The sequence below is a fragment of the Pseudomonas sp. YA1 genome (assembly GCF_058680555.1).
Map to the genome: position 1 here is coordinate 111943 of NZ_JBZWBG010000017.1, position 46701 is coordinate 158643.

Genomic DNA, 46701 nt, shown 5'->3' on the forward strand with positions numbered 1-46701 from the left:
AAAACGCTGCCAGTTGCTGCTCGACAGCTCGGTCGACGCCATCACCTACGTCCACGACGGCATGCACATCTACGCCAACCGCTCCTACATGGCGCTGTTCGGCTACGAGGACGCCGAGGAACTGGAAGGCCTGCCGGTCATCGACCTGATCGCCTCCTGCGACCAGGGCGCCTTCAAGGATTTCCTCAAGGGCTACCAGAACGACCAGCGCCAGACCGAACTGGTTTGCACCGGGGTCAAGCTCGACGGCCAGGAATTCAAGGCGCGCATCAGCCTCTCCGCCGCCACCTACGACGGCGAACCCTGCATCCAGGTGGTGATCCGCGGCGAGGTCGACAACGCCGAACTGGAAGAAAAGCTCCGCGAAGTCAGCAGCCAGGACCCGGTCACCGGACTCTACAATCGCAGCCACTTCCTCGACCTGATGGATGCCGCCGTGCAGCAGGCAGTGACCGCCCGCAAGCCGTCGACCCTGGCCTATATCCATCTCAACGGCTACCCCTCGCTCCAGGCCGACCACGGGCTTTCCGGGATCGACCTGCTGCTCGGCCAGTTGGCCGGACTGATGCGCGAACAGTTCGGCGAAGAAGCCGACCTGGCGCGTTTCGGCGATTCGATCTTCGCCGCCCTGTTCAAGGGCAAGACTCCCGAGCAGGCGCAAGCGGCACTGCAACGACTGCTGAAGAAGGTCGAGAACCACCTTTTCGAGTTGAACGGCCGCAGCGCCCAGGCCACCCTCAGCATCGGCGTCGCCGGTCTCGACGAGAAGACCGCCAAGGCCCAGGACGTGATGAACCGTGCGCATCGCTGCGCCGATGACGCGGCACGCAAGGGCGGGTCGCAGATCAAGCAGTACAACCCGGCGGAAGAGCTTGCCGCCGCCGCCCAGCGCGGCGACGTCATCGCGATCCTCCAGCAGGCGCTGGAGACCAACAGCTTCCGCCTGCTGTTCCAGCCAGTCATCAGCCTGCGCGGCGACAGCCACGAGAACTACGAGGTGCTCCTGCGCCTGCTCAATCCGCAGGGCCAGGAAGTGCCGCCGGCGGAGTTCCTGCATGCCGCCAAGGAAGCCGGGCTGGCGGAGAAGATCGACCGCTGGGTGATCCTCAACTCGATCAAGCTGCTCGCCGAGCATCGCGCCAAGGGGCACCAGACCAAGCTGTTCGTCCACCTGTCCAGCGCCAGTCTGCAAGACCCCGGCCTGCTGCCCTGGCTCGGGGTGGCGCTGAAGGCCGCGCGCCTGCCGCCGGAGTCGCTGGTGTTCCAGATCAGCGAAGCCGACGCCACCAGCTATCTGAAGCAGGCCAAGCAACTGACCCAGGGCCTGGCCACCCTGCATTGCCAGGCGGCGATCAGCCAGTTCGGCTGCTCGCTGAATCCGTTCAACGCGCTGAAGCACCTGACCGTGCAATTCATCAAGATCGATGGCTCCTTCGTCCAGGACCTCAACCAGGTGGAAAACCAGGAGATCCTCAAGGGCCTGATCGCCGAACTGCACGAACAGCAGAAGCTCAGCATCGTCCCCTTCGTCGAGAGCGCCAGCGTCCTCGCCACCCTGTGGCAAGCCGGCGCCACCTACATCCAGGGCTACTACCTGCAGGGGCCGAGCCAGGCGATGGACTACGACTTCTCCTCGGGAGACGAATGAAGAACGGGCGCCCTGGGCGCCCGTTGCTTTTCCGCTCTACCGATCTGGTTCGTGGCTGCCGGGCCGGCAAGAGGCGCCCGCCGGCCTCAGGCTCGCCCTTCGCGGTCGCGGTAGCCGAGCAGATAGAGGATGCCGTCCAGGCCCAGGGTCGAGATCGCCTGCTTGGCCGACTGCTTGACCAGCGGCTTGGCGCGGAACGCCACGCCCAGGCCGGCCAGGCCGAGCATCGGCAGGTCGTTGGCGCCGTCGCCGACGGCGATGGTCTGCTCCAGGCTCAGGCCTTCCTTCGCCGCCAGTTCGCGCAGCAGGTCGGCCTTGCGCTGGGCATCGACGATCGGCTCGACCGCCACCCCGGTGACCTTGCCGTCGACGATCTGCAACTCGTTGGCGAACACGTAGTCGATCCCCAGCTTCGCCTGCAATTGACGGGCGAAATAGGTGAAGCCGCCGGACAGGATGGCGGTCTTGTAACCCAGGCGCTTGAGTTCGGCGAACAGGGTTTCCGCACCCTCGGTCAGACGCAGCGAGGCGCCGATCTCCTCCAGCACGTCCTCCGACAGCCCCTGCAGCAGCGCCAGGCGCTCCTTGAAGCTGGCGCGGAAGTCCAGTTCACCGCGCATCGCCCGCTCGGTGATCGCGGCGACCTTCTCGCCGACGCCGGCGGCCTTGGCCAGTTCGTCGATGACTTCCGCCTCGATCAGCGTCGAATCCATGTCGAACACCGCCAGCCGGCGGTTGCGGCGGAACACGCTGTCCTGCTGGAAAGCGATGTCGACGTTCAATTCCTGGGCGACGCTGAGGAATTCCGCACGCAGCGCCGCCGGATCGGCCGGTTCGCCGCGTACCGAGAACTCGATGCAGCCCTTGCCCTGGTCGGCGGGCATGTCCAGCGGCATGCGCCCGGAGAGACGGTCGATGTGGTCGATGTTCAGCGCGTACTTGGCGGTGATCGAGCTGACCCTCTGCAGTTGCTCGGCAGTCACCCGGCGGGTGAGCAGGGTCACGATGTGCCGCGCCTTGCCCTGGCCGTCGACCCATTGCCGGTAGTCCTCTTCCGAGACCGGGGTGAAGCGCACCTGCTGGTCCAGCTTGTAGGCGGTGAACAGCACGTCCTTGAGGACCGAGGAACCGGCCTCGGTATCCGGGATTTCCACCAGGATGCCGAACGACAGGGTGTCGTGGATCACCGCCTGGCCGATGTCGAGGATGTTCACCCCGCCCTGGGCCAGTACGCCGGTGATGGCCGCGGTGAGACCGGGGCGGTCTTCCCCGGTGATGTTGATCAGGACAATTTCGCGCAAGGCGTAAGCTCCGCCAGGTAAAAGACGCCATTCTACCCGCTTTCCCGCACACCCGAGAGACGCAGAGCCGGGCATTTGCCATCACCACCGGTCGGAACCGACCGGGAAAACCCGCGAAACCGCCGCGCGGCGGCCTGGAAAGCGCGTCAACGGCCCTTTGCCCCTCGGGGGGCGCTGGTTATACTGCGCGACACCTCTATTTCAGAAGACCGAGCCCCCTGTGACCCGGCCCACGTCCGTCAAGCCCGACAATTTCTTCCTCCTGCTGTTTCGTGCCTTGCGCCAGCGCCGCGTCCCGATCGCCCTGCGGCTCGCCAGCCATAGCCTGATCCTGGTGGCCCTGGCCCTGCTGATCTACGCCTGGGTCATGGGCATGCAGTTTCGCCAGGCCATGCAGCAGCAGGCCGATGCCCTGGGCCAGAGCCTGATCACCCAGACCGCCGCGTCCGCCACCGAGTTGCTGGTGTCCAACGACATCCTTAGCCTCAACGTGCTGCTGAACAACCTGGTGAAGAACCCGCTGGTGGCCCATGCGGCGATCTACAGCGTCGACCAGCGCATCCTCGCCGAGGCCGGCAGCCGTCCGAAGCAGAGCCTGCTCGGTGCCACCGAAGGCCTGTACTCGACGCCGATCACCTTCCAGGAAGTGATCGCCGGGCACCTGCGCATCAGCCTGGACATGCAGCAGTTCCAGCAGCCGATGATGATCAGCCTGCAGAGCATGGGTCTGATCAGCCTGATCCTGCTGATCCTCGCCCTGTATTTCAGCCTGCGCCTGGGGCGGCAGATTTCCACACCCTTGTTGCAATTGCGTGTCTGGTTGCGCGATCCGGACAATCCGGCCCCCGGCGCCGAACTGCAGAACGAGCTGGGCGACCTGGCGCGTGACCTGGAAGAGCGCCTGGTGCCGGAGAAGCCGCCGGCGCCGGAGCCGGAAGAAGCACCGCTGCCGCAGAACTTCGACGACATCCTGCTGGAAGACGACGAAGCCGACCTGCGCAGCCGCAAGGTCGAGGCCTCGGCCTTCGAGGAAGACGACATTCCGCTGGGCGACGCCCTACTGGACGAGACCAAGCCGGTGGAATTCACCTCCATCGACGAAGACCCGCTGGACCAGGACGCCTTCGACGAGAACGCAGCCGAAGCCGGGGACCAGCCCGCGGCGCCCGCCGCTGTGCGCGAACCGCAACACAGTGCGGTGCTGGCGATCCAGCTCGGCGCCCAGGAACAGTTGCGCCGGCTGCCGCGCAGCCGCCTGGTGGACCTCCTGCAACGCTATCGCGACTGCCTGGAACAGGCCGCCCGCCAGTACAAGGGCAGCCTGCACACGCTCAGCGACGGCGGCAGCCTGATTCTCTTCCACAGCCGCGACAACCGCGCCGACTACCTGACCAACGCGCTCTGCTGCGGTGAACTGATGCGCGCGCTCGGCCATGCCCTGCAGATCGAGGTCGCCGACAGCGGCATCACCTTGCAGTTGCAACTGGGCCTGAGCCTCGGCGAAGACCTCAGCGAACAGACCCAGGCCGACCTGCTGCTCAACGAAACTGTGCAGAACGCCCTCGCCCTCAACCAGCACAGCCGCAACCTGCTGCTGGTCGAACGCAGCATCGCCGACGACGCGGTGGTCCGCGAGCGCGCCCGTATCCGCGCCATCGCCAGTCCGGAAGGAGCCTGCTGCGTCGAGCGTCTGCTGGAGCCGTATCCGTCGATGCTCGAGCGCCAACTGGCGCGCATGCACGACCGCGCCCGCCCGTGACCACCCTGATCACCCACCCGCTGCCGGTCCTGGCGGTGGGATTGGCCCTTGGCAGCCGGGTGATCCCGCCACGCCTGCTGCTGGCAGGCATGCTCGCCGCCTGCCTGCCGGACTTCGACGTGATCGCCTTCAAGCTCGGCATCGCCTATCACGATGCCTTCGGCCATCGCGGCTTCAGCCATTCGCTATTGTTCGCCGCGATCCTCGGCGCGCTCGCCGCCCTCGCCTGCCGGCCGCTGCATAGCGGACCGCTGAAAGCCGGGCTGTGGGTGGCGCTGGCCACCGCCTCGCACAGCCTGCTGGACGCGATGACCAACGGCGGGCTGGGCGTCGCCTGGTTCTGGCCCTGGAGCGACGCCCGCTACTTCATGCCCTTCCATCCGATCGCTGTGTCGCCGATCGGTCTGTCGCGCTTCCTCAGCGAACGCGGATTGCTGGTGCTGCAATCGGAGGCGCGCTGGGTCTGGCTGCCCTGCCTGCTGCTGGCGCTCGCCGGCATGGCCCTGCGCTTCCTGTTGCGCCGCTCACGCTGACGCCGAAACGAAAAAGCCCCGCTTCGGCGGGGCTTGTTCCTGGTCGGCTCTCGACAATCAGAACCGATAGACCTCGGCATCGGTGCGAATCGGCACCACCAGCGGCATTTTCGGACCTTCCTCTTCCTTGGCCTTCGGCTTGGCCACCGGCTTGCGCGCGGTCGCCGGCGGCGGCGCCTCGGCCGCCACGGCGATCGGCTTGACGTCCTTGGCCAACTGCGCCGCCAGGCGCTTGAGCAGGTCGCTCTGGGCACGGATCTGGTCGCCGATGCTGCCCTGATGCCGTTCTTCCTCGTGGAACACCCGGCTATCCTTCAGGTCGCCCTTCTGGTCCAGCAGGCGCCAGCGCGCCTCGATCACCGCTGGCTGCTTGGGGCCGGAGTCGAGGCGACTGATGGTCAGCATCACCTGGACCTGGGGGGTGAAACCGGGTTTTTCCGGGAACAGCGCCAGGCGGCTGCTGCCCAGCTCGCTGGACATCTGCCGCAGCAGTTGCTGGCTGACATTGGTCTCCAGGTTGCCGGCCCAGCGCGCGTCGGTGGACAGGCTGAGAATACCGTCGGCCTGCCGCTGCACCATCACATCGCGCTTGAGATAGTCGGCCAGTTGTACCGGGCCGAGCAGGACGGCCGCACCGCCATCCTTTTTCGGTACTGCGGCGGCACCGACGTCCAACTGGTAGAGCTGGGCCGGCGGATGGACCGCACAACCCGTCAGCCCGAGCAGGCTGACGAGGGAAAGACATGCGAAGACGCGCCACGCGCTCATCGAGAACCACCGTATTTCGCCGAAGATCGGCACTACTGATGCAAGACTTGAATTCTACTGGCCACCCGCCATCGGAAACGGCGGCCGAAGGGGCGTATCATCCCCTAACCAGCGCCATAGCTCCAGAGGCAGAGCGTATTCCGAAACCGGTTTCGGACCACCTGCGTCAGGGGAAAACCCGGCGGAACCCGCCAGGGAGACGACATTCCCCCGGAAAGCCGGCCTCGGAAGAGGCCGCTTTCGCCATTCCCTTGCGGATATGCGAGAGATCGGAGACCGGTAACGGCTCATTTCAATCCTGTGGCGGAATATCCACCAGCAGGCTGTCGACGCGCTGGAAACCGCGCGGCAGCTTGTTGCCTCGCCGGCCCCGCTCCCCCTTGTAGTGTTCCAGGTCGTCGCCCTTGAGCGACAGGGTACGCTTTCCAGCCTGCAGGACCAACGTCGCCCCGGCTGGCAGAACAGCCAGGTCGGTGAGGTACTCCTCGCGGCTGGCCACGCGTTCGCCGGGGATGCCGATGATCTTGTTGCCCTTGCCCTTGCCCAGTTGAGGCAGGTCGGAGACCTTGAACAATAACAGACGGCCCTCGGTCGTCACGGCCGCCAGCCAATCCTGCTCCACATCGCGCACCGGGCGCGGCGCCACCACGGCGGAGCCGTTGGGCAGGCTGAGCAGGGCCTTGCCGGCCTTGTTCTTGGCCTGCAGGTCCTCGCCCTTGACCACGAAACCATAGCCGGCGTCGGAAGCGATCACGAACAGCGCATCGTCGTCCGGCAGCAGCACGCATTCGAAGCTGGCCCCCGGCGGCGGCGTCAGCCGGCCGCTGAGCGGCTCGCCCTGGCCCCGCGCGGACGGCAGGCTGTGGGCCGGCAACGAGTAGCTGCGCCCGGTGGAGTCGATGAACACCGCATACTGGTTCGAGCGTCCCGGCGCGGCGGCCTTGAAGCCGTCGCCGGCCTTGTAGGAGAGGCCGGCGGCGTCGATGTCGTGGCCCTTGGCGCAACGCACCCAGCCTTTTTCCGAGAGCACCACGGTCACCGGTTCGGTGGGCATCAGCTCGGTTTCCGACAGCGCACGGGCCTCGGCGCGGGCGACGATCGGCGAACGGCGGTCGTCGCCGTAGGTCTCGGCGTCCTTGATCAGCTCCTCGCGCACCAGCTTCTTCAGCTTGGCCTCGCTGCCGAGCAGGGTCTGCAGGCGCTTCTGCTCCTTCAGCAACTCTTCCTGCTCGCCGCGGATCTTCATCTCTTCCAGGCGTGCCAACTGGCGCAGGCGGGTGTCGAGGATGTAGTCGGCCTGCACCTCGCTGAGTTCGAAGCGCTCCATCAGCACCGCCTTGGGCTGGTCCTCGGTGCGGATGATGTGGATCACCTCGTCGAGGTTGAGGAAGGCGATCAGCAAGCCATCCAGCAGATGCAGGCGGCGCTCGACCTTGTCCAGGCGGAACTGCAGGCGTCGACGCACGGTGCCGATGCGGAACTGCAGCCACTCCGAGAGCAACTGGCGCAGGTCCTTGACCTGCGGCTTGCCGTCGAGGCCGATGATGTTCAGGTTGACCCGGTAGCTGGTCTCCAGGTCGGTGGTGGCGAACAGATGGGTCATCAGCTCTTCGACATCGACCCGGTTCGAACGCGGGATGATGACGATGCGGGTCGGGTTCTCGTGGTCCGACTCGTCGCGCAGGTCGGCCACCATCGGCAGCTTCTTGGCCTGCATCTGCCCGGCGATCTGTTCCAGCACCTTGGAACCGGACACCTGGTGCGGCAGGGCGTGGATGACGATGTCGCCGTCCTCGACGCGGTACACCGCGCGCATGCGCACCGAACCGCGGCCGGTCTCGTAGACCTTCTGCAGGTCGGCGCGCGGGGTGATGATCTCGGCTTCGGTGGGGAAGTCCGGGCCCGGCACGTGTTCGCACAATTCGGCGACCGTCGCGCCCGGCTGGTCGAGCAGGCGCACGCAGGCCAACGCGACTTCCCGCAGGTTGTGCGGCGGCACGTCGGTGGCCATGCCCACCGCGATGCCGGTGGTGCCGTTGAGCAGCAGGTTGGGCAGGCGGGCCGGCAGCACGGCCGGCTCGTCGAGGGTGCCGTCGAAGTTCGGTACCCAGTCCACGGTACCCTGGCCCAGTTCGCTGAGCAGCACCTCGGAATAGCGCGACAGGCGCGCCTCGGTATAACGCATGGCGGCGAAGGACTTGGGATCGTCCGGCGCCCCCCAGTTGCCCTGGCCGTCCACCAGCGGATAGCGATAGGAGAACGGCTGCGCCATCAGCACCATGGCCTCGTAGCAGGCCGAGTCGCCGTGCGGGTGGAACTTGCCGAGCACGTCGCCGACGGTGCGCGCCGACTTCTTGTGCTTGGAATCGGCATCCAGCCCCAGTTCGCTCATGGCGTAGACGATGCGTCGCTGCACCGGTTTCAGGCCGTCGCCGATATGCGGCAGGGCGCGGTCCATGATCACGTACATGGAATAGTTCAGATAGGCCTGCTCGGTGAACTCGGCCAACGACCGGCGTTCGACCCCTTCCAGGCTCAGATCGAGGGATTCGCTCATGCGTACCTCACGGAGAAGTGTTTTGGCGCAGCACCAGGGTGCCGTCGCGCTGGGTGAATTCGAGTTGTTTCAGGGCGCTCATGCCGAGTAGCACCTCATCGCCGTCCATGCCCGGCGCAATCAGCGCCGCGACCCCGGACAGGCGGATATCGCCGAGTTGCAGCTGGTCCAGCCGCGTGCGCCAGCCCGTGGCGCGGCCGTTGGCCGTGCTCAGGGTGATCGGCGCGCCGCGCTCCAGCGCGAGTCTTGCCGCCAGGGCTTCCGGCACCGCCACCTGGGTCGCCCCGGTATCGAGCAGGAAGGTCACGCCCTGGCCGTTGATCTGCCCGTTCAGCAGGTAATGGCCCTGGCGGCTGCTGGCCAGGCGCAACTCGACGTAGCCGTCGCCATGGATCGATTGCGGCGCCTGGTTCGGGTTGCGCTGTCGATCTTCCCAGACGCCGAAATAGCGCGTCGCCAGCGCCAGCCCGGCGACCCAGGCCAGCACCAGCATGATCCGTCCCAGCCGCTGACCGGGCGCCTGTTGCGTCACTTGTCCCCCAACCAGCCGCCGGCGGGCGCGGCGAAGCGCAGGACGAAGGGCCGCACGTCGCCATCGGCGCGCGCATGGTCGCCATTGTCGATGCCCAGCCAGGCGCCCTTGTCGTCCAGCGACAGGGCTTCCGCGACGCCATAAGGCAGCTCGTAGCGACGCTCCGGCGCCAGGACCGCCGAGGCGAACGACCAGCAGCGTTCGACCTTGGCCTGGGCCAGGTCGCGGCGGCAGATCTGATGCGCCAGGCGCTCCAGGGTGAACAGCTTGCCGCGGTAGAAGGCGAGGTCGGAGAAATCCTTCGGCAGCTTGCGCGCGCTGCCCAGTTCCGGCGGCGGCTCGATCTTGCCGCCCTCGGCGAGCAGTACGCAGCTGCCCTCGCAGCGCCAGGCACTGTTGTCGCGGTGGGCCACCAGCAGGCCGCGGCGCTCGCGCTCGGCAGCCAGCCAGAGGCGCTTGCCCTCGGGGTCGACGGCGATCCCTTCGAACAGCGCGTTGAAATTCATCAGCATGCCGCTGGCCCGCGCTTGCGGCAGCAGGCCGGGCGGCAGGCGCAGCCAGTTCGGCGCGCCGCTCACCGGCAGTTGCAGGACCGCCGCGTGCGCCTCGCTGACCAGGTAGCGATTGCCGGCGGCATCGCAGGCGATGCCTTCGAAGTCGAGGTTGCCGCCGCGCACCAGGCCGCTGAGCCAGACCCGCGTGCTCATGCCCCAGGGCAACCCGCTGTCCGGCGGGGTCGGAGCGATGAAACTCTCGGCCTCGGCCTGCCAGGGCTGGTCGGAGCCTTCGGCCGAGGGTTGCAGGCGATACAGGCGGTCGTCGTCGCGGTCGGAAACCGTCCACAGCGCGCCGCCACACCAGGCCAGCCCGGAGAGGTTGCCGCCGCGCATGCCCTCCACCGCATGTTCGGAGATGAAGCTCAAGGCTGCCGGAACCGGTGGCTCTGGCGGCGCCTCGGCCGCCTGGACCAGGCCCCCGAACAGGCCGAGGATGGCCAGCAGGCGGCGCATCAGGCCAGCACCTCGGCCAGGTTGCCCTTGCTTTCCAGCCAGGACTTGCGGTCACCGGCGCGCTTCTTGGCCAGCAGCATGTCCATGATCTCCAGGGTACCGGTGGCGTCCTCCAGGGTGAGCTGGACCAGCCGCCGGGTATTCGGATCCATGGTGGTCTCGCGCAGTTGCAGCGGATTCATTTCGCCAAGGCCCTTGAAGCGGGTGACCTGCGGCTTGCCGCGCTTCTTCTCGGCGGCCAGGCGCTCGAGGATGCCGTCGCGCTCGGCTTCGTCGAGGGCGTAGTAGATTTCCTTGCCGAGGTCGATGCGGTACAGCGGCGGCATCGCCACGTAGACGTGGCCGGCTTCCACCAGCGGGCGGAAATGGCGGACGAACAGCGCGCAGAGCAGCGTGGCGATGTGCAGCCCGTCGGAGTCGGCATCCGCGAGGATACAGATCTTGCCGTAGCGCAGCTGGGCCAGGTCGCTGGCGCCCGGATCGACGCCGATGGCCACCGCGATGTCGTGGACCTCCTGGCTGGCGAGCACCTCGCCGCCGTCCACTTCCCAGGTATTCAGGATCTTTCCGCGCAGCGGCATGATCGCCTGGAATTCCTTGTCCCGCGCCTGCTTCGCCGAGCCGCCGGCGGAGTCGCCCTCGACCAGGAACAGTTCCGCGCGCATCGGCTCCTGCCCGGCGCAGTCGGCCAGTTTGCCGGGCAGCGCCGGCCCCTGGGTGATCTTCTTGCGCTCGACCTTCTTGCCCGCCTTGAGGCGACGCCCGGCGTTGCTGATCGCCAGTTCCGCCAGTTGCAGGCCGATCTCGGCGTGCTCGTTGAGCCACAGGCTGAAGGCGTCCTTCACCACGCCCGAGACGAACGCCGCCGCCTCGCGGGACGACAGGCGCTCCTTGGTCTGCCCGGAGAACTGCGGTTCCTGCATCTTCATCGAGAGGACGAAGGCGATCCGCTCCCAGACGTCCTCGGGCGCCAGCTTGACGCCGCGCGGCAACAGGTTGCGGAACTCGCAGAATTCGCGCATGGCGTCGAGCAGGCCCTGGCGCAGGCCGTTCACATGGGTGCCGCCCTGGGCCGTGGGAATCAGGTTGACGTAGCTTTCCTGCACCGACTCACCGCCCTCGGGCAGCCACAGCAGGGCCCAGCTCACCGCTTCCTTGGAACCTTCGAGGTTGCCGCAGAAGGGTTCGTCCGGCAGGCGCGGCAGCTCGGCGACCGCGTCGGTCAGGTAGGAGCGCAGGCCGTCCTCGAAGTGCCACTCGACGCGCTCGCCAGTGTTCTTGTCCTCGAACACCACGCTCAGGCCCGGGCACAGCACCGCCTTGGCCTTGAGCACATGCTTGAGGCGGCTGACCGAGAACTTCGCCGAATCGAAATACTTCGGATCCGGCCAGAAATGCACGCTGGTACCGGTATTGCGCTTGCCGACCGTGCCGATGACTTCCAGATCGCTGTCCTTGAAGCCGTCGGCGAAGGTCATCCGGTACTCGTTGGCGTCGCGCTTGACGCGTACCTCGACCCGGGTCGAGAGCGCGTTCACCACCGAGATGCCGACCCCGTGCAAGCCGCCGGAGAACTGGTAGTTCTTGTTCGAGAACTTGCCGCCGGCATGCAGCTTGGTAAGGATCAGCTCGACGCCCGGCACGCCCTCTTCCGGGTGGATGTCCACCGGCATGCCGCGGCCGTCGTCGATGACTTCCAGCGAGTTGTCCTGGTGCAGGATCACCTGCACGCTCTTCGCGTGGCCGGCCAGGGCTTCGTCGACGCTGTTGTCGATGACTTCCTGGGCCAGGTGGTTGGGGCGGGTGGTGTCGGTGTACATCCCCGGGCGCTTGCGCACCGGGTCGAGGCCGGAAAGGACTTCGATGGCGTCTGCGTTGTAAGTAGCCATGGGGTCTCTATTCAGTCAAAAGTCGAAAAATCGGTGTCGCGCCACAGCGCCGACGGGTAGCCGGCGAACGCCAGCAGCGCCGGCAGGTGCCGGGCGAAGCCCTGGAAGCCGTGGTCGCCGCCGGCCTGGATGCGTAGCGCGCAGGCTCGGTAGAAGGCCTGCGCGGCGCGATAGTCGAGGGTTTCGTCGGCGGTCTGCAGCCATACCTGGTAGCGTTCGGGACGTTGCAGGCGCGTGACTTCCAGTTCGGCCAGCGCCGCCACGTGGTCCTCGGTGAGTTCCCAGGTCTCGCCGCTGTAGTGGTTGGTCTGCGCGCCCAGGTAGCCGTCGAAGGAGCGATGCGGGGCGACCGCCGGATTGACCAGGATCGCCGCCAGGCCATGGCGCTCCGCCAAATGGGTCGCATAGTAGCCACCCAGGGAGCTGCCGACCAGCACCGGTCGCCCGAGTTCGGCGATGGCCCGCTCCAACTGGGCGATGGCCTGCCGTGGGTGATGGTGCAGGGCCGGGACGCGCAGGCCTTCGGCCAGGCCCAAGTGGCCGAAGGCCGCCTGCAGCTGGCGCGCCTTGTGCGATTCGGGCGAACTGTTGAAGCCGTGGATATACAGCAGGGATGGGCTGGTCGCGGTCATCGGGAACGGGCTAATGGGCTTCAACTCGGTAGGGAAAGCCGAACGGTACCAGCTTCCAGGCTTCATCTTCCAGCCTGCGCGCCGATCGGCAACGACGCACGCGGCCGCGGCATCCCGCGACCGGGGGGCATGTCAGTATCCGGCGGTATCGTAGTCCACTTCGAAGACGACGTCGTCGACCCGCGAGATCCCCGTTTCCAGGCGCCCGTCGTCGTGCAGGCGCAACCAGCGGTAGCCCGGCGCCAGGCGGTCGAGGGTGAAGTCGCTGCTGCCGGGGGCGAACTGCACGCAGGTGGACGGCGAAGCCAGCAGGCGCAGCGGGCCGCGCTGGCGGTCGAACTCCTGGTGAATGTGCCCCCACAGCAGGCAGCGCACCTGCGGATAGGGTGCCAGCAGGTCGAACAGCGCCTGCGGGTTGCGCAGGCCGATGGGGTCCATCCAGTCGCTGCCGATCGGCACCGGGTGGTGATGGAAGGAAACCAGCAGGAAGCGTTCGCCGGCGCTGTCGATGGCGCGCCGCAGCAGGTCGAGCTGGTCGTCCTCGAGATAGCCCGGCACCGCGCCGGGAATGCTCGAGTCGAGCAACACCACGCGCCAGTTGCCGACGTCGACGACCTGTTCCAGCAGGTCGCTGCCCTCGGTCGCCCGCTGCATCGGCTCGCGTTCGTCGTGGTTACCGGCGAACCAGCGCAACGGCGCGGCCAGCGGCGCGCTCAACCTGCGGAAGCGTGTGTAGGAATCCAGGCTGCCGTCCTGGGAGACGTCGCCGGTGGCGAGGATCAGGTCGATCCGCGGTTGCTCCCGGGCGACCCGCTCGACCACCTTTTCCAGGCTATGGGCGGTGTCCATGCCGAGCAGGCGCGCGCCGTCCTCGGCGAACAGGTGGCTGTCCGAAAGCTGCACCAGCAGTACGGAGGCGTCGGTGGCGGGAGTGTTCGAATGGCGTGACAAGGGGCCGTCTCCTGAAGGCGAGGCGTCCGCGGTGAATGGGGTGATTATGGTGACCGACGAAAGTGGCGGCAAACCCGGAAAGCGGAACAGATCACAGTTGCGAGGACTACTTTTGGCTTGATGCCATTCAACTGGCCTTTTGCCTGCAACCGCTCAGCGCTGGGCCACCGGCACCATCTCGTGGCCGCAGGCCAGACAGTGGGCGAGCCACTCGCCGAGGAACAGGTTGAGCTGGTTCTTCTCGTCGGGCTGGTGCATCGCCTGGTTCGGGTAGGGATAGATCGCCATCAGCCGCCGCGCCTGTTCGGCGCCGATCACCTCGGCCATCCGTGCATCGTGGTAGACCCGCACTTCCAGCCGCGGCGCCGGCAACCAGGGCAGGCCCAGTTCCTGGCGCACCTGCAGGGTGGTGGTGTACGGGCAGGCCTCGGTCACTTCCAGCGCCAGGACGCCGAGCAGCCGCTCCCCTTCGCTCAGCGCGACCCGGCGCGAGGCCTGTGCCTCGCGCATGTCCGGGAGCAGGCGCATGAGCCGCGCGTAGTTCGCTTCGCAGGTCGCCTGCAGGCTGGCCAGGTCGACCCGGTAGCGCTCGCGCAGCAGGTTCAGGCCCATAGCCCACGCACCTCGGCCCGGTTCAGGGCCAGCCACTGCAGGGCGATGATGCTCGCCGCGTTGTTGATCCGCCCGTCGCGCACGGCCTGCAGCGCATCTTCCAACGGCCAGACGTGGACGCGGATGTCCTCGCCCTCCTCCGGCAAGCCATGCACGCCGCCGACGCCTTCGCTGTCGCAACGGCCGACGAACAGGTGCACCACCTCGTCGGTGCCGCCCGGCGACGGCAGGTACTGGGTTATCGGCCAGAGCGCACCGAGGGTCAGCCCGGCCTCCTCCATCGCCTCGCGATGGGCCACTTCCTCCGGTTGCTCGTCCTTGTCGATCAGGCCGGCGACCAGCTCCAGCAGCCAGGGGTTGGCGAGCTTCTGCATCGCCCCGACGCGGAATTGCTCGATGAGCACCACGCAATCGCGCTGCGGGTCGTAGGGCAGCACGCAGACCGCGTCATGGCGGACGAACAGTTCCCGACTGATTTCCCGGCCCATGCTGCCGTCGAACTGGCGATGCCGCAGGCGCAGGCGATCGAGACGATAGAAGCCGCGGAAGCATTCCTCGCGCTGCACGAGCTCGACGTCACCGGGGGCGGGTTTGAAGGTTTCGGACATCCTCGACTCACTTCACTCGGGTATGTGGGTTTCGCGCCATCCTATCGCGGCCCGGCGCAGGGCGCAGCCACTTTCAGGACGGCTCGGGAAAACTTCGTGGCGCTCGCCGCGCGGGCGTGTTTCCCGGCCACGGCTAAGCCATACTTGGGGTTTGCGCGGGCCGAACTCAAGCGCGGCGCCAGGGTCGAAACGGACTGGTCGACGCTTCGAGCCCGCCCATCCACCGTCGCAAAAGGAATCCCATGCGCCTTCTGAAATTCGCCGCCCTCGGCAGCCTGGTCGTTCTGCTGAGCGCCTGCCAGAGCTTCTTCAAGCCCGGCCTCGACGACCCGCTGCCCACCGAGCGCCTCGCCAGCGAGCACCTGAAGCCCGGCTGCCAGGGCGAACAGTGCCCCTTGGTAAACATCGACACCCTGAAGTTCCCCGACGAACCGCAGCTGGACCCGATCGTCGAGCGCGCCCTGCTGGAAATGACCCGGGAAAACAACGAAACGCCCCTGCCGGCATCGCTGGCGGCCTACGAACGGCAGTTCCTGGACAGCGCCGAACCGGGCTGGAGCAGCTACCTGCAAGCCAAGGTGCGCGAACAACATGACGGTCTGGTGATCATCGAGCTTTCCAGCTACCTGTTCACCGGCGGCGCCCACGGCATGCCCGGTCGCGGCTTCATCAACTACGACCGCAGGCAGCACAAGGTGCTGAGCCTGCAGGACATGCTGGTTCCCGGCCAGGAAGAAGCCTTCTGGAAACAGGCCGAGCTGGCGCACAAGGCCTGGCTGCTGGCCAACAAGCTCGACCAGGACGCCGATTTCCAGAAGACCTGGCCGTTCCAGCGCACCCCGCACGTGGCATTGACCTTCGGCGCGGTAACGCTGAAGTACGACGCCTACTCCATCGCGCCGTATTCCTATGCCCACCCCGAACTGAAGATCCCGTATCCGCGCCTGAACGGCATCGTCAAGCCGAACCTGTTCCCCGGCCGCGGCTGACGCTTCCGACGCCCCGAAGCCCCTCGCCGCGGCGAGGGGCCCGGTGGCGCGGCGCGGCCTACACCTGCCTGTAGATCACCGATCCTTCGTCCTTGAAGCGCGCCGCCTGCTCCTGGAAGCCGGCCTCGATGGCCTTGCTCTCGTCGGACAGGCCGTTCTCCTTGGCGTAGTCGCGGACTTCCTGGGTGATCTTCATCGAGCAGAACTTCGGTCCGCACATGGAGCAGAAGTGCGCGACCTTGGCCGAGTCCTTCGGCAGGGTCTCGTCATGGAACGCCCGCGCGGTGTCCGGGTCCAGGCCAAGGTTGAACTGGTCCTCCCAACGGAACTCGAAGCGCGCCTTGGACAGCGCGTTGTCGCGGATCTGCGCGCCCGGGTGGCCCTTGGCGAGGTCGGCGGCATGGGCGGCGATCTTGTAGGTGATGATCCCGGTCTTCACGTCATCCTTGTTCGGCAGACCCAGGTGCTCCTTGGGCGTGACGTAGCAGAGCATGGCGCAGCCGAACCAGCCGATCATCGCCGCGCCGATGCCGGAGGTGATGTGGTCGTAGCCGGGGGCGATGTCGGTGGTCAGCGGGCCGAGGGTATAGAACGGCGCCTCGTCGCAGCACTCCAGCTGCTTGTCCATGTTTTCCTTGATCAATTGCATCGGCACGTGGCCGGGGCCTTCGATCATCACCTGCACGTCGTGCTTCCAGGCGATCTTGGTCAGCTCGCCGAGGGTTTCCAGCTCGCCGAACTGGGCGGCGTCGTTGGCGTCGGCCACCGAGCCCGGACGCAGGCCATCGCCCAGCGAGAAGCTGACGTCGTAGGCCTTCATGATTTCGCAGATATCTTCGAAATGCGTGTAGAGGAAGTTCTCCTGGTGGTGCGCCAGGCACCACTTGGCCATGATCGAGCCGCCGCGGGAAACGATGCCGGTGACCCGCTTGGCGGTCAGCGGCACATAGCGCAGCAGCACGCCGGCGTGGATGGTGAAGTAGTCGACGCCCTGCTCGGCCTGTTCGATCAGGGTGTCGCGGAAGATTTCCCAGGTCAGGTCCTCGGCGACGCCGTTGACCTTCTCCAGCGCCTGGTAGATCGGTACGGTGCCGATCGGCACCGGGCTGTTGCGCAGGATCCACTCGCGGGTTTCATGGATGTGCTTGCCGGTGGACAGGTCCATCACCGTGTCGGCGCCCCAGCGGATGCCCCAGGTGAGCTTCTCCACTTCTTCCTCGATCGACGAGCCCAGCGCGCTGTTGCCGATGTTGCCGTTGATCTTCACCAGGAAATTGCGGCCGATGATCATCGGCTCAAGCTCGGTGTGGTTGATGTTCGCTGGAATGATCGCGCGGCCGCGGGCGACTTCCTCGCGGACGAACTCGGGGGTGATTTCCTTCGGGATACTGGCGCCGAAGCTGTGCCCCGGGTGCTGCTGGTCGAGCAGGCCGGCGGCCCGGGCTTCCTGCAGCTTCATGTTCTCGCGGATGGCGATGTATTCCATCTCCGGGGTGATGATGCCTTTCTTCGCGTAGTGCATCTGCGAGACGTTGGCGCCCGGCTTGGCCCGGCGCGGCGTGCGCACGTGGGCGAAGCGCAGGGCGTCGAGGCTGGCGTCGGCCAGGCGGGCCTGGCCGAACTCGGAGGTCAGGCCGGGGAGGATCTCGGTGTCGCCGCGCTCGTCGATCCAGCGCGAACGCACGTCAGGCAAGCCCTTGCGCAGGTCGATGCGGACCTCGGGGTCGGTATACGGGCCGGAGGTGTCGTAGACGAACACCGGCGGGTTCTTTTCGCCGCCGAAGGCGGTGGGGGTGTCGGCGAGGGAGATTTCCCGCACCGGGACGCGGATGTCCGGGCGCGAGCCGGTCAGGTAGACCTTGCGCGAGTTCGGGAAAGGCTGCGTCGACTGGCGGTCGAGCTGCTCAAGGCGGGTGATGTTGTTCTTCTGCGTTGCGCTCATCGATGGCTCTCCTGGGTGATTGTCGGGAGAACCTGGCACGCGGGGCCACCGGGACTGGTGGCGAGAAGGACGCGCCGGCAAGGCAGGCATGGCGCGGACATCTTGTTCCCTACGCGGGTTGCTGCGGTCCGCGCGAGGCGGAACCGGACGCTAGCCCGATCAGGTTCAACGGGATCCGGAACTATCCGATCTCAGCCCCTCGTATAGGGCACCCCGACAAGAACCCTGGCAGTCTAATCAACACCGGCGGGATTCGCCAACGGGAAAACGCCCCGCCCGACCGGCAGTCATGGTCCAGTCCGGCGCCCTCTCGCCAGGGAAGACGCAGATCCCCGCACGTTCGCCGGCACATCGATCCGGACTGGCTCTTCGATCAGTTGCCGCGCAGGTGCCTTGACCGCTACCGGTAGCGACCTTAGCCTTGCCCCACCTCGCATCTTTTCCAGGACGAACGAATGCTGCGCAGACTCTCCCTGGCGGCCGCCGTGGCCGCTGCTACCGGTGTCGCCTGGGCCGCCCAGCCGACCCCGCTGCCGACCAAGACCGACCTGATCAGCGTCTACAAGGAAGCCGTCGACAACAACGCCGACCTCGCCGCCGCCCAGGCCGACTACCTGGCGCGCAAGGAAGTGGTGCCCCAGGCCCGCGCCGGCCTGCTGCCGCAACTCGGCGCCGGCGCCCGCGTCGGAGACACCCGGATCGCATTCGACGAGCGTCCGGCGACCGTCAAGCGCAACAGCCAGGTCGTCCAGGCCACCCTCAGCCAGCCGTTGTTCCGCGCCGACCGCTGGTTCCAGTGGCAGGCCGCCAAGGAAACCAGCGACCAGGCCCGGCTGGAATTCTCCGCGACCCAGCAGGACCTGATCCTGCGCAGCGCCGAGACCTACTTCACGGTGCTCCGCGCCCAGGACAACCTGGCCACCAGCAAGGCCGAGGAAGCCGCCTTCAAGCGCCAGTTGGACCAGGCCAACGAGCGCTTCGACGTGGGCCTTTCCGACAAGACCGACGTGCTCGAGGCCCAGGCCAGCTACGACACCGCCCGCGCCAACCGGCTGATCGCCGAACAGCGCGTGGACGATGCCTTCCAGGCCCTGGTGACCCTGACCAACCGCGATTACAGCGCCATCGAGGGCATGCGCCACACCCTGCCGGTGGTGCCGCCGGCGCCGAACGACGCCAAGGCCTGGGTCGATACCGCGGTGCAGCAGAACCTGCGCCTGCTGGCCAGCAACTACGCGGTCAACGCCGCCGAGGAAACCCTCCGCCAGCGCAAGGCCGGGCACCTGCCGACCCTCGATGCCGTGGCCCAGTACCAGAAGGGCGACAACGACGCCCTCGGCTTCGCCAACAGCGCCGCCAATCCGCTGGTGCACTATGGCAAGTATGTCGACGAGCGCAGCATTGGCCTGGAACTGAACATCCCGATCTACAGCGGCGGCCTGACCTCCTCCCAGGTCCGCGAGTCCTACCAGCGCCTCAACCAGAGCGAGCAGTCCCGCGAAGGCCAGCGCCGCCAGGTGGTGCAGGACACCCGCAACCTGCACCGCGCGGTGAATACCGACGTCGAGCAGGTCCAGGCGCGGCGCCAGGCGATCATCTCCAACCAGAGTTCGCTGGAAGCCACCGAGATCGGCTACCAGGTCGGCACCCGCAACATCGTCGACGTGCTCAACGCCCAGCGCCAGCTGTACGCCGCCGTGCGCGACTACAACAACAGCCGCTACGACTACATCCTCGATACCCTGCGCCTGAAGCAGGCGGCCGGCACCCTCAGCCCGGCCGACCTGGAGGCGCTCAGCGCCTACCTGAAGCAGGATTACGATCCGGACAAGGACTTCCTCCCGCCGGACCTGGCCAAGGCCGCCGCCGAGCAGTTACAGAGCAAGCCGCGCCAGCAGTACTAGCACGAGCCAAGACGCCCCCGGTCGGGGGCGTCTTCGCTTGACTGGCCTGGCGCGCGTCGCCCGGGTCAGCGCGCCAGCGGCTGGAGCAGCGCGTCGAACTGCTCCAGCCGCGGGAACCGCAGGGGTACATCCTGCTCGAGATTTTCCAGCCGCGCCCGGTAGGCGCGCAGGAAGTTGCCGCGCGCTTCCTCGCTGATGTATGGCACGTGCCAGGCGACGAAGGGCTCCAGCACCTGCATGCCGACATAGGCCAGGGTGCCGCGCAGGATCGGCCGCAGCATGTCCTCCAGCGGTCCGTGGATGGCACCCTCGCCGAACATGTGCTGGCGCCCGCCCAGGGTCAGGCTGACCAGCGCCTTCTTGCCGGCCAGGCCACCCTGGTCGTAGAAGCGCTTGCCGCCATAGCAGACCCCGGACACCAGTACCCGGTCGAACCACCCCTTGAGGATCGCCGGCACCGAGAACCAGTAGATCGGAAAGTTGAGGATCAGCAGGTCGGCCCACAGCAGCTTGTCCAGCTCGGCCTGGATGTCGGCGGCCAGGCTCTGGCGCTTGACGCTCTCGCGCTGCTCCAGGGCGTAGACCAGGTAGTCGGGATCGGCGCGCTCGGCGAAGTCGGCGGCACTGGCCACCGGATTCCAGTTCATCGCGTAGAGATCCGAGACCTGCACCGCGTGGCCCTGGCCTGCCAGGGTCTCGCATGCCTGGTCGCAGAGCGCGCGGGTGAAGGATTGCGGTTCGTTGTGGGCGTGGACGATCAGTACGTTCATCGTGGTTTCCGAATCGTGGTGACCGGCCGCATCGCTCGCGGCCGAGGGTTTCAGGCCTGGCCGAGCAACTCGGCGGCGCACAGCGCGATGCGCCGACAGGCTTCGCGCAGCGGTTCGGCGCCCAACACCAGGCCGAGGCGGATGTGACCGGCGGCGCTCGGACCGAAGGCTTCGCCGGCGAGCACCGATACGCCATGGCGGTCCAGCAGGCGGTCGGCGAAGGCCTGGGCGGAAAGTCCGGTGGGGCGGATGTCGACCATCACGAACATGCCGCCGTCCGGGCGTAGTGGACGCAGGCCGGGGCTGTCGGCCAGGCACTCGATTACCAGGTCGCGGCGGCGGCGGTAGGCCTCGCGCATCGCCTCCAACTCCGGCAGCGGCGCTTCCAGCGCAGTGCAGGCGGCATCCTGGATGAATTCCGGCGAGCCATAGAGCATGCACAGGGCGAGGTTCTCCAGGTGCGCGCAGAGCGCCGCGGGACCGACCACCCAGCCGACCCGCCAGCCGGTCATGGCGTGGGATTTCGACAGGCTGTTGAGGGTCGCGGTACGTTCGGCCATCCCCGGCAGGCTGGCCGGGCTGACGTGCTCGCCGTCGAACAGCAGTTCGCTGTAGACCTCGTCGGAGATCATCCACAGGTCATGGGCCGTGCACAGCTCGGCCAGGGCTTCCCAGGTGGCCCGCGGCAGGCTGGCGCCGGACGGGTTGTGCGGGCTGTTCAGCGCCATCGCGCGAGTGCGCGGGGTGATCAGTGCGGCGACCTCCTCGGCCTGCACGCGGAAGCCATTCTCGGAGCGCACCGGCACCGGCACCACCCGCGCGCCACAGGCGCCGAACACCGCTTCGTAGGTGACGTACATCGGCTCGGCGACTATCACCTCGTCGCCCGGATTCAGCAGGCACTGCACCACCGCGTACAGCGCGCACTGGGCGCCGGCCAGCACCACCACCTGCTCCGCGTCCACCGCCTGGCCGCTGCGCTGCCGGTGGCGTTCGGCGATGCGCTGGCGCAGGGCGCGCTTGCCGCGCACGTCGGCGTAGTGGGTGTTGCCGGCCAGCAGGCTGTCGATGGCCGACTGGACGATGGGCGCCGGGGTATCGAAGTCGGGGTCGCCGACCGACAGCAGGAGGATTTCCTCGCCCTGCTCGACCCGTGCCAGCGCGCGATAGTGGATGTCCCAGGCAGCGGCGCCGTCGCCGGCGATACGTTGGGTGAAGTCGGAATAGCGCATGGATGCTCTCCTTGTCCGGCGGTCAGCGCGCGCAGGCGTGCCGCAGTTCGATCAGGGTCACGCCGGGCTGCCCGAAGCCGGCGCGCAGGTCGCGCTCCAGTTCGTCCAGGTCCTGCGGCTGGCGCACCGCGCAACCGTAGGCGCGGCCCAGCAGGGCGAAGTCGGGGTTGCGCGGCAGCACGCCGACCGGCTCGATGTCCAGGCCGAGCATGTCGTCGCGGATCTGGCCGAGCGCGTCGTTGTTCCACAGTAGCACCACCAGCGGACTGTCCAGTTCCTCGCTGGCGGTGGCCAGTTCCTGCGCGGTGTAGAGGAAGCCGCCATCGCCAACCAGCACCAGGCCCGGGCGCTGCGGGGCGCCGAGCTTGGCGCCGATGCCGGCCGGCAGGCCGTAGCCGAGGGTGCCGTAGCCGGTGGGATGCAGCCAGCTGCGCGGCGCTCGGCTGGGGTACGCGTAGTTGCCGGTATAGGCCAGCTGGGTCATGTCGGTGCTGACGAACGCATCGGCCGGCAGCGCAGCGGCGATCCGGTCGAGGATCGCCTGGTGCAGCGCCTGCAACGGCGCGTGTGCCGCGCGGATCTCCGCGCGCAGGCGCGCCACCCTCGCGGCGGCCGGCGCGGCGTCGCGGGCCTCCTGCGGCAGGCGCGCCAGCAGCGCCTCCAGAGTTTGCCGGGCATCGCCCCTGAGCGCCACGGCAGAGGGATAGAAGTCGTTGAACTTGCGCGAGTCGACATCGACGCGGATCAGTTCGCCGGACAGCGGCAGGCGTTCGCGCCAGAAGTCGGTGTCGGCCATCTCGGTGCCCACCGCCAGCACCAGGTCGGCCTCGGCGATCATCTCCCAGCCCGGCGCTACGCACAGGCTGGCCCCGGCGTTGAGCGGCGCGTCCGGCGGCAGCAGACCCTTGCCGGCGACGCTGGTGAACAGCGGCGCGGCCAGGCGCTCGCTCAGCGCGGCAAGCGCCTCGCCGGCCGCCAGCGCGCCGCCGCCGGCGATGAGCATTGGTCGCCGGGCCGTAGCCAGGCGCTCCGCCGCCGCCCGCAATGCCTCGCTGCACGGCACACCACGACCAGGGCGGCGCGCCACGGCAGCGCTCCAGTCATGGGCCACCGGCGCGGCGAGCACGTCGAGCGGGATCGAGATATGCACCGGGCGCGGACGCTCGCTGTCGAACACCGCGTAGGCCCGGGCGATCAGTTCGGGCAGCTGTTCCGGGCTCAAGGCCAAGGCGGAGAAGGCAGTGATCGGCGCGGTCATGGCACGCTGGTCCTGGGTCTCGTGCAGGCAGCCCCAGCCCTTGCCCAGGCTGGCGCTGTGGTTGACGCTGGAAATCACCAGCAGCGGTACCGAGTCGGCGTAGGCCTGGCCGATGGCGGTGGCGACGTTGGTCACGCCCGGCCCGGTGATGACGAAGCACACTCCCGGCTTGCCGCTGACCCGCGCATAACCGTCGGCCATGAAGCCGGCGCCCTGCTCGTGGCGGGTCAGCACGTGGCGGATGCCGCTGCCCGGAAGTCCGCGGTATAGCTCGAGGGTGTGCACGCCGGGGATACCGAAAACGGTATCCACGCCGTAGTTGGCCAGCAAGCGGACCAGGGCCTGGCCGGCGGTGAGGGTCTTCTGTGGTTGCATGGGCAATATCCTCGTCCAGTTCGGCGACCATCGGAGTCGCCGCTCGCGCCGCAGCGCTCTTGCTCCCATTCCCACAAGCGGGAGGGGGAGCCGTCGTGTCCGCCCGGGCCTTCAGCCATTGGCCAGCCGGATCAACGCATCCACCGCCAGCGCTCCCTCGGCATCCGCCAGCAATGGGTTGACGTCCAGCTCCAGCAAGCGCTCGGCATGTTCGCAGGCGAATTCGGCGACCGCGCGGATCGCCGCCACCAGGGCCTCCATGGATACCGCCGGGCGACCGCGGAAGCCGCTGAGCAACGGCGCGCTGCGCAGGCTCAGCAGGGCATCGCGGATCGCCGCGTCGGTGGTCGGCAGGAGCAGGCTGCGACTGTCGCGCAGCAGCTCCACGAGTATCCCGCCGGCACCGATCACCAATGCCAGGCCGAAGCCCTCCTCGCGCTTGACCCCGACGATCAGCTCGGCCAGCGGCGCGCCTGCCATGCGCTCCAGCAACACACGCTCGAAGACCAGTTGCGGCGCGTGCCGGGCCAGGCTTTCGCGCATGTCGAACAATGCCGCCTCCAGCGCCGCCTCGTTGCGCAGGCCGAGCGCCACGCCGCCGGCCTCGGTCTTGTGCGGCAGCGCGGCGCTGACCGCCTTGAGCACCAGCGGGAAGCCGAGGTCGAGGGCCGCTTCGCGGGCCTGCCCGGGGGTGCTCAGCACCCCCGGGGGCAGTGGCAGGCCGAAGGATTTCAGCGCCTGCTTGGATTGCCACTCGTCGAGCAGGTAGCCGTCGCCCGCCAGCGGCCCTGGGCAGATCGGCACCAACGCCGCCTCGCCGCGCTCCAGCAGCGCCGCGCGGCGCTGGCGGTAGCGGGCGATCCGTCCCCAGGCGGCGAGACCATCCTCGACGCCTTGCAGCGCGGCGACGCCCTCGCCGTGCAACAGCTCGCGGGCCCGGGCCGGCAGCAGTTCCGGGAACGCCGAGGCGATGAAGCCGACTTTGCCGTGGCGCTTCAGCGCGGCGCAGTAGCGTTGCAGAAGCAGGTCGCACTGCGGCCGCTCGCCGGTTTCCTCGCCCGGATAGTCGAGCACCAGCAGGGCGGCGTCGGCAGGGCTGCGCAAAGCGCTGTCGAGCATTTCCTCCAGGGCCGCGGCATCGCCCCAGATGGCGGTGGTGAAGTCCAGCGGGTTGGCGATGTTGGCGTAGTCGGGCAGTACCCCGGCCAGTTCGTCGCGCTGTCCGGCGTCGAAAGACGGCAACCCCAGGCCGTTGCGCTCGGCGTAGTCAGCGATCAACCCGGCGTCGCCGCCGGAACAGGCCAGCGCGACCAGGCTCGGCCCGCCAGGCAGGTGGCCGCAGGCGGCGGCCTTGAGGGTTTCGACGAAGCTCACCGGGCCGCTCACACGGATTACCCCGAGGCGCTCGAACAGGCTGTCGTAGAGCGCGTCGGAACCGGCCAGGGAACTGGTGTGGCTGAGCGCGAGGGCCGCGCCGATCTTCGACACTCCGGTCTTCAGGGCGATCACCGGCACGCCTTTCTGCAACGCCTTGTAGGCCGCGCGGGCGAACCCCGGGACGTTCTTCAGACCTTCCAGATGCAGGCCGATGGCAGTCACCCGCGGCTCGTCGAGCAGCACGTCCATCAGCTCGGCGATGCCCAGCTGCGCCTGGTTGCCCACCGATGCCATATAGGCCACCGGCAGCGAACGGTCGCTCATCGACAGGTTGTAGGCGAAGTTGCCGCTCTGCGTCAGCACCGCGACGCCCCGCTCCACCTGCCGACCGCCATGTGCCACCGGCCATAGCGCGGCGCTGTGCAGGTAGTCGAGCAAGCCGTAGCAGTTCGGGCCAAGCAGCGCCATTTCGCCGGCGGCGGCCAGCAGCCGGCGTTGCACGGCCAGGCCCTGTTCGCCGGTTTCGGCGAAGCCGGAGGCATAGCAGATCGCCCCGCCGGCGCCTTTGGCGGCGAGCGCGGCGACCGCGTCGAGGGTCAGTTCGCGGTTGGTGGCGACGAACGCCGCGTCCGGGCCGCACGGCAGGTCGGCGACGCTGGCCACGCAGGGTACGCCTTCGAGTTCGGCGTGCTGCGGATTGACCAGCCACAACTGGCCGGCGAAACCGCCTTCGGCACAGCGTTTCAGGGCACGCGCCATGCCACGGCCGCCAATGAAGGCGAGATGCCTGGGTGCCAGCAGGCGCTTGAGGTTTTCACGATTCATGTCGGTTCTCGATTCGGAACATGGCAGCCTTCCCCTCTCCCCTGGAGGGAGAGGGGAGCCAGGACTTCAACGCAGCAACGGCCGCAGCAGTTCGCGGGAAACGATGTGCCGCTGGATTTCCGAAGTGCCCTCCCAGATCCGTTCGATCCGTGCGTTGCGCCAGATGCGCTCGACCGGTCCTTCATCCATCAGGCCCATGCCGCCGAAGATCTGCACCGCTTCGTCGGCGACCTTGCCGAGGGTCTCGCTGGCGAACAGCTTGGCCATGCCGGCCTCGCCGTCGGTCATGGTGCCCTGGTCCATCTTCCAGGCGGTGTGCAGGGTCATCAGCTCGGCGGCGCGGATCTGCGTGGCCATGTCGGCGAGCTTGAAGGAAACGCCCTGGTAGCTGCCGATCGGCTGGCCGAACTGCTTGCGATCGGCCGCCCAGCGCAGTGATAGGTCGAGGGCGCGCTGGGCCTGGCCGACGCAGTTGGCGGCGACCATCACCCGTCCGGCGGTGAGCCAGGCGTTGGCCACTTCCCAGCCCTTGCCGACCTCGCCGAGTACCTTGGAGGCCGGCACCCGGCAATCGTCGAAGAAGATCTCGTAAGTGTGGTAGCCACGGTTGCTCACGCATTTCGGCCCGCGGCGCACGGTCATCCCGGGCGTGCCCTTGTCCACCAGGAAGGCGGTCACCGCGTTGCGCTTGCGGCCGTTGTGCTCGTAGCTGTCGGTGACGGCGAAGACGATGGCGAAGTCGGCGTGCCCGGCGTGGCTGATGAAGTGCTTGCTACCGTTGATCACGAAGGCGTCGCCGTCGCGCACCGCGCGGGTCTTGATCGAATTGGCGTCGGAGCCGGCGCCCGGCTCGGTGAGGGCGAAGCAATCAGTCTTTTCGCCCTGCACGCAGGGCAACAGGTAGTCGCCGAGCTGTTCTCCGGTGCAGGCCATGAGGATCTTCGAGGGCCGCGCGACGAATACGTGGAGGGCCCAGGAGACCTTCGACAGCTCGCGTTCGACCAGCGCCTGGGACAGGTAGTCGAGGCCGCCGCCGCCCACTTCCTCGGGCATGTTGAAGGCATAGAAACCGGCGGCGAGGGCCTTGCCGCGAATCTGTGCGGCCAGCTCCGGCGACACCGCGTCGGCGCGGTCGACATCGTCCTCGTGGGGCAGCAGTTCCTTCTCGACGAAGCTGCGCACCGCCTCGACCAGCATGTCCTGTTCCTGGGTCAGCCTGAAATCCATGGGAATCACCTGCTCGGCGCCTAGCGCCCGCTGAATTGAGGGAAACGTTTCTCGGCCACGGCGCGCAGCGCCTCGGCGGCATCCTCGCTGCGCCCGCAGAGCAGCCCGGCGGCCTGCTCGGCCCGCAACTGCTCGGCCAGCGAGCGCCCGGCGCCGTCGCGCAGCAGGCGCTTGGTCTGGGCGAAGGCAAAGGTCGGACCGCTGGCGAGACGCGCAGCGAAGGCGCCGACCGCCTCAACCAGGCGCTCGTCGGCGACCACCTCGCCGACCAGTCCGGCGCCCAGGGCTCGCTCCGCGCTCCAGGCTTCGTCGAGGAACAGCAGGCGCTTGGCCGCCTCGCTGCCGAGCAGCCGTGGCAGATGCCAACTGGCGCCGGCGTCCGGGCAGTAGGCCATGCCGGTGTAGCCGGCCTTGAAGCGCGCCGAGGCGGCGGCGATGCGGAAATCGCAGCACAGCGCCAGGTCCATGCCAGCGCCCACGGCGCTGCCGTTGACGGCGGCGACTGTGGGTTTGTCGAGGGCGTGCAGGCGCCCCATCAGGGCGTGGGCGGCCTCGGTCCAGCCATAGCGTTCCAGCTCGCCACGGGCTTCAGCCGCCGCCCATTCGGCGAGATCGGCCCCGGCGCAGAAGCTGCGTCCGCTGCCGCCGAGGACCACAGCACGCACTGCCGGGTCGCGCTCGCAGGCATCGAGTCGGACGTGCAGGGCCTCCAGGGTGGGGATATCCAGTGCATTGCGCTGTTGCGGACGGTTCAGGACGAGCCAGGCGATCCCGGCTTCGACCCGCGTCTGCAATGGGGAAAGGTCAGTCATGCGGCCCTCGTTCTTATTGTTGGTTGATGGCGATCGCGGCTTTCCGGCAATACTAAACATTCGTTCAACAAGACCACAATCCACCCATTCGGGTGTATGTAACGGCCCTGCGGCAGGCGCAAAGCCACACGCCATGCGATCCGCCGAAAAGCGGCGGAGGCCCGCGCGAGCCGGCTGTTACAACTTCGAACAAACCAACCAGGCGAAAACGAAAACGCCCGCCGGATGCGGCGGGCGTCGGGTCCTGCGAATGGCCGTTCAGCCGGCCCGTCCCAGGGCGGGGTCGCCCAGTCCCTGCGGCTGCCGGCGACGAACCACGTAATAGGCCAGGTAGCAGGCGGCGATGAAGCCGAAGCCCCAGTACAAGGACGGCCGCTGGGTGGGATCGAGGGCGAGGAAGACGAACAGCGAGCAGCACACGGCGATGCAGGCCAGCGGCACCAGCGGGAACAGCGGCGCGGCATATTTCAGCTCGGCGACCGTGCCGCCGCTGGCCATGTGCTCGCGGCGGAAGCGGTATTGGGCGTAGGCGATGACGATCCAGGTGACGGTGCCGGACATCCCGCTCACCGCCATCAGCACCATGAACAGGGTGTCAGCGGCGACCACGCTGGTCAGCAACGAGAGCAGGGCGAAGCACAGGGTGATCAGCAACGCGTAGAGCGGCACGCCGCGCGCGCTGAGCTTCGACAGGCCGCGCGGGGCCATGCCGGTCCTGGACATCGCCCAGAGGATCCGCGTCGAGGCGTACAGGCCCGAGTTGCCTACCGAGAGGATGGCGGTGAGGATGACGAAGTTCATCAGGTCCGCCGCGTAGGGAATCCCGACCATGTCGAACACCTGCACGAACGGGCTTTCCATCAGCCCGGCCTGTTGCCAGGGAATGATGGCGGAAAGCACGACGATGGCCAGCACGTAGAAGATCAGTACGCGGAACACCACGTTGCGCACCGCCCGCGGGATGCTCTTCTCCGGTCGCTCGGTCTCGCCGGCGGCGACGCCCATGATCTCGCAACCCTGGAAGGCATAGACCACCGTCATCATCACCGCGAACACCGCCGACAGGCCGTTGGGGAACAGCCGCTCGCCGACCAGGTTGGAGAACATCGGCGCCGGCGCACCGCTCTTCAGTTCGATACCGCCAAAGATCACCAGTCCCCCGACCACGATGAACACCAGGATCGCCGCCACCTTGATCCCGGCGAACCAGTACTCGGCCTCGCCGAAGGCGCGGGTCGCCAGGGCATTGAGGGAGAACAGCACGACCACGAAGAAACCCGACCATAGCCACACGGGCACCTCCGGGAACCAGCGGGTCATGAGCATCCCGGCCGCGGTGAATTCCAGGCCTACCGTGGAGGCCCAGCTCATCCAGTAGACCCAGCCGATCATGAAGCCGGTCGCCGGGCCGATGAAACGCGTCGCGTGGGCCTGGAACGAACCGGAGACCGGCATCTGCACCGACAGCTCGCCGAGGCAGACCATCACCAGGTACATCAGCACCCCGGCCACCAGGTAGGCCAGCACCGCGCCGGCCGGGCCGCCCTGGTTGATGGTCACGCCGGAGCCCATGAACAGCCCGGTGCCGATCACCCCGCCGAGGGACAGCATGAAGATGTGGCGGCTCGCCAGGGCCCGGGTGAGTTGCAGCCTTTCCTTGCCGTCAGCCATGGCGCACCTCCGGATGAGAGTACGCGCAGGGGTCTTCGAGATGGCTCATTATTCTTGTCTCCACTCTGTCAGAGGCCGTGTCTTGCGCACGGATGAGCGGATTATTGGCGGCGGATGTAAGACGCCGTTGAACGCGCGGATCGAAGATGTAAAAAGCTGTAAGGAAGTTGTTCGCCGCGCCGCTCAACCGGCCGCTGCGTCGGCTTCGCCAAGGAAGCCGGCGCGGCGCAGGGCTTCGGCGCCGTCGCGGCGCAGGCTACCCAGGCGTGCGCCCCAGGCCCGCGGGTCGACCCCGGCCGCGCCCAGGGCCTCGCGCTCCAGCTCGCCCAGGCCGGCGCCGAGCGCCACCAGGCCCATGGACTGGCAGCTTCCGGACAGGCGATGGGCGATGTTCGCCGCCTCGGCCAGGTCCGCCTGGTCCAGGGCTTCGGCCAGCAGCGGCAACTGCTCGTCCAGGCTTCCCAGCAGGTTGTCCAGCAGTCCGGCGAGCTTGTGCCGCCCCAGCAGGCGGCGGTGGGTCTCGAGCATCTGCCGGTCCAGCGCGGCGTCCGCCGCAAGCGCAGGCACGCTGGTGCCGACCTCGCCCAGCGCGCGGCGCAGCTCGTCCATCCGCAGGGGCTTGCCGAGCACGCCCTGCATGCCCGCGGCGAAGTACCGACGCACCATGTCCGGCTGGATGCTGGCGGTGAAGGCGAAGATCGGCGTGGCGCGGTTCAGGCCGTCGAGCTGCCGGCGAATCCCGGCGCAAAGCTCGAGGCCAGCCATCCCCGGCAGGTGCATGTCCAGCAAGATCAGGTCGAAGCGCCGCTGCCGGCACAGCGCCAGGGCCGGCCCCGCGTCCTCGGCCAGCATCACCCGGTGGCCGTCCCGCTCGATCAGGCCCTGGGCCACCTCGCGGTTGAGCGCCACGTCCTCCACCAGCAGCACCTCCAGCGCAGACACCGATGCCGCCGGCGGCGTCGCGCCGGACAAGCTCGCCAGCGCCAGCTCGATCTCGAACCAGAACGTACTGCCCTGGCCGACCCGGCTTTCCACGCCGATCCGCCCGCCCAGCGCTTCCACCAGCCGCTTGCTGATCGCCAGGCCCAGGCCGGTTCCGCCGTAACGGCGGGTCACGGCGTCGCCGCCCTGGGTGAAGCGTTCGAAGATGCGTTCGCGCATTTCCTCGGGAATGCCGATTCCATCGTCCGCGACGCTCAGCCGCAGGCGCTCGCTTCCTGCGCTGCGCGCCAGCCGCTCGACGCGAACGCGCACCTCGCCGGCCTCGGTGAACTTCACCGCGTTGCCCAGCAGGTTGGTCAACACCTGGCGCAGGAACTGCTCGGCGCCGCGATGGCCGTCGTGAACCTGCGGGTCCAGCCACAGGTCCAGCCGCGTGGCGTTCTCCCGCGCCCGTGGTTCGAGCAGGGTGAGGACGTCCTCGAGCAGGCTCCGCAAGGAAAAGTCCACCGCTTCCGGCAAATCCGGCGCTTCCTCCAGCCGGGCGAAGTGGAGGACCTCGTTGAGGATCGCCAGCAGTCCCTCCCCCGCTGTCGCCAGTGCCCGCAGGCGCTGGCGGTCGCGCTCGCCGAGCGATGCCTCGCGCAGCAGCTCGGCCATGCCCAGGATGCCGTTCAGCGGGGTACGGATCTCATGGCTCATGGTCGCGAGGAAACGGCTCTTGGCGCGGTCGGCGGCTTCCGCCTGGTCCTTCGCCCGGCGCAGGCTGGCGGTGCGCCGCTCGACCTGCCGACGCAACTCGTCGCGGTCGGCGTCGCGCCGGCGGCGATCGGTGCGCAAGGCCTGGCGCATGTCCTCCAGGGCGGTGGCGACGGCGTCGATCTCGTCGCGTTCGCGGTCCGCCTTGTCCAGTCGCAGCGGCTGTTGCAGGTCGCCTTCGGCGATATGCCCGGCGAACTCGGACATGCGCCACAGATGGCGAGTGACCAGGCTGTGGAACAGCCAACTGAGGGCCACCGCCAGGCCGCAAAGGAAACTGCCCATCCACAAGAGGCTGGCCAGGCCGCCGGAAACCAGCCGGCGATAGACCGCCGCCAGGTCGATGGCGATCTCCAGCTCGCCCAGATGCCGACGCTCGCCCCCCGGCGGCTGGTAGCTCAAGGGAAAGCGCTCGACCCGCAGCATGCCGCGTGGACGCTGGTCGCCCTGCAACAGGTTGAAGTCGGCGCTTTGCAGGCTGACGCGGGCGATGTCGGGGAAATCCCCGAGGCCGCGCAACTGCACGTTCAACTGCTCCTGGTTGAGATCCCACAGGCTGCGCTCGAAGCTGGCCAGGTAGCCGCTGCGGATCAGTTCCAGGCGCGCCTCGATCTCGCGCATTTCGCGGCGGTATTCGAAGAACAGCTGCACGGCGCCGGCGAGGACGGTGAAACACAGGCTGAACAGCAGCACCCGCCACAGCAGGCGCCGCGCCAACACTCCACCGCGGCCGCTCACCAGGCGTCCGCGCGGTTGCCGGCGAGGCGCCGATAGTCGCGCACGCTGTCGTCCAGCCAACGCTGGATGCTGCCGTCGTCGCGATAGCCACGCAGGGCCCGGTCGATCTCGTCCATCTTCGCCGCCAGCGGCGAGTGCCGCGAGACCGCCACCCGCAGGTAGTCCACCGTCAGCGGTTCGGGCAGCGCACGGATGTTCTCGCCGCCGGCCAGGCGCTCGGCGAACAGCGTGCCGGTGCGGCGTTCGTGGGCGATGTAGTCGATGCGCTGGCGCACCAGCTTGCCGAAGTTCTGTCGGCTGTCGGAAACCCATTCGACGTTGCCGTGGCGGCCGACGAAGCGGTCGAAGTCCGCCCCGTAGCTTTCGCCGAACAACAATCCGCCGCGATAGCCGGCGAGGTCGCCGAGGGATCGGATGCGCACCGGCCGCTGGCGGTTGTAGAAGATCGCCACGTCCTCGCGCAGCACCGGCTCGGCGGAAAACGCCAGGTCGCGATCGCGCGCGGGCGTGCGGTAGGCCAGTACCAGGTCGACCCGTCCGGCGGCGGCGTCCAGCAGGCAGCGCCGCCAGTTGCCCAGCACCACCACCTCGACCCGGTAGCCCAGCGCGCCGAACAGCCGCTTCACCAGCTCCGGCGCCAGCCCCCGGACCTGCTGGCCGTCGCTCCAGGAGATCGGCGGGTATACCGGATAGTCGCAATAGCGGATGGTCTCCGCAGCCTGTGCCAGGCCGCCCAGCAGCCATCCGCAGAGCGCCAGCCAGCGGGCCTGCATGGCTCAGGCGTCGCTGGCCGCGGCGGTGAACAGGTAGCCGGCGCCGTGGATGGTGATGATCAGTTGCGGTTCGGCCGGGTCGTCGCGCAGCTTGCGACGCAGGCGGCCGACCAGCACGTCGATGGAGCGATCGCTGGGCAGCCACTCGCGGTTGCGGATCTGGTCCATCAACTGGTCGCGGCTCAGGGTATGCCCGCTGTTGCGCAGGAAGGCGCCGAGCAATTGGAATTCGCCATGGGTGAGCAGGGTTTCGTTGCCCGCGTGGTCGATCAGGCGGCGCCGGTCGGCGTCCAGCAGCCAGTCGCCGAACTGCCTGAGGGCCTGCCGGGCGGGGCCGGCGCTGGCCTGGGCATGGCGCACCCGGCGGATCAGGTTCTTCGCCCGCGACACCAGTTCGCGCGGGTTCAGCGGCTTGATCACGTAATCGTCGGCGCCGCACTCCAGGCCGACGATGCGATCGATCTCGTCGTTGCGCCCGGTGATCAGGATGATCCCCACCTCGGAGCGCACCCGCAGCTCGCGGGTCAGGGTCAGGCCGTCCTTGCCGGGCAGGCGGATGTCCAGCAGCACCAGCTCGACCGGCTGGCCGAGATGGGCGCACTCGGCAAGGCAGGCTTCCGCCTGCTCGGCGTTGCCGGCGCAGAGGACGTCATAGCCCTCCTCGCCGAGATAGGCCTGGAGAAGCTCACGAATCACCGGGTCGTCGTCGACCACCAATACGCGCGGAACCATCGCCATCACCTTGCGCCTCCGGCGGGCCGGGGCGTTTCTTGTTCTGGGTTGTCGGACGGTGGGCGGAAGGGGCCGGGGCGCCTTCCGCTGCCAGCAGCAGCCTATCCACTACTGAACGGACGATCAACAAGCTTCCGTCGCACGCCGGAAGCGGCGATGGGCGCCCGCCTCCAGGCCATCCACCCAGGCCTCGCAGATCTGCACGCCCTGCCGCGGCGTGAAGGTCGCGGGATTCAGCCCAGACTCCAGCCACAGCCCGTCGAGCAGGGCGCTGAGGCTGATGGCCGCCAGTTCCGCGTCGAAGTCCGCCCAGCCGCCCTCCTCCGCCAGTTGCCGCAGCACGCCGACCAGCAGCGCCCGGTACTCGCCATAGGAATGGTCGTGGACCCGCCCGATCGCTTCGATGCTGCCCACCGCACCCCAGAACGCCAGCCAGGCGTCGAGCAATTGCGGATCGAGCAGCTCGGCGGAGAAGGATGCCTCGAAGAACGCCGAGAGCCGCGGGCGGGCGCCGCCCGGCGCGGTGTCGATGGCGCCGCGGAGCAGGCGCATGACGCGTCCGGTGACCGCCAGGTAGGCCTCGGCCACCAGCGCGTCCTTGCCATCGTAGTGGTGATTGATCAGGCCCACCGATACCCCGGCCTCGGCGCAGATCTTGCGCACCGAGGCGCCCTGGAAGCCATGCCGCTTCAGGCAGGCCAGGGTCGCCTCGATCAGCAGCGCCTTGCGCTGCTCTGGTTCCAGACGGGAAAAGCGCACTTCCTGGTTCATCCTTTCGCGGCTCCTGCTCGTCGCCCGCGACCACCGGCGGGCAGCCCCGATGATCGCAGGTTACGTGGCGCCCGTCTCACTGGCTGGCCCAGGCGTTGAAGCGCTCCTCCAGCTCCTCGCCATGCTCGACCCAGAATTCGTCGTCCATCGCCAGGCCCTGCTCCAGGTTCGCCGGCGCGGTCGGCACCCAGCTCGCCAGTTGCGCGGGCAGGCGCTGGGCGGCCTGGCGGTTGGTCGGCCCGTAGGGAATGTTCTCGACGTAGCGCACCTGGGCATCCGGGGCATTGGCGAAGGCGATGAAGCGACGCGCCTCGGCGCCGCGCTTCGAACCCTTGACCACCGCCCAGTAGTCCATGCCGTACAGGCTGCCCGGCCATACCAGGGCCAGGTTGCGCCCCGCGCGGTGGGCGTCGGCGATGCGCCCGGTGTAGGTGGACGTCATCACCACGTCGCCGGCGGCCAGCCACTGCGCCGGCTGCGCTCCCGCCTCCCACCACTGGATGTAGGGCTTGAGCTGGCCCAGCTTGGCGAAGGCACGGTCGGCGCCGGCGCGGGTCGCCAGCAGCGGATAGACCTGCTCGCGTGGCACGCCGTCGGCGAGCAGGGCGAACTCCAGGTTGTAGATCGCCCGCTTGCGCAGGCCGCGCTTGCCGGGGAAGCGCTGGACGTCCCAGAAGTCGGCCCAGGACGCCGGCGGCTGTTGCAGCCGGTCGGCGTCGTAGCCGATCGCCACGCCCCAGACCAGCGCGGCGGAACCGCATTCCTGGGCGGCATTGGCGATCAACTGCTGCTTGCCGCCGATGGCCTGCCAGTCCAGACGCTCGAACAGGCCGTCGTCGCAACCGCGCGCCAGATCCGGCCCCTCGACCTGGACCAGGTCCCAGTCGGCGTGACCGGTGTCGGCCATCACCTTGATCCGGGCCATCTCGCCGTTGTACTCGCTCTGCACTACGGGAATCCCGGTCTGCTGCGTGAACGGCTGGAAGAACGCCACCTCCTGGGCCTTCTGTCCGGCGCCGCCGTAGCCGACCACCACCAGGCCATCATCGGCCTGGACTGGCGCGAGGCCGCCGAACGCCAGCAGGACGGCGCCGAGCAGGACGCGGCAAGGAAAAACCGGATGCGGACGGGCGCTGGCCGCGCGGCGCAATGGAAAGGAACGGTTCATGTGCGTCTCCTCTTGTTCTTGTTGTGGAGTGGATCGCAGCGAGCCGCCGGGAAGCGGCCACGGGACAGAAACTATCCAGTCGATTTTAAAAAAACAAGTTGATTTTTTACTGATGGTAAATTCATATCCTGTTTCTGAAGCGCGCCGCGAGAACAACAAGAAGGACGCCAACCGTGAATTTCCCGCACCTGTTCAGCCCCCTGGAAATCCGGGGCAAACGCCTGAAAAACCGCATCATGTCGAGCGGCCACGACACGTCGATGCCTACCGACAACCTGGTCAACGAGCCACTCGTCGCCTATCACCGCGCCCGGGCCCGCGGCGGCGCCGGACTGATCGTCATGCAGGTGGCGGGGGTCCACGACAGCGCGCGCTACACCTCGCACGTGCTGATGGCCACCGACGATGCCTGCATCCCCGGCTACCGGCGGGTCGCCGAGGCCTGCCACGCCGAAGGCTGCGTGGTGCTGTCGCAGATCTTCCATCCCGGGCGCGAGATCATGGAGTCCGCCGACGGCCTGCTGGCGGTGGCCTATTCCGCCTCGGCCTCGCCCAACGAACGGTTCCGGGTGATGCCGCGCGAACTCGACCAGCCGCTGATCGACGAGATCGTCGCCGGCTACGCCGCCGCCGCGCGCCGCCTGCACCAGGCAGGGCTGGACGGGGTGGAGGTGGTCGCCAGCCATGGCTACCTGCCGGCGCAATTCCTCAACCCGCGGGTGAACCGCCGCACGGATGGCTACAACGGCGACCTCGATGCCCGCCTGCGTTTCCTCCGCGAAGTGCTGGCGGCGGTGCGCGCGGCCACCTCCGAGGACTTCATCGTCGGCCTGCGCCTGTCCGCCGACGAGCGCGACCCCGAGGGTCTCAGCGAAAGCGAGTCGCTGCAGGCGGCCGAGGCGGTCCAGGGCGAGCTGGACTACCTGCACATCGTCGCCGGTACTTCGGCCTCCCTCGGCGGCGCCATCCATATCGTCCCGCCGATGGCCATCGAGCCGGCTTACCTGGCCCGCGAAGCCGGTACCTTCAAGGCGCGCCTGGCGATCCCGCTGTTCGTCACCGGGCGCATCAACCAGCCCCAGGAGGCCGAGGCCATCCTCGCCCGAGGCCAGGCCGACGTCTGCGGCATGACCCGCGCGCTGATCTGCGACCCGCAGATGCCGAACAAGGCCGAGGCCGGGCGCAGCGACGACGTGCGCGCCTGCATCGCCTGCAACCAGGCCTGCATCGGACATTTCCACCGAGGCTATCCGATCTCCTGCATCCAGCACCCGGAAACCGGCCGCGAGCTGACCTACGCAACGCCCAATCCGGCCTCGCGGCGCAAGCGCGTGCTGGTCGCCGGCGGCGGCCCGGCGGGGATGAAGGCGGCGGCGGTGGCGGCACAGCGCGGCCACGAGGTAGTGCTCTGCGAGGCCGGCGCCCAGCTCGGCGGCCAGGTCAACCTGGCGCAACTGCTGCCGCGCCGCGCGGAATTCGGCGGCGCCTCCACCAACCTGCAACGGGAGATGCAACTGGCCGGCGTCGAGGTACGCCGCAACACGCCGGTCGACCGCGCGCTGGTGGAGCGCGAACGGCCGGACCTGGTGATCGTCGCCACCGGCGCCGAACCCTATTGGCCGCCTTTCGAGCGCGGCGGCGAGCTGCAGGTGGTGGATGCCTGGCAGGTGCTGCGCGGCGAGGTGCGGGTCGGTCGCTCGGTGCTGGTCACCGACTGGCGGGGCGACTGGATCGGCCCCGGTATCGCGGAAAAGCTTGTGCGCGAGGGCCACCAGGTGCGCCTGGCGGTGAACGGCACCCACTGCGGCGAGAGCCTGCCGCTGTACGTGCGCGACCAGTTGGCCGGCGAACTGCACCGCCTGGGTATCCCGGTCACGCCCTACGCCCGCCTGTACGGCTGCGACGATACCACGGTGTACATGCAGCACAGCGCCAGCGGCGAGGCGATGCTGTTCGAGGAGGTCGATACCCTGGTGCTATGCCAGGGCCACCAGCCGGTGGACCGACTGGCCGACAGCCTGCACGGCCTGGCGGAGGTGCTGCGGATCGGCGACTGCCTGGCCCCCCGCACCGCCGAGGAGGCGATCTACGAAGGGCTCAAGGCCGCCTGGAGCATCTGAGCGGCGCGGCCGCGGCTCCCTCGACGGGTCCCGGCCCAGCCCCTAGAATGCCGCAAACGCAGCCAGGACCCCGCCGCATGCCCCGCCCGTCACCGCCGGACGCCACCGACACGCCACGCAGCGAAACGCACTTCCTCGGCACCCGCATCCGCGGCCTGCGCAAACGCCGCGGCCTGACCCTGGCCGAGCTGGCCGCACAGAGCGAACTCACCGCCGGCTACATCAGCCAACTGGAACGCAACCTGGCGTATCCGTCGATTCCGGCGCTGTTCAACATCGCCCGCAGCCTCGGCGTGACCATCCAGTGGTTCTTCGCCAGCGAGGCCGCGGTGGACCCGGCGGACGCCGGCTACGTGGTGCGGAGCAACACGCGCATGAGCGTGCATTACGAAGACGGCATCATCGACGAACTGCTCACCCCGCAGCCCAGCCGCCAGTTGGAGATCCTCCACTCGCGTTTCCCGCCGGGCACCTACAGCCAGCAGAGCTACAGCCATGAGGGCGAGGAAGCCGGCTACATCCTCAGCGGAATCTTCGAACTCTGGGTCGGCGACCGCCATTTCCAGCTCCGCGAGGGCGACAGCTTCAGCTACTCCAGCCAGGAACCGCATCGCTACGGCAACCCAGGCGACAGCGATACCCTGGTGCTCTGGGTGATCACCCCGCCGACGTTCTGAAACGGCCTGTCGCGATGCAGGGCCAGGGGAGCGCCGACGGGGCGGGCGCTACCCGCCGCGCTCGAGCAACCGCGCCAACCCCGCCAGCAGCCGCTCCAGGGCGCCCTGGTTGTTGCGCAGCACCTTCTCTCCGGCAGTGGCCATGGCCGTCGCGACCTCCGGCTGCGCCCACAGGCGCGTGAGGCCGTCGCACAGCTCGCCGGCATCCGTCACCTCGAGCAGCGCCCCGGCGTCGCGCAATTGCGCGGCGATGTCGAGGAAGTTGAACAGGTGCGGACCGGCGAACACCGGCTTGCCCAGGGCCGCCGGCTCCAGCAGGTTGTGCCCGCCGTTGGGCACCAGGCTGCCGCCGACGAAAGCGATGTCGGCCAGGGCATAGAGGAACAGCAGCTCGCCCATGGTATCGCCGAGCAGCACCTGGGTCGCGCGTGCCACCGGCTCGCCGCCGGAGCGCCGGACCGTGGCGAAGCCTTCGCGGCGGCATAGCTCGTGGACGCCGGCGAAGCGTTCCGGATGGCGCGGCACCAGGATCAGCAACGCGTCGGGACGCGTTTCCAGCAGGCGCCGGTGGGCTGCCAGGACGATCTCGTCCTCGCCGGCATGGGTGCTGGCGGCGATCCACAGCGGTCGCGCCGTCGCGTCCCATTCCTCGCGCAGGGCGGCAGCGGCCAGCGGCAGCTGCGGGTCGATGCGCAGGTCGAACTTGATCGAGCCGGTCACGCTGACGCACTCAGGACGCGCGCCGAGACGACGGAAGCGCTCGGCCTCGGCCTCGGTCTGCACGGCGATCCAGGACAGCTCGGCGAGCATCGGCCGGGTCAGCCCGGCGAAGCGCGCGTAGCCACGCGCCGAGCGCTCGGACAGGCGCGCATTGGCCAGCGCCACCGGGATCCCGCGCACGGCGCAGGCATGGATATGGTTGGGCCACAGCTCGGTTTCCATGATCACCGCCAGGCGCGGCCGCACCCGGTCGAGGAAGCGCGCCGCCGCCCAGGGCAGGTCGTAGGGCAGATAGCAGTGCCGGACCTGCTCGCCGAACAATGCGCGGATGCGCTCCGAGCCGGTCGGGGTCATGCAGGTGACGGTGACCGGCAGCTGCGGATGGCGCTCCAGCAGCGCCCGCACCATCGGCGCGGCGGCGATGCTCTCGCCCACCGAGACGGCGTGCACCCAGATGCCGCCGGGCGGCACCTCGGGCAAGGACAGGGAAAAACGCTCGCCGATGCGCTTGGCATAGGCCGGTGCCTGGCGCGCGCGCCACCACAGGCGCAACGCCACCAGCGGCAAGCCGAGGTGGAACAGCAGGGTATAGAGGGTACGGTTCATGGGCGCGCAGCTTAGCAAAACTCCCGCCGACCGGCTCAGCCGATGGCGCGCAGGTGGCGGGTGAAGGTTTCGCCGAGCCAGGCCGCCGCCGGGCCGAGCACCTCGTTGCGCCGCCAGACCAGTTCGACCACCAGCGACGGCGGCGTCCAGTCGCTGGTCAGCTCCACCATCAGCCGATCGTAGGTGGGGTACTGCACCACGTGCCGCGGCAGCCAGGCCCAGCCGAGGTTGCGCATCAGCAACTCGGCCATGGAATAGAAGCTGTCCAGCCGCCACACCTGCGGGCTGATCTGCTCGCCGCCCGGATAGCCGCTCTGCTGGGGCACGATCAAAAGTTGCCGGTGCTGTGCCAGCTCGCGGCGACTGACCCGTTGCAGCCCGGCCAGCGGGTGGCCGGCGCCGCACACCGTGACCATCTCGACGCTGCCGAGGCGCCGCCGCTCCAGCGACTCAGGCATGCGCTCATGGTGGAACAGCAGGCCGAGGTCAGCCTGCTCCTCGAGCAAACGACGGGTCACGTCGCCCTGGCCGCCGCTGGACACCTGCACCTCCAGACTGGGAAAGCGCTGCGCCAGCGCTTCCAGGCTGTCCAGCACCGGCTGGTAGGGCATCGCCTCGTCCTGGGCCAGGCGCAGCCGCGGCTCCTCGCCGCGCGCCAGGCCCAGCGCGCGCCCCTGCAGGCGCTCGCACTGGCGCAGCACCTCGCGCGCCTCCGCCAGCAGCACCCGGCCCTCGTCGGTCAGGCGCGGCTGGCGTCCGCTGCTGCGTTCGAACAGGGTGACGCCGAGGTCCGCCTCCAGCAGCGCGATGCCGTTGCTCACCGCCGATTGCACCCGCTTCAGTTCGCGGGCGGCGGCAGAGAACGACTGGCGCTCGGCGACGCTGACGAACAGGCGGATCTGCTCCAGGTTCCACTGCATAACCTATCTCCAATACAGATAGGTAACGACTTTATCCCATCCGCCGGCTCCCTAGAATGGCCGCAGTTTCCGGAGGACGCCGCCATGACCAATTATCTCTACCTCGCCATCGCCATCGCCGCCGAAGTGGTCGCCACCACCTCGCTGAAAGCCGTCGCCGGATTCAGCAAGCCACTGCCGCTGCTGCTGGTGGTGGGCGGCTACGTGCTCGCCTTCAGCATGCTCGTGCTGGTCATGCGCACCCTGCCGGTCGGCGTGGTCTACGCCATCTGGTCCGGGCTCGGCATCGTCCTGGTCAGCCTGGTGGCGATGTTCGTCTACGGCCAGCGCCTGGACCCCGCGGCCCTCCTCGGTATCGGCCTGATCATCGCCGGCGTGCTGGTGATCCAGTTGTTCTCCCGCGCTTCGGGGCACTGAACGACCGGCGCGGGCGCAGGTTGTATACTGCGCCCTTTCCGTTCCCGATAAGGCAGCCCCATGCCCCAAGCCCTTTCCACCGACATCCTCATCGTTGGCGGCGGTATCGCCGGCCTCTGGCTGAACGCCCGCTTGCGCCGGGCCGGCTACGCCACCGTGCTGGTGGAAAGCGCCAGCCTCGGCGGCGGACAGAGCGTGAAGTCGCAGGGGATCATCCACGGCGGCGCCAAGTACGCCCTGCATGGCGCCCTGACCGGCGCCTCCGAAGCCATCGCCGACATGCCGCGGCGCTGGCGCGCCTGTCTCGGCAGCGACGGCGAACTCGACCTGCGGGGCGTGCGCCTGCTTTCCGAGGCGCACTACCTGTGGTCGCCGGGCGGCCTGGCCGGCAGCCTTACCAGCTTCTTCGCCAGCAAGGCGGTGCGCAGCCGGGTCGAGCAGGCCAAGGGCGAGGATTTGCCTCCGGCGCTGCGCGACAAGGGGTTCAAGGGCAAGGCCTACCGCCTCACGGAAATCGTCTTCGACGTCCCCGACCTGATTCGCCGCCTGGCGGAACTGGCCGGCGACAGCCTGCTCGCCGGCGAGCGCATCGAACCGCTGCGCGAAGGCCGGGAACTGGCCGGCCTGTGCGTCGACGGCCGGGAGATCCGAGCACAGCGCGTGGTGCTCAGCGCCGGTGCCGGCAACGAGGCGCTGCTCCGCGAACTGGGCCTGGAACAACCGGCCATGCAGCGGCGGCCGCTGCACATGGTGATGGTCAAGGCGGCGACCCTGAAACCGCTGTACGCCCACTGCCTGGGGGCCGGGCCGAAGCCACGGATCACCGTGACCACCCATCCGACCCGCGACGGCCAGTCGGTCTGGTACCTCGGCGGCGACATCGCCGAAGCCGATGGCGTGGCCCGCGACGAAGCCGCGCAGATCGCCGAAGCACGTCGCGAACTGGCAAAGCTGCTGCCCTGGATCGACCTCGGCCAGGCGCAGTGGGCCACCTTGCGGGTGGATCGCGCCGAGCCGGCACAGTCCAACCTGTTGCGCCCGGACAACGCCTTCCTCGCCGAACAGGGACGCCTGCTGGTCGGCTGGCCGACCAAGCTGGCGCTGGCCCCTGACTTCGCCGACCGGGTCTGCGCCCGCCTGGAAGAAGACGGCATCCGCCCCAGCGAACATGCCGCGCTGCCGCAACTGCCGCGTCCACCGCTCGCCGAACCGGCCTGGGAGGTGGCCTTCGCATGATCAGGGATACCCTCCACGACCTGCACCGCCCGCTGGGCGACACCGGCCTGGCCGTTTCGCCCCTGGGCCTGGGCACCGTCAAGTTCGGCCGCGACCAGGGAGTGAAGTACCCTTCCGGCTTCACCATCCCCGACGACCGCGAAGCCGCCGACCTGCTGGCCCTGGCCCGCGACCTCGGCATCAACCTGATCGACACCGCCCCGGCCTACGGCCGCAGCGAGGAACGCCTCGGCCCGCTGCTGCGCGGCCAGCGCGAGCATTGGGTGATCGTCAGCAAGGTCGGCGAAGAGTTCGTCGACGGCCAGTCAGTCTTCGACTTCTCCGCCACGCATACCCGGCGCTCCGTCGAACGCAGCCTGAAGCGCCTGGAGACCGAGCGGATCGAGCTGGTGCTGGTGCATTCCGATGGCAACGACCTGGATATCCTCGAGAACAGCGAGGTCTACCCGACTCTCGCCGCGCTCAAGCGCGAGGGCCTGATCGGCGCCTACGGACTCTCCGGCAAGACCGTCGAAGGTGGCCTGCGCGCCCTGCGCGAGGGCGATTGCGCGATGGTCACCTACAACCTGAACGAGCGCGCCGAGCGCCCGGTCATCGAGTACGCCGCGGCCCATGCCAAGGGCATCCTGGTGAAGAAGGCGCTGGCCAGCGGGCATGCCTGCCTGGGCGCCGGACAGGACCCGGTGCGCGCCAGCTTCGAACTGGTCTTCGACCAGCCGGGCGTCGCCGCCGCCATCGTCGGCACCATCAATCCGCTGCACCTGGCCCATAATGTCGCGATGGCCGCGCAAGCCCTGAAAAAGGCCTGAACCATACATCGGCTGCAACATCCGCGGGTTGACACCCGCGGTGCATTCCGCTGCCATGTTCCTCCCGAACGAGCCGTATCCTGCCTGCCGCCCTCGCCTCCGGTGGCCGGTGCATCGAACGTGAGCCTCCGTCCCGCCCCGGCGCGATGAACCGATAAGGAGCCCCGTATGCCCCGTATGCTCGCCCGCAAGGATCCGTCCGCCTTCAAGACCCTGCCGCTGCTGGTGGAGGCCTCCCCGGACGGGCTGGTCTACCAGGCCCTCGGCCTGCCGCTGAACTTCCAGCAGATGCTCGTACGCCGCCGCCGCATGGAGGTAGCCGACCCGCAGCGCTTCGTCGCCGAGCTGGCCAACCTGGGGGTCTCGGTGCGCTTGACCCTGAACTGGCAGGGCCGCGACTACTGGGTGCTGGTCCGTCAGCGCCGGCTGGACCGCGGCGATACCGTGCTCAAGCTGATCTCCGGCTACGTACCGGCCCACGAACTGAACCTGCCGCTGCTCACGGCGATCCAGGAAGTCGCCGAGGAATGCCTGGTGGAGACCGCCGGCGGCTGGCTCGGCGGGCGCTTCGGCGACACCTGGCTGCCGACGCCCTACCAGGGTTCGCTGCGCTACCGGGAGAACAGCCACTTCGTCCTCACCCCGCTGTCCGGCGCCGCCCGTCCGGTGCAAGCCGGCAGCCTGCGCTTGCTGGAGCGCCCACGCGCCTACGTACACCTGCCCACGGCCTCGCTGCAACTGGTCTACGACATGCGCCTGGAGCTGCCGCGCGATGCGCGCGAGCCGAGCCTCTACCATGTCGACGAGCGGCTCGAGAGCGGTCCGCTGGTGGCGCGCCTGGACCGTCGGCGCCCCGATCTCTACCTGCTGCCGCTGGACCAGGGCCGCCCCACCGGCGACCTGTTCACCCTGCGCAAGGGCCAGTTGCGCCCTGCGGCCACCCGCGGCCTGTGGTTGGCCGAGAGCTTTGCCGTACAGGACGGCTGGCTGGTGCATGAGGAACGCATCCGTTTCCGCGACTGGCTGGCACTGTGGCCATCCAGCAACGGCGACCAGGCCGGCGGTGGGCGCGACCGCGCCAGCGCCTGAACCGGGCGGGCTTTGCCGCCCTTTCTACTTCAACTGGCTGGAAGACTTGCCGAGCAGGCGGCGAGCGACGATGAGCAGCTGAATCTGCTGGGTGCCCTCGAAGATGTCGAGGATCTTCGAGTCCCGCGCCCACTTCTCCAACAGCTCATCCTCGGCGTAGCCGAGGGCGCCAGCCAGCTCCACGCACTTCAGGGTGATCTCGTTGGCCACCCGTCCAGCCTTGGCCTTGGCGATGGACGCTTCCTTCGAGTTGGGCAGCTTGTTGTCGGCCATCCATGCCGCCTTCAAGGTCAACAGGCGCGCTGCCTCCCACTCCGCCTCCAGGCGATAGAGAGTGGCCTCGGCGTGGCTGACGGTGAGCAGCGGTTTCCTGTAGTCGAACTTGCAGCCAGCCTTCTTCAGCAATTCGCGGGTCCGGTCCAGCGCCGCCTTGGCCACCCCGACGGCCATGCCGGCCACCAGCGGGCGGGTATTGTCGAAGGTCTCCATGACCCCGGCGAAACCCTTCTGCACGTCGACCTCGGCGTTGCCCAGCAGGTTCGCGGCCGGCACCCGGCAATCATTGAAACTGATCGAAGCGGTATCCGAAGCCTTGATCCCGAGCTTCTTCTCCAGGCGCGTCACGGTCATCCCCGGCGTGCCCTTCTCGACCACGAAGGACTTGATCGCCGCCCGCCCCAGGTTGCGGTTCAGGGTGGCCCAGACCACCACGGCATCGGCCCGCTCGCCGGAAGTGACGAAAATCTTCTCGCCGTTCAGTACATAGTGGTCGCCATCCTGGGTCGCGGTGGTGCGAATCGCCGCCGAGTCCGAGCCGCAGCCCGGCTCGGTGATCGCCATCGCCGCCCAGGTGCCGCCGAAGCGCTGCAACTGCTCCTCGTTGGCCACCGCGGCGATCGCCGCGTTGCCTAGCCCCTGGCGCGGCATGGCCAGGAGCAGGCCGACGTCGCCCCAGCACAGTTCCATCACGCCGAGCAATGCCGACAGGTTGCCGCCGTTCTTGATGCCCTCCTCTACCTGCTTGCCGGCGCGCTTGCTCGCCGAGGTCGCGCCGACAGCCTCGGGCGAGCCGCTGTTCATGCCGTCCAGCAAGGCCGCGAGCAGGTCCAGCTCCTTCGGATAGGCGTGTTCGGCCTTGTCGTACTTGCGCGAGATCGGCCGGAAATAGTTTTCTGCGACCTGATGCGCCTGGTTAGCCAGGCTGCGGAATTTCTTCGGGGTTTCCAGGTACATGTCGATTCCTCGTTCACTCGTCGCGGCGGACCGCGCACTCGCTCGGGTTCACAGGTGCAGGCCGCCGGCCATCAGCGCTACCGCGCGCAGGTCGCGGTACCAGCGCTCGGCCGGATGCTCCTTGGTGAAGCCGTGGCCGCCGAGCAGTTGCACGGCGTCGGTGCCGATCTTCATCGCCTTCTCGGCGCACAGCAGACGCGCCAGGTAAGCCTCGCGCTGGAACGGCTGGCCGCGCTCGGCCAGGGCGCAGGCGCGCCAGACCATCAGGCGCATGGCGTCCAGTTCGATGGCGATGTCGGCGACCATGAAGGCGACCCCCTGGCGATGGCTGATCGGCTCGCCGAAGGCCTCGCGCTCGTTGCAGTAGGCGATCACGTAGTCCAGCGCCGCCTGCCCGGTGCCCAGCGCCAGGGCACACCAGGCCAGGGCCGCGTGATCGAGGAAGGCCCGGTAGTCGAAATGCTCGGCGGCCAGGCGGTTGTCCGCCGGCACCTTGACGCTCTTCAGGCGCAACCGGGCGGTGCCGCCGGCCTTCAGTCCCATCGCCGGCTCGGCACGTCGCTCGACGCCCTTGGCGGAGGCTTCCACCAGGAACAGCGCAGGCCCCTCGTCGGTCTTCGCCGCGACGATCAGGCGGCTGGCCTCCAGGCCGCGCAGGACCAGGCATTTCTCTCCGGAAAGCAGGTAGTGACTGCCCTTGCGCCGGGCGCGGGTCGCCAGTTTCTGCGGGTCGAACAGCAGACTCGGCTCGTTGACCGCGATGGCTGTGAGCGGCGCCCCCTCTTCGCTGACGAACGCCGGCAGCCACTGCGCCTGCTGCGAGGGGCTGCCCCAGCGGCGGATGCAGTTGGCCGCCGACAACGGCACCAGCAGGGCCGCCGCCAGCGACAGATCGCCCTTGGCCAGGGCCTCGGCGATAAGGGCAGTGGTCACCGTGGTGCGCTCACCGGCCATGCCGCCGTGCACCTCGCCGACCCCATAGTGGGTCAGGCCCAGCTCCAGCGCCTGGTTGAGCAGTTCCGCCGGCAGGCTGGCCTCGGCATCCGCGTCATGAGCCAGCGGACGCAACACCTCCAGGGCGAAGCCTTCGAGCATGTCCACCAGCATCTGCTGGTCGTCGGAGAACGACAGGTCGAACAACCCGTCCGGATCGGCCTTGCGCGGTCCCTTCGCCTGCTTCGCCGAACGCTCGCTGGCCAGGCGGAAGCCGGTACGGCTGCCGCTGTAGAGCAGCTTCTCGAAGGGTTTGCGAAGATTGAAGCGATCCGGCCAGTCGGCCTGGGCGACACGGTTCAGTACAGCCAGGGCACGGCCCTGTACATCGGTGCTCATGGGCATCTTGCTCCACGCAGGATGGGATGCCCGGATCATGCGCCGCCGCATGGGCAGCGCCTATGACCGTCTCGCCGGGAAAACTTGTCAGACCAGCCAGTCACCTGCCCGGATAGGTCGGCATTCTGCCGGAACCCATCCCTCAGAACAGCGGATTCTAGCCGTGGAAACTCAGGGAAAGCAGAAAGGCGCGCGCTGACTTTACACTTCTTAACACTCTTTAAAGCTTTGAAGATGACTTGCCCGACGTCCACGGCATTTAATTCTCAGATTGGGCAAGGATAATCACGAATATCGGTCACCTGAGGTATCCCACCCGCCGAAACCAAAACCAATCGGTAGGAATTTTCTTTAAAAGCATGAGGGTGTGCAGAATTTTGTGTAACCGGGGTTAGGGTTACTGCTGCGGCAGGCGGTCTTCGTAGCTGATCGTAAAGCGAGTCAGCGCCGCCTTCCAGTCACGGATCGGCATCGTCCATT

38 protein-coding genes and 1 riboswitch (1 of these 39 only partly in view) are annotated in these 46701 nt (G+C 68.3%); of the genes, 11 read left to right on the forward strand and 27 right to left on the reverse strand.

The features are described 5' to 3' along the window. On the forward strand, positions 1 to 1648 hold the 3' portion of the coding sequence (gene fimX / locus AC4OR5_RS23265) for a cyclic di-GMP-binding protein FimX (protein ID WP_003095680.1). Its footprint begins 428 nt before the window's first position; only the last 1648 of its 2076 coding nucleotides appear in the window; the start codon falls outside the window, past its left edge; the stop codon is at positions 1646 to 1648. An 86-nt stretch (positions 1649 to 1734) separates the two neighbouring features. On the opposite strand, the gene serB is transcribed toward fimX, so the two are convergent. After that, the gene (serB, locus tag AC4OR5_RS23270; RefSeq protein WP_003095681.1) at positions 1735 to 2949 is read right to left on the reverse strand and encodes a phosphoserine phosphatase SerB; all 1215 of its coding nucleotides are present in this window, start codon (positions 2947 to 2949) and stop codon (positions 1735 to 1737) included. Between the two features lie 220 nt (positions 2950 to 3169). On the opposite strand from serB, the gene AC4OR5_RS23275 reads away from it, so the two are divergent. Further along, positions 3170 to 4708 carry a YtjB family periplasmic protein gene (locus AC4OR5_RS23275; RefSeq protein WP_058159941.1) on the forward strand — a complete coding sequence of 513 codons (1539 nt, stop codon included), beginning with the start codon at positions 3170 to 3172 and terminating at the stop codon, positions 4706 to 4708. After that, positions 4705 to 5241, forward strand: a complete 537-nt coding sequence (locus tag AC4OR5_RS23280) for a metal-dependent hydrolase (RefSeq protein ID WP_003110319.1) — start codon at positions 4705 to 4707, stop codon at positions 5239 to 5241. The genes AC4OR5_RS23275 and AC4OR5_RS23280 overlap by 4 nt, the downstream gene beginning before the upstream one ends. Before the next feature lie 57 nt (positions 5242 to 5298). On the opposite strand, the gene AC4OR5_RS23285 is transcribed toward AC4OR5_RS23280, so the two are convergent. The 9 genes from AC4OR5_RS23285 to AC4OR5_RS23325 form a co-directional block, all read right to left on the reverse strand. Further along, positions 5299 to 6009, reverse strand: coding sequence for a PqiC family protein (locus AC4OR5_RS23285; RefSeq protein ID WP_003110318.1), 711 nt, complete (start codon positions 6007 to 6009; stop codon positions 5299 to 5301). A gap of 292 nt (positions 6010 to 6301) precedes the next feature. Next, entirely contained in the window at positions 6302 to 8566 is a 2265-nt protein-coding gene (gene parC, locus AC4OR5_RS23290; RefSeq protein ID WP_023096216.1) for a DNA topoisomerase IV subunit A, read from the reverse strand. Positions 8567 to 8573: 7 nt separating this feature from the next. Continuing rightward, positions 8574 to 9098, reverse strand: coding sequence for a retropepsin-like aspartic protease family protein (locus AC4OR5_RS23295; RefSeq protein WP_003116165.1), 525 nt, complete (start codon positions 9096 to 9098; stop codon positions 8574 to 8576). Next, on the reverse strand, positions 9095 to 10108 hold the full coding sequence (locus AC4OR5_RS23300; protein ID WP_003095689.1) for an esterase-like activity of phytase family protein: 1014 nt from the start codon (positions 10106 to 10108) through the stop codon (positions 9095 to 9097). Before AC4OR5_RS23300 ends, AC4OR5_RS23295 begins: the two co-directional genes overlap by 4 nt. Then, positions 10108 to 11997 carry a DNA topoisomerase IV subunit B gene (parE, locus tag AC4OR5_RS23305; RefSeq protein ID WP_058159942.1) on the reverse strand — a complete coding sequence of 630 codons (1890 nt, stop codon included), beginning with the start codon at positions 11995 to 11997 and terminating at the stop codon, positions 10108 to 10110. The genes AC4OR5_RS23300 and parE overlap by 1 nt, the downstream gene beginning before the upstream one ends. Before the next feature lie 11 nt (positions 11998 to 12008). Next, positions 12009 to 12629, reverse strand: coding sequence for a YqiA/YcfP family alpha/beta fold hydrolase (locus AC4OR5_RS23310; RefSeq protein WP_003110317.1), 621 nt, complete (start codon positions 12627 to 12629; stop codon positions 12009 to 12011). Between the two features lie 132 nt (positions 12630 to 12761). Continuing rightward, a complete protein-coding gene (gene cpdA / locus AC4OR5_RS23315) occupies positions 12762 to 13580 on the reverse strand; it encodes a 3',5'-cyclic-AMP phosphodiesterase (protein ID WP_003110316.1) in 819 nt (272 codons plus the stop codon). 153 nt (positions 13581 to 13733) lie between these two features. Beyond that, positions 13734 to 14192, reverse strand: coding sequence for a DUF1249 domain-containing protein (locus AC4OR5_RS23320; protein ID WP_003095693.1), 459 nt, complete (start codon positions 14190 to 14192; stop codon positions 13734 to 13736). Further along, positions 14183 to 14800: an NUDIX domain-containing protein gene (locus tag AC4OR5_RS23325; RefSeq protein WP_003095694.1), complete on the reverse strand. Its 618-nt coding sequence runs from the start codon at positions 14798 to 14800 to the stop codon at positions 14183 to 14185. The genes AC4OR5_RS23320 and AC4OR5_RS23325 overlap by 10 nt, the downstream gene beginning before the upstream one ends. 242 nt (positions 14801 to 15042) lie before the next feature. On the opposite strand from AC4OR5_RS23325, the gene AC4OR5_RS23330 reads away from it, so the two are divergent. Next, on the forward strand, positions 15043 to 15789 hold the full coding sequence (locus tag AC4OR5_RS23330; RefSeq protein ID WP_003141734.1) for an RsiV family protein: 747 nt from the start codon (positions 15043 to 15045) through the stop codon (positions 15787 to 15789). Positions 15790 to 15847: 58 nt separating this feature from the next. On the opposite strand, the gene thiC is transcribed toward AC4OR5_RS23330, so the two are convergent. After that, positions 15848 to 17731, reverse strand: coding sequence for a phosphomethylpyrimidine synthase ThiC (gene thiC, locus AC4OR5_RS23335; protein ID WP_058159943.1), 1884 nt, complete (start codon positions 17729 to 17731; stop codon positions 15848 to 15850). 89 nt (positions 17732 to 17820) lie between these two features. After that, positions 17821 to 17957: riboswitch (TPP riboswitch) on the reverse strand. A 229-nt stretch (positions 17958 to 18186) separates the two neighbouring features. Here thiC and opmH point away from each other — a divergent pair. Then, the gene (gene opmH, locus AC4OR5_RS23340) at positions 18187 to 19635 is read left to right on the forward strand and encodes an efflux transporter outer membrane subunit OpmH (RefSeq protein ID WP_003095699.1); all 1449 of its coding nucleotides are present in this window, start codon (positions 18187 to 18189) and stop codon (positions 19633 to 19635) included. A gap of 65 nt (positions 19636 to 19700) precedes the next feature. Here the strand turns inward: opmH and AC4OR5_RS23345 are convergent, their stop codons facing one another. The 12 genes from AC4OR5_RS23345 to AC4OR5_RS23400 form a co-directional block, all read right to left on the reverse strand. Beyond that, positions 19701 to 20405: an NAD(P)H-dependent oxidoreductase gene (locus tag AC4OR5_RS23345; RefSeq protein WP_003102071.1), complete on the reverse strand. Its 705-nt coding sequence runs from the start codon at positions 20403 to 20405 to the stop codon at positions 19701 to 19703. 50 nt (positions 20406 to 20455) lie between these two features. Continuing rightward, complete coding sequence (gene aruH, locus AC4OR5_RS23350; protein ID WP_003135629.1) at positions 20456 to 21637, reverse strand: arginine--pyruvate transaminase AruH; 1182 nt, start codon at positions 21635 to 21637, stop codon at positions 20456 to 20458. A 22-nt stretch (positions 21638 to 21659) separates the two neighbouring features. Next, positions 21660 to 23339 (reverse strand): 5-guanidino-2-oxopentanoate decarboxylase, encoded by a 1680-nt coding sequence (locus AC4OR5_RS23355; protein ID WP_079992388.1) that lies wholly within the window; start codon positions 23337 to 23339, stop codon positions 21660 to 21662. Between the two features lie 42 nt (positions 23340 to 23381). Further along, the gene (locus AC4OR5_RS23360; RefSeq protein ID WP_003116160.1) at positions 23382 to 25472 is read right to left on the reverse strand and encodes an acetate--CoA ligase family protein; all 2091 of its coding nucleotides are present in this window, start codon (positions 25470 to 25472) and stop codon (positions 23382 to 23384) included. A 66-nt stretch (positions 25473 to 25538) separates the two neighbouring features. Then, on the reverse strand, positions 25539 to 26699 hold the full coding sequence (locus tag AC4OR5_RS23365) for an acyl-CoA dehydrogenase family protein (protein ID WP_003095708.1): 1161 nt from the start codon (positions 26697 to 26699) through the stop codon (positions 25539 to 25541). A gap of 20 nt (positions 26700 to 26719) precedes the next feature. Continuing rightward, positions 26720 to 27511: an enoyl-CoA hydratase/isomerase family protein gene (locus tag AC4OR5_RS23370; protein WP_058159945.1), complete on the reverse strand. Its 792-nt coding sequence runs from the start codon at positions 27509 to 27511 to the stop codon at positions 26720 to 26722. Positions 27512 to 27769: 258 nt separating this feature from the next. Next, positions 27770 to 29182, reverse strand: coding sequence for an amino acid permease (locus AC4OR5_RS23375; RefSeq protein WP_003095711.1), 1413 nt, complete (start codon positions 29180 to 29182; stop codon positions 27770 to 27772). Between the two features lie 183 nt (positions 29183 to 29365). Continuing rightward, on the reverse strand, positions 29366 to 31618 hold the full coding sequence (locus tag AC4OR5_RS23380) for a hybrid sensor histidine kinase/response regulator (protein ID WP_058159946.1): 2253 nt from the start codon (positions 31616 to 31618) through the stop codon (positions 29366 to 29368). Continuing rightward, complete coding sequence (locus AC4OR5_RS23385; protein ID WP_003095716.1) at positions 31615 to 32391, reverse strand: substrate-binding periplasmic protein; 777 nt, start codon at positions 32389 to 32391, stop codon at positions 31615 to 31617. Before AC4OR5_RS23385 ends, AC4OR5_RS23380 begins: the two co-directional genes overlap by 4 nt. A 3-nt stretch (positions 32392 to 32394) precedes the next feature. Continuing rightward, positions 32395 to 33129, reverse strand: coding sequence for a two-component system response regulator AruR (gene aruR / locus AC4OR5_RS23390; protein ID WP_003095718.1), 735 nt, complete (start codon positions 33127 to 33129; stop codon positions 32395 to 32397). Between the two features lie 117 nt (positions 33130 to 33246). Further along, a complete protein-coding gene (locus tag AC4OR5_RS23395) occupies positions 33247 to 33894 on the reverse strand; it encodes a TetR family transcriptional regulator C-terminal domain-containing protein (RefSeq protein WP_003095720.1) in 648 nt (215 codons plus the stop codon). Positions 33895 to 33970: 76 nt separating this feature from the next. Further along, the gene (locus AC4OR5_RS23400) at positions 33971 to 35062 is read right to left on the reverse strand and encodes an ABC transporter substrate-binding protein (RefSeq protein WP_003095722.1); all 1092 of its coding nucleotides are present in this window, start codon (positions 35060 to 35062) and stop codon (positions 33971 to 33973) included. 173 nt (positions 35063 to 35235) lie between these two features. Here AC4OR5_RS23400 and AC4OR5_RS23405 point away from each other — a divergent pair, with 173 nt between their 5' ends. Together AC4OR5_RS23405 and AC4OR5_RS23410 are read left to right on the forward strand one after the other, a co-directional pair. Next, a complete protein-coding gene (locus tag AC4OR5_RS23405; RefSeq protein WP_003123586.1) occupies positions 35236 to 37182 on the forward strand; it encodes an oxidoreductase in 1947 nt (648 codons plus the stop codon). 77 nt (positions 37183 to 37259) lie between these two features. Further along, positions 37260 to 37859, forward strand: coding sequence for a helix-turn-helix domain-containing protein (locus tag AC4OR5_RS23410; RefSeq protein ID WP_058159947.1), 600 nt, complete (start codon positions 37260 to 37262; stop codon positions 37857 to 37859). Between the two features lie 48 nt (positions 37860 to 37907). Here the strand turns inward: AC4OR5_RS23410 and waaA are convergent, their stop codons facing one another. Both waaA and AC4OR5_RS23420 read right to left on the reverse strand, forming a co-directional pair. Beyond that, positions 37908 to 39185, reverse strand: a complete 1278-nt coding sequence (gene waaA / locus AC4OR5_RS23415) for a lipid IV(A) 3-deoxy-D-manno-octulosonic acid transferase (RefSeq protein ID WP_003109887.1) — start codon at positions 39183 to 39185, stop codon at positions 37908 to 37910. A gap of 35 nt (positions 39186 to 39220) precedes the next feature. Next, positions 39221 to 40105 (reverse strand): LysR family transcriptional regulator, encoded by an 885-nt coding sequence (locus tag AC4OR5_RS23420; RefSeq protein WP_003109888.1) that lies wholly within the window; start codon positions 40103 to 40105, stop codon positions 39221 to 39223. Between the two features lie 84 nt (positions 40106 to 40189). Between AC4OR5_RS23420 and AC4OR5_RS23425 the strand changes: the two genes are divergently transcribed. The 4 genes from AC4OR5_RS23425 to AC4OR5_RS23440 all read left to right on the forward strand — a co-directional run bounded on the left by AC4OR5_RS23425 (position 40190) and on the right by AC4OR5_RS23440 (position 43656). Then, positions 40190 to 40522, forward strand: a complete 333-nt coding sequence (locus AC4OR5_RS23425) for a DMT family transporter (RefSeq protein ID WP_003095735.1) — start codon at positions 40190 to 40192, stop codon at positions 40520 to 40522. A gap of 60 nt (positions 40523 to 40582) precedes the next feature. Next, positions 40583 to 41758, forward strand: coding sequence for an NAD(P)/FAD-dependent oxidoreductase (locus AC4OR5_RS23430; RefSeq protein ID WP_003109889.1), 1176 nt, complete (start codon positions 40583 to 40585; stop codon positions 41756 to 41758). Beyond that, positions 41755 to 42567 carry an aldo/keto reductase gene (locus AC4OR5_RS23435; RefSeq protein WP_003095738.1) on the forward strand — a complete coding sequence of 271 codons (813 nt, stop codon included), beginning with the start codon at positions 41755 to 41757 and terminating at the stop codon, positions 42565 to 42567. The genes AC4OR5_RS23430 and AC4OR5_RS23435 overlap by 4 nt, the downstream gene beginning before the upstream one ends. Before the next feature lie 168 nt (positions 42568 to 42735). Continuing rightward, positions 42736 to 43656: a hypothetical protein gene (locus AC4OR5_RS23440; RefSeq protein ID WP_003114542.1), complete on the forward strand. Its 921-nt coding sequence runs from the start codon at positions 42736 to 42738 to the stop codon at positions 43654 to 43656. Positions 43657 to 43680: 24 nt separating this feature from the next. Here the strand turns inward: AC4OR5_RS23440 and AC4OR5_RS23445 are convergent, their stop codons facing one another. Together AC4OR5_RS23445 and AC4OR5_RS23450 are read right to left on the reverse strand one after the other, a co-directional pair. Then, a complete protein-coding gene (locus AC4OR5_RS23445; RefSeq protein WP_003095742.1) occupies positions 43681 to 44889 on the reverse strand; it encodes an acyl-CoA dehydrogenase family protein in 1209 nt (402 codons plus the stop codon). Positions 44890 to 44937: 48 nt separating this feature from the next. Further along, positions 44938 to 46227: an acyl-CoA dehydrogenase family protein gene (locus AC4OR5_RS23450; protein ID WP_003135655.1), complete on the reverse strand. Its 1290-nt coding sequence runs from the start codon at positions 46225 to 46227 to the stop codon at positions 44938 to 44940. Positions 46228 to 46701 lie beyond the last annotated feature (474 nt).

Excerpts from the sequence above, each read along its gene's own strand:
- AC4OR5_RS23325 (WP_003095694.1), bottom strand. The coding sequence starts at position 14,800 with ATGTCCGAAACCTTCAAACCCGCCCCCGGTGACGTCGAGCTCGTGCAG.
- AC4OR5_RS23430 (WP_003109889.1), top strand. The coding sequence starts at position 40,583 with ATGCCCCAAGCCCTTTCCACCGACATCCTCATCGTTGGCGGCGGTATC.
- AC4OR5_RS23365 (WP_003095708.1), bottom strand. The coding sequence starts at position 26,699 with ATGGATTTCAGGCTGACCCAGGAACAGGACATGCTGGTCGAGGCGGTG.
- AC4OR5_RS23440 (WP_003114542.1), top strand. The coding sequence starts at position 42,736 with ATGCCCCGTATGCTCGCCCGCAAGGATCCGTCCGCCTTCAAGACCCTG.
- AC4OR5_RS23345 (WP_003102071.1), bottom strand. The coding sequence starts at position 20,405 with ATGAACGTACTGATCGTCCACGCCCACAACGAACCGCAATCCTTCACC.
- AC4OR5_RS23410 (WP_058159947.1), top strand. The coding sequence starts at position 37,260 with ATGCCCCGCCCGTCACCGCCGGACGCCACCGACACGCCACGCAGCGAA.
- AC4OR5_RS23355 (WP_079992388.1), bottom strand. The coding sequence starts at position 23,339 with ATGGGAGCAAGAGCGCTGCGGCGCGAGCGGCGACTCCGATGGTCGCCG.
- AC4OR5_RS23400 (WP_003095722.1), bottom strand. The coding sequence starts at position 35,062 with ATGAACCGTTCCTTTCCATTGCGCCGCGCGGCCAGCGCCCGTCCGCAT.
- AC4OR5_RS23385 (WP_003095716.1), bottom strand. The coding sequence starts at position 32,391 with ATGCAGGCCCGCTGGCTGGCGCTCTGCGGATGGCTGCTGGGCGGCCTG.
- parC (WP_023096216.1), bottom strand. The coding sequence starts at position 8,566 with ATGAGCGAATCCCTCGATCTGAGCCTGGAAGGGGTCGAACGCCGGTCG.
- aruH (WP_003135629.1), bottom strand. The coding sequence starts at position 21,637 with ATGCGCTATTCCGACTTCACCCAACGTATCGCCGGCGACGGCGCCGCT.
- AC4OR5_RS23370 (WP_058159945.1), bottom strand. The coding sequence starts at position 27,511 with ATGACTGACCTTTCCCCATTGCAGACGCGGGTCGAAGCCGGGATCGCC.
- AC4OR5_RS23300 (WP_003095689.1), bottom strand. The coding sequence starts at position 10,108 with ATGCGCCGCCTGCTGGCCATCCTCGGCCTGTTCGGGGGCCTGGTCCAG.
- AC4OR5_RS23420 (WP_003109888.1), bottom strand. The coding sequence starts at position 40,105 with ATGCAGTGGAACCTGGAGCAGATCCGCCTGTTCGTCAGCGTCGCCGAG.
- AC4OR5_RS23375 (WP_003095711.1), bottom strand. The coding sequence starts at position 29,182 with ATGGCTGACGGCAAGGAAAGGCTGCAACTCACCCGGGCCCTGGCGAGC.
- parE (WP_058159942.1), bottom strand. The coding sequence starts at position 11,997 with ATGGCTACTTACAACGCAGACGCCATCGAAGTCCTTTCCGGCCTCGAC.
- aruR (WP_003095718.1), bottom strand. The coding sequence starts at position 33,129 with ATGGCGATGGTTCCGCGCGTATTGGTGGTCGACGACGACCCGGTGATT.
- AC4OR5_RS23450 (WP_003135655.1), bottom strand. The coding sequence starts at position 46,227 with ATGCCCATGAGCACCGATGTACAGGGCCGTGCCCTGGCTGTACTGAAC.
- opmH (WP_003095699.1), top strand. The coding sequence starts at position 18,187 with ATGCTGCGCAGACTCTCCCTGGCGGCCGCCGTGGCCGCTGCTACCGGT.
- waaA (WP_003109887.1), bottom strand. The coding sequence starts at position 39,185 with ATGAACCGTACCCTCTATACCCTGCTGTTCCACCTCGGCTTGCCGCTG.
- AC4OR5_RS23435 (WP_003095738.1), top strand. The coding sequence starts at position 41,755 with ATGATCAGGGATACCCTCCACGACCTGCACCGCCCGCTGGGCGACACC.
- AC4OR5_RS23310 (WP_003110317.1), bottom strand. The coding sequence starts at position 12,629 with ATGACCGCGACCAGCCCATCCCTGCTGTATATCCACGGCTTCAACAGT.
- AC4OR5_RS23330 (WP_003141734.1), top strand. The coding sequence starts at position 15,043 with ATGCGCCTTCTGAAATTCGCCGCCCTCGGCAGCCTGGTCGTTCTGCTG.
- AC4OR5_RS23320 (WP_003095693.1), bottom strand. The coding sequence starts at position 14,192 with ATGGGCCTGAACCTGCTGCGCGAGCGCTACCGGGTCGACCTGGCCAGC.
- thiC (WP_058159943.1), bottom strand. The coding sequence starts at position 17,731 with ATGAGCGCAACGCAGAAGAACAACATCACCCGCCTTGAGCAGCTCGAC.
- AC4OR5_RS23360 (WP_003116160.1), bottom strand. The coding sequence starts at position 25,472 with ATGAATCGTGAAAACCTCAAGCGCCTGCTGGCACCCAGGCATCTCGCC.
- AC4OR5_RS23425 (WP_003095735.1), top strand. The coding sequence starts at position 40,190 with ATGACCAATTATCTCTACCTCGCCATCGCCATCGCCGCCGAAGTGGTC.
- AC4OR5_RS23445 (WP_003095742.1), bottom strand. The coding sequence starts at position 44,889 with ATGTACCTGGAAACCCCGAAGAAATTCCGCAGCCTGGCTAACCAGGCG.
- AC4OR5_RS23395 (WP_003095720.1), bottom strand. The coding sequence starts at position 33,894 with ATGAACCAGGAAGTGCGCTTTTCCCGTCTGGAACCAGAGCAGCGCAAG.
- AC4OR5_RS23285 (WP_003110318.1), bottom strand. The coding sequence starts at position 6,009 with ATGAGCGCGTGGCGCGTCTTCGCATGTCTTTCCCTCGTCAGCCTGCTC.